At 34.4% G+C, this 52,349-nt stretch carries 52 protein-coding genes and 1 pseudogene; 27 read left to right on the top strand and 26 right to left on the bottom strand.

The genetic code is table 11. The features are described from left to right. The coding region (locus CRT24_RS08995; protein WP_144034517.1) for a DUF4372 domain-containing protein at nt 1-211 on the bottom strand (211 nt) is incomplete at its 3' end. Nucleotides 212-293: 82 nt separating this feature from the next. Further along, nucleotides 294-605 carry a DUF2711 family protein gene (locus tag CRT24_RS08990; protein WP_099370912.1) on the bottom strand — a complete coding sequence of 104 codons (312 nt, stop codon included), beginning with the start codon at nt 603-605 and terminating at the stop codon, nt 294-296. Nucleotides 606-780: 175 nt separating this feature from the next. Between CRT24_RS08990 and CRT24_RS08985 the strand changes: the two genes are divergently transcribed. Both CRT24_RS08985 and CRT24_RS08980 read left to right on the top strand, forming a co-directional pair. Beyond that, nucleotides 781-1,548 carry a methyltransferase domain-containing protein gene (locus tag CRT24_RS08985; RefSeq protein ID WP_099370911.1) on the top strand — a complete coding sequence of 256 codons (768 nt, stop codon included), beginning with the start codon at nt 781-783 and terminating at the stop codon, nt 1,546-1,548. Between the two features lie 113 nt (nt 1,549-1,661). Then, nucleotides 1,662-2,342: a hypothetical protein gene (locus CRT24_RS08980; protein ID WP_099370910.1), complete on the top strand. Its 681-nt coding sequence runs from the start codon at nt 1,662-1,664 to the stop codon at nt 2,340-2,342. A gap of 563 nt (nt 2,343-2,905) precedes the next feature. Here the strand turns inward: CRT24_RS08980 and CRT24_RS08970 are convergent. The 6 genes from CRT24_RS08970 to CRT24_RS08945 are packed head-to-tail and all read right to left on the bottom strand — an operon-like array spanning nt 2,906 to nt 9,221. Next, nucleotides 2,906-4,138, bottom strand: coding sequence for a sulfate adenylyltransferase subunit 1 (locus CRT24_RS08970; protein WP_099370908.1), 1,233 nt, complete (start codon nt 4,136-4,138; stop codon nt 2,906-2,908). 20 nt (nt 4,139-4,158) lie between these two features. After that, nucleotides 4,159-5,049 (bottom strand): sulfate adenylyltransferase subunit CysD, encoded by an 891-nt coding sequence (gene cysD, locus CRT24_RS08965; RefSeq protein WP_099370907.1) that lies wholly within the window; start codon nt 5,047-5,049, stop codon nt 4,159-4,161. Between the two features lie 11 nt (nt 5,050-5,060). Beyond that, nucleotides 5,061-5,765, bottom strand: coding sequence for a phosphoadenylyl-sulfate reductase (locus CRT24_RS08960; protein ID WP_180269099.1), 705 nt, complete (start codon nt 5,763-5,765; stop codon nt 5,061-5,063). Beyond that, nucleotides 5,743-6,336: a bifunctional precorrin-2 dehydrogenase/sirohydrochlorin ferrochelatase gene (locus CRT24_RS08955; RefSeq protein WP_099370906.1), complete on the bottom strand. Its 594-nt coding sequence runs from the start codon at nt 6,334-6,336 to the stop codon at nt 5,743-5,745. The genes CRT24_RS08960 and CRT24_RS08955 overlap by 23 nt, the downstream gene beginning before the upstream one ends. Continuing rightward, complete coding sequence (cobA, locus tag CRT24_RS08950; RefSeq protein WP_099370905.1) at nt 6,336-7,103, bottom strand: uroporphyrinogen-III C-methyltransferase; 768 nt, start codon at nt 7,101-7,103, stop codon at nt 6,336-6,338. Before cobA ends, CRT24_RS08955 begins: the two co-directional genes overlap by 1 nt. 12 nt (nt 7,104-7,115) lie before the next feature. After that, nucleotides 7,116-9,221, bottom strand: coding sequence for a HEPN domain-containing protein (locus tag CRT24_RS08945; protein WP_099370904.1), 2,106 nt, complete (start codon nt 9,219-9,221; stop codon nt 7,116-7,118). A 146-nt stretch (nt 9,222-9,367) separates the two neighbouring features. Here CRT24_RS08945 and CRT24_RS08940 point away from each other — a divergent pair, with 146 nt between their 5' ends. From CRT24_RS08940 to CRT24_RS08925, 4 genes are read left to right on the top strand one after another with little or no spacing between them, the layout of a single operon-like run. Continuing rightward, entirely contained in the window at nt 9,368-10,366 is a 999-nt protein-coding gene (locus CRT24_RS08940; protein WP_099370903.1) for a PstS family phosphate ABC transporter substrate-binding protein, read from the top strand. Then, entirely contained in the window at nt 10,356-11,246 is an 891-nt protein-coding gene (pstC, locus tag CRT24_RS08935; RefSeq protein ID WP_099370902.1) for a phosphate ABC transporter permease subunit PstC, read from the top strand. Before CRT24_RS08940 ends, pstC begins: the two co-directional genes overlap by 11 nt. Beyond that, nucleotides 11,243-12,097, top strand: a complete 855-nt coding sequence (locus CRT24_RS08930; RefSeq protein WP_099370901.1) for a PstA family ABC transporter permease — start codon at nt 11,243-11,245, stop codon at nt 12,095-12,097. Before pstC ends, CRT24_RS08930 begins: the two co-directional genes overlap by 4 nt. Continuing rightward, entirely contained in the window at nt 12,052-12,861 is an 810-nt protein-coding gene (locus CRT24_RS08925; protein WP_099370900.1) for a phosphate ABC transporter ATP-binding protein, read from the top strand. Before CRT24_RS08930 ends, CRT24_RS08925 begins: the two co-directional genes overlap by 46 nt. A gap of 62 nt (nt 12,862-12,923) precedes the next feature. Here the strand turns inward: CRT24_RS08925 and CRT24_RS08920 are convergent, their stop codons facing one another. Both CRT24_RS08920 and CRT24_RS08915 read right to left on the bottom strand, forming a co-directional pair. Next, on the bottom strand, nt 12,924-14,420 hold the full coding sequence (locus CRT24_RS08920; protein WP_099370899.1) for a dicarboxylate/amino acid:cation symporter: 1,497 nt from the start codon (nt 14,418-14,420) through the stop codon (nt 12,924-12,926). Nucleotides 14,421-14,671: 251 nt separating this feature from the next. Continuing rightward, a complete protein-coding gene (locus CRT24_RS08915; RefSeq protein WP_099370898.1) occupies nt 14,672-15,022 on the bottom strand; it encodes a 4Fe-4S dicluster domain-containing protein in 351 nt (116 codons plus the stop codon). A gap of 109 nt (nt 15,023-15,131) precedes the next feature. Here CRT24_RS08915 and CRT24_RS08910 point away from each other — a divergent pair, with 109 nt between their 5' ends. The 5 genes from CRT24_RS08910 to dnaJ all read left to right on the top strand — a co-directional run bounded on the left by CRT24_RS08910 (nt 15,132) and on the right by dnaJ (nt 18,966). Next, complete coding sequence (locus tag CRT24_RS08910) at nt 15,132-16,199, top strand: acyl-CoA reductase (RefSeq protein WP_257214005.1); 1,068 nt, start codon at nt 15,132-15,134, stop codon at nt 16,197-16,199. Nucleotides 16,200-16,259: 60 nt separating this feature from the next. After that, nucleotides 16,260-16,463 (top strand): fructose-6-phosphate aldolase, encoded by a 204-nt coding sequence (locus CRT24_RS08905; protein ID WP_099370897.1) that lies wholly within the window; start codon nt 16,260-16,262, stop codon nt 16,461-16,463. A gap of 5 nt (nt 16,464-16,468) precedes the next feature. After that, nucleotides 16,469-17,152 carry a cell division ATP-binding protein FtsE gene (locus CRT24_RS08900; RefSeq protein WP_099370896.1) on the top strand — a complete coding sequence of 228 codons (684 nt, stop codon included), beginning with the start codon at nt 16,469-16,471 and terminating at the stop codon, nt 17,150-17,152. Between the two features lie 134 nt (nt 17,153-17,286). Then, the gene (locus tag CRT24_RS08895; RefSeq protein WP_099370895.1) at nt 17,287-17,808 is read left to right on the top strand and encodes a nucleotide exchange factor GrpE; all 522 of its coding nucleotides are present in this window, start codon (nt 17,287-17,289) and stop codon (nt 17,806-17,808) included. A 9-nt stretch (nt 17,809-17,817) separates the two neighbouring features. Then, the gene (gene dnaJ / locus CRT24_RS08890) at nt 17,818-18,966 is read left to right on the top strand and encodes a molecular chaperone DnaJ (RefSeq protein ID WP_099370894.1); all 1,149 of its coding nucleotides are present in this window, start codon (nt 17,818-17,820) and stop codon (nt 18,964-18,966) included. Nucleotides 18,967-19,266: 300 nt separating this feature from the next. On the opposite strand, the gene kdsA is transcribed toward dnaJ, so the two are convergent. Both kdsA and recQ read right to left on the bottom strand, forming a co-directional pair. Further along, the gene (gene kdsA / locus CRT24_RS08885) at nt 19,267-20,082 is read right to left on the bottom strand and encodes a 3-deoxy-8-phosphooctulonate synthase (RefSeq protein ID WP_099370893.1); all 816 of its coding nucleotides are present in this window, start codon (nt 20,080-20,082) and stop codon (nt 19,267-19,269) included. Nucleotides 20,083-20,087: 5 nt separating this feature from the next. Then, a complete protein-coding gene (recQ, locus tag CRT24_RS08880) occupies nt 20,088-22,277 on the bottom strand; it encodes a DNA helicase RecQ (RefSeq protein WP_099370892.1) in 2,190 nt (729 codons plus the stop codon). Nucleotides 22,278-22,386: 109 nt separating this feature from the next. On the opposite strand from recQ, the gene CRT24_RS08875 reads away from it, so the two are divergent. The 4 genes from CRT24_RS08875 to CRT24_RS08860 all read left to right on the top strand — a co-directional run bounded on the left by CRT24_RS08875 (nt 22,387) and on the right by CRT24_RS08860 (nt 25,563). After that, nucleotides 22,387-23,352 carry an SIS domain-containing protein gene (locus CRT24_RS08875; protein ID WP_099370891.1) on the top strand — a complete coding sequence of 322 codons (966 nt, stop codon included), beginning with the start codon at nt 22,387-22,389 and terminating at the stop codon, nt 23,350-23,352. 112 nt (nt 23,353-23,464) lie between these two features. Further along, nucleotides 23,465-23,839, top strand: a complete 375-nt coding sequence (locus CRT24_RS08870) for a DUF1573 domain-containing protein (RefSeq protein ID WP_099370890.1) — start codon at nt 23,465-23,467, stop codon at nt 23,837-23,839. A 134-nt stretch (nt 23,840-23,973) separates the two neighbouring features. Then, entirely contained in the window at nt 23,974-25,173 is a 1,200-nt protein-coding gene (locus CRT24_RS08865) for a pyridoxal phosphate-dependent aminotransferase (RefSeq protein WP_099370889.1), read from the top strand. A gap of 96 nt (nt 25,174-25,269) precedes the next feature. Continuing rightward, complete coding sequence (locus CRT24_RS08860; RefSeq protein ID WP_099370888.1) at nt 25,270-25,563, top strand: hypothetical protein; 294 nt, start codon at nt 25,270-25,272, stop codon at nt 25,561-25,563. Between the two features lie 40 nt (nt 25,564-25,603). On the opposite strand, the gene cmk is transcribed toward CRT24_RS08860, so the two are convergent. The 5 genes from cmk to yihA all read right to left on the bottom strand — a co-directional run bounded on the left by cmk (nt 25,604) and on the right by yihA (nt 30,639). Next, a complete protein-coding gene (cmk, locus tag CRT24_RS08855) occupies nt 25,604-26,281 on the bottom strand; it encodes a (d)CMP kinase (protein ID WP_099370887.1) in 678 nt (225 codons plus the stop codon). Nucleotides 26,282-26,285: 4 nt separating this feature from the next. Beyond that, complete coding sequence (locus tag CRT24_RS08850) at nt 26,286-26,699, bottom strand: hypothetical protein (RefSeq protein ID WP_099370886.1); 414 nt, start codon at nt 26,697-26,699, stop codon at nt 26,286-26,288. A 5-nt stretch (nt 26,700-26,704) separates the two neighbouring features. After that, on the bottom strand, nt 26,705-29,077 hold the full coding sequence (gene topA / locus CRT24_RS08845; RefSeq protein WP_099370885.1) for a type I DNA topoisomerase: 2,373 nt from the start codon (nt 29,075-29,077) through the stop codon (nt 26,705-26,707). A gap of 95 nt (nt 29,078-29,172) precedes the next feature. Continuing rightward, nucleotides 29,173-30,024, bottom strand: a complete 852-nt coding sequence (locus CRT24_RS08840; RefSeq protein ID WP_099370884.1) for a UbiA-like polyprenyltransferase — start codon at nt 30,022-30,024, stop codon at nt 29,173-29,175. A 3-nt stretch (nt 30,025-30,027) separates the two neighbouring features. Next, the gene (gene yihA / locus CRT24_RS08835) at nt 30,028-30,639 is read right to left on the bottom strand and encodes a ribosome biogenesis GTP-binding protein YihA/YsxC (RefSeq protein WP_099370883.1); all 612 of its coding nucleotides are present in this window, start codon (nt 30,637-30,639) and stop codon (nt 30,028-30,030) included. 104 nt (nt 30,640-30,743) lie between these two features. On the opposite strand from yihA, the gene CRT24_RS08830 reads away from it, so the two are divergent. From CRT24_RS08830 to CRT24_RS08815, 4 genes are all read left to right on the top strand, one after another. Next, entirely contained in the window at nt 30,744-31,655 is a 912-nt protein-coding gene (locus CRT24_RS08830; protein WP_099370882.1) for an ABC transporter ATP-binding protein, read from the top strand. 12 nt (nt 31,656-31,667) lie between these two features. Beyond that, entirely contained in the window at nt 31,668-32,978 is a 1,311-nt protein-coding gene (locus CRT24_RS08825; protein ID WP_099370881.1) for an ABC transporter permease, read from the top strand. 116 nt (nt 32,979-33,094) lie between these two features. Continuing rightward, the gene (gene nhaA, locus CRT24_RS08820; protein WP_099370880.1) at nt 33,095-34,279 is read left to right on the top strand and encodes a Na+/H+ antiporter NhaA; all 1,185 of its coding nucleotides are present in this window, start codon (nt 33,095-33,097) and stop codon (nt 34,277-34,279) included. A gap of 545 nt (nt 34,280-34,824) precedes the next feature. Further along, on the top strand, nt 34,825-35,415 hold the full coding sequence (locus CRT24_RS08815; RefSeq protein WP_099370879.1) for a riboflavin synthase: 591 nt from the start codon (nt 34,825-34,827) through the stop codon (nt 35,413-35,415). Nucleotides 35,416-35,432: 17 nt separating this feature from the next. Here the strand turns inward: CRT24_RS08815 and CRT24_RS08810 are convergent, their stop codons facing one another. Next, nucleotides 35,433-36,374: a hydrogen peroxide-inducible genes activator gene (locus CRT24_RS08810; protein ID WP_099370878.1), complete on the bottom strand. Its 942-nt coding sequence runs from the start codon at nt 36,372-36,374 to the stop codon at nt 35,433-35,435. 124 nt (nt 36,375-36,498) lie between these two features. Beyond that, complete coding sequence (locus tag CRT24_RS08805; protein WP_099370877.1) at nt 36,499-36,804, bottom strand: hypothetical protein; 306 nt, start codon at nt 36,802-36,804, stop codon at nt 36,499-36,501. Nucleotides 36,805-36,885: 81 nt separating this feature from the next. On the opposite strand from CRT24_RS08805, the gene mazG reads away from it, so the two are divergent. The 4 genes and pseudogenes from mazG to CRT24_RS08785 all read left to right on the top strand — a co-directional run bounded on the left by mazG (nt 36,886) and on the right by CRT24_RS08785 (nt 40,403). Then, on the top strand, nt 36,886-37,689 hold the full coding sequence (gene mazG, locus CRT24_RS08800) for a nucleoside triphosphate pyrophosphohydrolase (RefSeq protein WP_099370876.1): 804 nt from the start codon (nt 36,886-36,888) through the stop codon (nt 37,687-37,689). Nucleotides 37,690-37,741: 52 nt separating this feature from the next. Beyond that, entirely contained in the window at nt 37,742-38,911 is a 1,170-nt protein-coding gene (locus CRT24_RS08795; protein WP_099370875.1) for a serine hydrolase, read from the top strand. Between the two features lie 60 nt (nt 38,912-38,971). Next, nucleotides 38,972-39,496, top strand: a pseudogene (locus CRT24_RS08790) (HAD family hydrolase); the annotation flags it as partial. Between the two features lie 133 nt (nt 39,497-39,629). Continuing rightward, nucleotides 39,630-40,403, top strand: coding sequence for a sulfite exporter TauE/SafE family protein (locus CRT24_RS08785; protein ID WP_099370873.1), 774 nt, complete (start codon nt 39,630-39,632; stop codon nt 40,401-40,403). Nucleotides 40,404-40,473: 70 nt separating this feature from the next. On the opposite strand, the gene CRT24_RS08780 is transcribed toward CRT24_RS08785, so the two are convergent. After that, nucleotides 40,474-41,367, bottom strand: a complete 894-nt coding sequence (locus tag CRT24_RS08780; RefSeq protein WP_099370872.1) for an OmpA family protein — start codon at nt 41,365-41,367, stop codon at nt 40,474-40,476. Between the two features lie 470 nt (nt 41,368-41,837). Between CRT24_RS08780 and CRT24_RS08775 the strand changes: the two genes are divergently transcribed. Next, nucleotides 41,838-43,148 (top strand): DEAD/DEAH box helicase, encoded by a 1,311-nt coding sequence (locus CRT24_RS08775; protein ID WP_099370871.1) that lies wholly within the window; start codon nt 41,838-41,840, stop codon nt 43,146-43,148. Here the strand turns inward: CRT24_RS08775 and coaD are convergent. The 3 genes from coaD to CRT24_RS08760 are packed head-to-tail and all read right to left on the bottom strand — an operon-like array spanning nt 43,140 to nt 44,925. After that, nucleotides 43,140-43,613, bottom strand: coding sequence for a pantetheine-phosphate adenylyltransferase (gene coaD, locus CRT24_RS08770; protein WP_099370870.1), 474 nt, complete (start codon nt 43,611-43,613; stop codon nt 43,140-43,142). The genes CRT24_RS08775 and coaD overlap by 9 nt on opposite strands. A 2-nt stretch (nt 43,614-43,615) precedes the next feature. Then, the gene (locus tag CRT24_RS08765; protein ID WP_099370869.1) at nt 43,616-44,149 is read right to left on the bottom strand and encodes an RsmD family RNA methyltransferase; all 534 of its coding nucleotides are present in this window, start codon (nt 44,147-44,149) and stop codon (nt 43,616-43,618) included. Continuing rightward, entirely contained in the window at nt 44,140-44,925 is a 786-nt protein-coding gene (locus tag CRT24_RS08760) for a DUF3822 family protein (RefSeq protein WP_099370868.1), read from the bottom strand. Before CRT24_RS08760 ends, CRT24_RS08765 begins: the two co-directional genes overlap by 10 nt. 71 nt (nt 44,926-44,996) lie before the next feature. On the opposite strand from CRT24_RS08760, the gene CRT24_RS08755 reads away from it, so the two are divergent. The 3 genes from CRT24_RS08755 to CRT24_RS08745 all read left to right on the top strand — a co-directional run bounded on the left by CRT24_RS08755 (nt 44,997) and on the right by CRT24_RS08745 (nt 49,530). Continuing rightward, a complete protein-coding gene (locus CRT24_RS08755) occupies nt 44,997-46,421 on the top strand; it encodes an ATP-dependent RecD-like DNA helicase (protein WP_099370913.1) in 1,425 nt (474 codons plus the stop codon). Nucleotides 46,422-46,504: 83 nt separating this feature from the next. Further along, nucleotides 46,505-48,988 (top strand): DPP IV N-terminal domain-containing protein, encoded by a 2,484-nt coding sequence (locus CRT24_RS08750; RefSeq protein ID WP_099370867.1) that lies wholly within the window; start codon nt 46,505-46,507, stop codon nt 48,986-48,988. Next, complete coding sequence (locus tag CRT24_RS08745; protein WP_099370866.1) at nt 48,988-49,530, top strand: hypothetical protein; 543 nt, start codon at nt 48,988-48,990, stop codon at nt 49,528-49,530. The genes CRT24_RS08750 and CRT24_RS08745 overlap by 1 nt, the downstream gene beginning before the upstream one ends. 26 nt (nt 49,531-49,556) lie before the next feature. Here the strand turns inward: CRT24_RS08745 and CRT24_RS20635 are convergent, their stop codons facing one another. From CRT24_RS20635 to CRT24_RS08735, 3 genes are all read right to left on the bottom strand, one after another. Then, nucleotides 49,557-49,682, bottom strand: a complete 126-nt coding sequence (locus tag CRT24_RS20635) for a transposase (protein WP_180269098.1) — start codon at nt 49,680-49,682, stop codon at nt 49,557-49,559. A 489-nt stretch (nt 49,683-50,171) separates the two neighbouring features. Next, nucleotides 50,172-51,194: a Holliday junction branch migration DNA helicase RuvB gene (ruvB, locus tag CRT24_RS08740; protein ID WP_099370865.1), complete on the bottom strand. Its 1,023-nt coding sequence runs from the start codon at nt 51,192-51,194 to the stop codon at nt 50,172-50,174. Nucleotides 51,195-51,222: 28 nt separating this feature from the next. Further along, nucleotides 51,223-51,957 carry a polyprenol monophosphomannose synthase gene (locus CRT24_RS08735; RefSeq protein ID WP_099370864.1) on the bottom strand — a complete coding sequence of 245 codons (735 nt, stop codon included), beginning with the start codon at nt 51,955-51,957 and terminating at the stop codon, nt 51,223-51,225. Between the last annotated feature and the right edge of the window lie 392 nt (nt 51,958-52,349).

The raw sequence follows: 52,349 nt of genomic DNA, 5'->3' as shown, positions 1-52,349 counted from the left end.
GGTTCATGTTGCCAGTAGTGCTGCGGAGTCCATTAGAAATGTCACGAACCGAATCTGCCGAAGAGAGATGGCAGAATAGCATGCTCACAAAATGCGTCCAACTGTTGATGCCCTTGTGATGTTTGTCAGATTGATGTTCGTGAACCAATTTTTTGAAAATGTTCCGATCTACGAGTCCCAAAATCTGAGAGAATACGTTTATATTTACCATGGCGATGGATCAATTTTGGCGAATTAAATATAGCATTCCCTGCTGTATAAATCCACCGCCATTTTTTCCCTCGTTTAGGACGCTACTGTCCCAAAATAGAGGTTCTTAGCGCTATGTCAATCTCATTGATATTTTTTAAACTGGAAATTTCAACAATATTCTTCCACGTAACAGGATTTGGATTTTTCAGTAAATGCTGTTTCCATGTTTCATTTAAGTCTTCTTCCCAAAAATTTTCGAGCGTGTAATTTGAAGAATCTAAAATTTGTGCAAATGGATTTAATGAAACAAATACTGTATCAAATATTCCTTCATAATATTTTAGGATTGGAATATCCGCTGGTGGGCCTATAGTATGTCGGTCCATTGAAGGTAATTTCCTGTTTTCTTTCATACATCTTTAAAATATTGTAAACAGCTGAAATCTATTTTTTTGACTAATCTAATATAATCAATAATAGATTAACAGGAACGAATCAAAAAGAAATATTAGTTAATAACTATTGAAATTTTTTGGTTTGTTTATATATTGAATTTCAAATAAAATTCGTTTATTAAGTAAAAAAATTATGCCTTGGAATCCAGAAATATACAATCGTTATAAAGATATTCGTTTTAAGCCTTTTTATGACCTTCTATCCTTAATTGAGGAGGTTCCAGATATGAAGGGGATAGATTTGGGATGTGGAACCGGTGAACAAACGGCTACCATAACCCATCGATTTAAGAGTGCTAGTATTTTAGGAATTGATTCTTCTGATGAAATGTTGGAAAAATCAAAGGAATATGAAAACAACAGGTTAAAATTCCAGCTTCAAAGCATAGAAGATGCTGTTCATTCGGATACTAAATGGGATTTGGTTTTCAGTAATGCGGCATTGCAATGGTTGGACAATCATCAGGAATTATTTCCTAAGGTGATTAATCTGTTAAATCCCGATGGTCAACTGGCTATTCAAATGCCTGTACAAACTGACAATGTGTTAAATCAACTGCTTCTTGAATTGGTACAGGAAGAACGATACGCAAAGTTATTTAATAATTTTGTTCGTGAATCTCCTGTTTTGTCTATGGATGAATATGCACAAATACTATTTGAAAATGATATTGAAGAAATAGACATCATGCAAAAAGTATATCCAATAATTGGGGAGAACGCCGACCAATTATTGGAGTTTATTTCGGGATCAGCACTTATTCCTTATCTAGAATTATTGGAAGGGGAGGAGAAGACAAATTTTGTGACAGCCTATAAAGAAAAGATTGAAAATCACTTCCATAAATATCCGGCAATTTATGCTTTCAAAAGACTATTAATATATGGAAGAAAGGGTTGAGGCAAATAAATTGAAATAGGGTATTATATCAACAATTATGTCGTTGTTAATAATAAAATTTCAAAAAATGAAATAATCATATTATCTTGAGTTGAATTTATAATTCAAGCCCTATGAAAAATTTATTGTCAATAATTACATTTTGTTTTTTGACAAGTATTGTTTTTGGTCAGGAACATTTAAACAAGACTACAAGAATCTATGGCGTTGTTATTGATTCTGAAAGTTATTTGCCAATCAAAGATGTCAAAATATCTTACAATAATAAAGTGCTAACCTCCACAAACAAGGATGGTTTTTTCGAGAGTGATATCAATTTTAATTCATCTTCGAAAGATGGTTTAAAAGTGATGTTTAGTAAGCCTGGATTCAACAATATCAATTCAATGGAAAAATGGGAGCCATCCTTGTACAAAAATGGTGTTAATTATTTGGTTGGATTGAAATCAGGCAATAACAAAGGGTTTACAGATGTTTCTCCAGGTGATTTATCTTATGATCAAACCCTTGATAAACTTGAAGATATAAAAAAGAAAAAGCATTTTAAAGATAGATTGGCTCAAATTCGTCTGAATAATGAAAATTCATTTTTTGAAATTGATGAGCATTATTATATTTTGAGCAACACGAGTTGGCTTGAAGTCGGTAGTCCTGAGGATTCTATTCGCATAAATGATAAGAAAACAATTGTAGCGAGTGAGCTAAATTCTGTAATTAATCGCAGCCAAATTGTAGCGATGACTCCAGATGAATTCGAAGTTGGTGTTTACCGCCTTACTACGAAAAAACAGTAATCAGCAAGTATTAATTTTCATTCATACCTATAGCTTTCAATAAAATGAAAGCTTTTTGATTTTTGCGGATTTATATTCATAAAAATTAATAAATTTACCCCTAAATTATTATTAGTCAATAAATCGGAATTAGCTGCAGCAAATAATGAATGGAAATAAACTCAATGATTTATCAATTGACAAGCTCTATAAAGCAAAAAAGAAAAATAAGAGACTTCTGAATTTGCATTTATTTTTATTCGGTTTTTTTTCGATGATAAGTCTATATGTATATTTAGTAGATGAATTCAAAATCTATTTATTATTTCCTTTGATATTCCTGATTATAACATTGACATATTGGAAGAATATTAATAGTATCAATACAGAAATTAGGTTTAGACGTAACAAGGAGTAAATTTACTCATATTTAATAGTATCTAAGCATGAATTAGAAACAAGCTATTTGTCAAATAATTTATATTATGTTAAATAGATGTTTTTAAATACTCACCTCTTTATACAGAAAAAGCTTCATTATATTATAGTGAAGCTTTTTCATTTTTTGTTTACTTGTTTGTTTATTATAAAATAGCTGCTGCTACAGTTATGTTTGTCCTAGGATCTATAATAATAGCTCTAGAGTTTTCTAAGAATTCATTTTGTTTATCAAAGATGATTTCATCTGCAGATTTAATAACCACACGGCCAATATCATTTAGTCCGATTGATTGATTGTATAATTGTTCTTGATTATGAATATCATATTTGAATAATATTTCTGGGATTTTAATTTTGCTGACTTTAGAGTGCGTTTGTAATAGATATATTTGGCTCGTGTCCAATTCCTTATTTTCAAACCATGATATGTTGGCTTCAAAAGATTTTTCAGTTCTTGCTGGATGGTTAGCGCTTATAATATAATCACCTCTTGAAATATCTATTTCATCCTGTAAATGTACAATAACGGAAGATCCGTTTTGAGCTTCTTGCAATTGTTCTCCGTTTAATTCGATGGACTTTATCCTTGTTCTAGAGCCATTAGGAAGTACCAACACCTCTTCTCCTACTGTTAGCCCCTCTCCTAACACTCGACCGGCATACCCTCTATAATCGTGTAAATCAGCACTTTGAGGTCTAACCACCCATTGAACTGGAAATCTCCAACCTTGATTTTTAGCCTCTACAAATTCAATTTCTTCCAAATAATTCAATAATGATGCTCCATGGTACCAAGGCATTCTTTGGGATTTATTGACAATATTATCGCCTTTTAGGGCTGAAACTGGAATAAAATCAACATCTTCTAATCCTAAACGGTTTGCCAGCGCTAAATAATCGGTTTTAATGTTTTCAAATACTGCCAATTCATAATCGACCATATCCATTTTATTCACACAAACCAATACTTTTTTCAGGCCCAATAATTTGGCTATAAATGAGTGTCTTTTAGTTTGTTCTATAACACCTTTTCTAGCATCAATTAAGATAATAATTAAGTCAGAATTTGATGCACCTGTCACCATATTTCTGGTATACTGAATATGACCTGGGGCATCTGCTATTATAAAGTTTCTTTTGTCGGTCTGGAAATATTTATAGGCTACATCGATTGTAATTCCTTGTTCCCTTTCCGCTTTTAGACCGTCCGTTAGAATTGCCAGATCAATAGTTCCATCATCATTTTTTCGATTTGCTTTTTGGATAGCTTCTAATTGATCATCTAAGATTGAATTGGTATCGTATAAGAGCCTACCAATCAAAGTACTTTTTCCATCATCTACCGATCCTGCAGTTAAGAATTTCAATATATTCATTTTCTTAATTTTAATAGTCTTTAAAAATACCCTTGTTTTTTACGATCCTCCATGGCAGCTTCTGATACTTTATCATCAAGTCTTGCACCTCTTTCACTGACTGTTGAAGCTTTTATTTCATCGATGATATTATCCAGCTCCACAGCTATTGAATCGACAGCAGCAGTACAGGTCATATCCCCTACAGTCCTAAATCTCACTGATTTATGTTCTACTATATCAGCATCGTCGATTTGCAGAACTGGATCAGCTGCCATCCACTGACCATTTCTAAAGACTACATCTCTTTTATGAGAGAAATAGATAGAAGGCAGGGCAATTTTCTCTCTTTTTATATAATTCCAAACGTCTAGCTCAGTCCAGTTAGAAATTGGGAAAACACGCACATTTTCACCTTTTTGGATCTTCCCATTAAAAATATTCCATAACTCAGGTCTTTGTCTTTTTGGGTCCCATTGTCCAAAGTCATCTCTTACAGAGAAAATTCTTTCTTTTGCACGAGCCTTTTCTTCATCTCTCCGAGCTCCACCAATACAGGCATCGAAACCATTTTTTTCGATCGTTTCTAAAAGAGTTACTGTTTGCAATGCATTTCTGCTTGCATTCTTTCCTTTTTGCTCAACAACTTTTCCGGAGTCGATACTGTCTTGAACATATCCAACAATTAGTTTTTCACCAATTTCATTGATGAGCCAATCTCGGAATTGAATTGTTTCTGGAAAATTATGACCAGTATCAATATGTACAAGAGGAAAAGGAAATTTTCCTGGTCTAAAAGCTTTTTTTGCTAAATGCACCAATGTGATTGAATCTTTTCCACCTGAAAACAGAAGTGCTGGATTTTCGAATTGTCCGGCCACTTCTCTCAATATATATATAGCTTCCGCTTCTAAATGATCTAAGTAATCCATTTTTTAAAATATTATTTATGTGTCACATGTAACCCACACTCCTTTTTAGATTGGTCTTCCCACCACCATCTACCAGCGCGAAAATCCTCACCATCTTGCACTGCTCTTGTACAAGGTTGGCAACCAATGCTTATAAAACCCTTATCATGTAATGGATTATAAGGTACATAATTGGTCTTTAGGTAACTTTCTACCTCTTTCAAAGTCCAATTATAGAGTGGATGGATTTTAATAATTTGATTAACCTCATCCCATTCCACGTTCTCCATTTGGTCCCTATTCTGCGATTGTTCAGCACGTATGCCCGTAATCCAAACTTTGAAGCCTGCGATTGCCCGTTTCAAAGGTTCTATTTTTCTAATTTGACAGCATTCTTTTCTGTCTTCAACAGAATTATAAAAACTGGAAGGTCCTTTTTCTTCCAATAATCTTTCTACAGATTGAGAATTTGGATAGTAAGCTTTGATTTTTAACTTATATAAGTCTAAAGTTCTGTTCCACACGTAATATGTTTCTGGAAATAATCTGCCAGTATCCAAAGTAAAGATGGATACTTTAGATTTTTGTTCCGCTATCATATGAGTGATAACCTGATCTTCAATTCCAAATGAAGTTGAAAAAACAGCGTCTTGTCCAAAATGCTCATCAATATATTGTATTATTGATCGAGCATCCGCTCCTTTTAATTCTGATTTAATTTGCTCGATCATATTCATTTTTGATTACTAATTGTTCCGTATGCGCATTTAACACCTCTATTTTTTGTTTTAGATCCCCTTGAATTTGATTTCTCAGATCCGACATCAGGTTCAAAGTTTCTTCTATCTCTTCGGGCAATAATTCATTTAAGAATTCTTTAAGTCTTTTAGCGATTGTGGGAGATTTACCATTGGTAGAAATCCCTATTTTCAAATTACCTTTTCGAACAACAGATCCGAGATAAAAATCACATAATGATGGCTTGTCAGCAACATTCAAAAGGATATGATGTTTTGTACATAATTCTCTAACTTGATTATTCAATTTCGGATTATTTGTTGCTAGTATAACTAGTTGTTTTTCAAACAAATCAACTGGACTAAATGAACGATTAGATAATTCAATTAACGGTTTATCAGCAATGAATTCATAAAATTCCGTTGAAACTTTTTCGGCTACGACTTTAACTCTTGCATCGGGAGAATTGGATATTATAGCTTGAATTTTTTCCAATCCAACGGGTCCTGCTCCGACAAGCAAAGTTTGGACTTGATCAAGTTTAATATATATTGGAAAAAGAGTATTCATTAAAATTCTAATACTTGTATTTCTTCTTTAATCTGTTCAAACTCGAGATGTTTTGCAACTACCTCTCCCAATACTATGATTGCCGGCACCCCAATTGCTGAGGCTTGAGCTTTTTCCAGGATATTTTCTACTCTGCCCAGAACAATTTTCTCATTTGGAAGAGAACCGTTTTGTATTAATGCAATTGGGAGTTCTCCTTTCCCATTATCAGTATACAAATCAATGATTTCCTTTAACTTAGCATATCCCATCAAAACAACCACTGTAGCATTAGTGTTTACAGCTTTGTATAAATCTTCTGATAAAAATCCTGCTTTCGTTGCGCCAGTTATTACCCAAAAAGATTCAGAAATTCCTCTATAAGTCAATGGAATTTGTTGCAGTCCGGTTAGGCTTATTGATGAAGAAAGTCCGGGCACAACGGCTGTAGGAATATTGAATTGTCTAACGTAATCAATTTCTTCACCACCTCGGCCAAATACAAATGGATCACCGCCTTTAAGCCTTACGACATGTCCATGTGTCAATGCATAATCAACTAGTAATTGGTTGATCTGTTCCTGTGAAGTAGATAATTGTTCAGCTCTTTTGCCTACATATATTTTCGTACAATTCTCATCTGCTAATTCTAGCAATTCTTCATTTACTAGTGCATCATATAATATTACGTCAGCATTTTGAATGGCTTTTATCCCTTTTAATGTAATAAGTTCAGGATCCCCTGGACCTGCACCTACTAAAGTTACAAATGGTTTAATTTCCTTCATTTCTCTCCTCTCTTATTGGTTAACTAATCGCCATTCTTCCCTGCGCGCTTTTGCTTCAAGACAAAAAGCTCTTGCTTGTAAAATGTAGGTTTTTGCAAATTCTTCAGATGGCTCAAATTTATTTATTTGAAACACACGGTCTGTAAAAGAAGATGAAAATTGAAAATAATCTTCATTTACATAATGTACATCAAACTCTTGTATTACAGCAGATTGTGTGGAAGCATTTATCCCTTTGTCTAACAACAATGCTTTTGCTGTCCAAACAAATGCACTATAAGCATGATAAATAGCATCTGCATATTGATTTTTCTCTAATGCTACCTCAGCGAGATCAATTTTTTCTTCAGCTTCCAACAACAAGGTTGCCACTAAATCAATTACTACACCCGCACATTCACCCACACCGATTGCAGTTTCAAAAGTTTCTTCATGTCCCCAATCGATGTGTTCATCTGCAGTCAGATTAGTCAGGTCTGCCAAAGGTTTTAAAAGTTTATAAAAATAGTCCTTTCCTTGTTGTTCGTAATATGCTAGGAACTTCTGATCTACTAGTTTATTTTGCTTAAAATCAGTAAGTATAAAGTCAACTACTTGAAGAACTCTTTTAGTAGGGACTTTGATTACACGTTCTGCCACTTTTCCTTTACCATCACCTAATGTTCCTCCACCGATCATCACTTGAGCGGCAGGAACTACATTTCCATTTACTTTTACAGAACTACCATGAAAACCGATATGAGCCAAACCGTGTTGACCACATGAATTCATACAGCCTGAAATTTTAATTTTCAGTTCTTTTTCTGTGATAAAATCTTGGTGAAATTCATGGATATAATTTTCTAGGACACGGGCCATTTCAGTTGAATTGGAAATTCCTAGATTACAAGTGTCAGTTCCTGGGCAAGTTGTTATGTCGGCTGTACTATTATAACCTGGTTTCGCAAAGCCTAAGCTTAATAATAAATTATAGATAGCAGGTAATGATTCCTTTCTAGCATACTTAAACAGAAGATTTTGATCTTGAGTTATACGAATGTCATCAGCAATATGCTTTCTTAGGCCATCAACCAATTTACGAGCCTTTTGAGTTGAGATGTCTCCAGTTTGGATATTAGCATATACTCCAAAATATCCTTTTTGTTTTTGTTCGAACGTATTTGTAGCCTTCCAAAGTTCAAATCCAAGCAAATCCTCTGGAACTTCCTCTTGAATTAGATCTTTTGGTGCAACAGGTTGCTGTATTGATTCTCTATCAACAATTACTTTTTTGTTTTTAATGGCTATTTTTTCTTCTTCAATTAGGTTTAAGACCGTGTCTAAGCCTAATTTTTGAACTAAATATTTAAACCTAGCTTTATTTCTGTTATTTCTTTCTCCGTTTCTGTCGAATACACGCAAGGTTGCTTCTATATAAGGAATAAAATCATCCTCATGCAAGAAATCATAAACTTCGTGGGCCAATATTGGTTGAGCTCCTAGCCCACCACCAAGCATCACTTTAAACCCTCTGATTTCTTCTCCATTAACAACCTTTATCTTGGGGATGAAACCAAAGTCATGGATATAAGAGAATGCGGTATCCTTGTCACTGGATGAAAATGACATTTTGAATTTCCTGCCCATTTCGGCACATACGGGGTTTCTCAAGAAATATTCGAATGTTTTTTGTGCATATGGTGAAACATCGAATGGTTCATCAGGGTCAATTCCTGATGTTGGAGAAGCAGTAACATTTCGAACAGTATTCCCACAGGCTTCCCTTAATGTTATATCATCTTCAGCAAGTTTTGCCCATAATTCTGGAGTTTTGTCCAGACTAACATAATGAATTTGTATGTCTTGTCTTGTAGTTAAATGCAGATTTTTGCTAGCATATTCATCCGAGATATCGGCGATTTTTAGAATTTGTTTAAACGTAATTCTTCCAAAAGGCAATTTAATTCTCACCATTTGTACACCGGCCTGTCTCTGGCCATAAACTCCTCTCGCTAAACGCAAGGATCTGAATTTTTCTTCGGGTAATTCCCCTTGTTGAAAAGCTCTTATTTTCTTTTCTAGTTCGATTATTTCCTGTTCCACCACAGGATTTTCTAATTCTGTCCTAAAGCTCTGCATTCTCTCTTCTATTATTAAAAAGGCAAATAAACACCCCTTTGTTTAGGTTATCGTTAATGTTTCTTTGACAAATGTATAAAATAATTATAAAATAACTATACAAAGTCTACCAAATTACTATATATTTGTGTAATTAATCAAAAATAATGTTCAAAAAGGGTCTATATATTTATATTAAAACATTGTCATTCAGTATTTTATTGATTTTTGTAACATTTTCTTGTTCTCCAAAAATTGATCAGGGGTATGATAAGGAGAAAGGATTTATAGGCACTATTTCGATTTCAGGTGCTTTTGCACTTTACCCTATTGCAGTATTATGGAGCGAAGATTTCAAAAAAATACATCCGAATGTCCGCTTCAATATTTCTGCTGGAGGAGCAGGAAAAGGAATATCAGATGTATTATCGAATATGGTTGATATAGGTTTAGTTTCTAGGGATCTTCATCCTATTGAGCTTGAACGGGGAGCTTTTCCAATCATAGTTGCCAATGATGCTGTGATTGGCACCTTAAACAGTGCGCATCCAAACATCGATGAATTATTGAAGCGGGGCTTGAGCCAAAAAGAGTTGAAAGGTATATTTATAACGGGGAGTATCAAAAAATGGAGCGATATAGAACCGGGTTTTGTAAATAAGAATATAGAGGTTTACGTTCGATCTGATGCTGCTGGAGCTGCTGAAACATGGGCAAAATATTTAGGAGGTACACAGGAAGAACTGAAGGGCGTTGGCATTTTTGGGGATCCAGGACTCGCCCAAGCAATAAAAGATAACCCTTTAGCCATAGGATTCAACAATATCAATTATGTATTTGATTTGAAAACAAAGAAGACTACAGATAACATTGTTGCTTTACCTCTTGATGTCAATTCGGATCATAAAATTGATGAAAATGAGAGTTTTTACACAGAATTGGACAGTCTTACGAATGCTGTTGCCTTAGGTAAATATCCTTCACCGCCATCCAGAGAGTTGATGTTTGTCTTAAACAAAAATCAACAGTCCAAATTAATGGCGGAATTCGTTCGTTTTGTCATGTCGCCAAAACAGCAGGGTTATCTATTGGAGAATGGATTTGTTCCATTAGAAAAGGAATTAATAAATAAAGAAATCAATAAACTATCGGCGAGTGAATTATAGATTAATAAAAGACAAAATAATTAGAAATCTATCGGGGCTTTTATTGGGAATTAGTCTTGTTGTGATTTTGGCCATTGTCATAGGTTTGAGTATAAAATCTGAGCCATTAATCACTACAGAATCCATTTGGACCATCCTTGGGAGCAGTATTTGGTCACCAATGAAAGGCAATTTTGGTTTCTTACCTTTTATTATGGGTACGGTATGGGTCACATTGATATCTTTAATTATAGCCGTTCCCTTATGCTTGGCAGCATCTGTTTATTTAGTGGAATACGCTGGAAATAGATTGAGAAACTTTGTACTCCCATTGGTTAATATCCTTGCTGCCATTCCGCCTGTTTTATATGGGGTTTGGGGGGTATTATTTGTGGTTCCATTGATTGGAAATTATGTAGCTCCCATTTTTGGGATTAGCACGACAGGATATTCGGTTTTTTCTGGCGGAATTGTACTTGCTGTGATGATTTTTCCGATAATGGTGAGTATCATGGTGGAAGTATTACAGACCATTCCTAAGGAACTGCGATCTGTTTCTCTGTCATTAGGAGCTACTAAATTAGAGACAATTCAAAAAGTAATATTAAAGAAAGCTCGTCCAGGCATTATGGCAGCGATTGTATTGGCAGTTTCAAGAGCCTTTGGAGAAACTATAGCGGTTTTAATGGTTTGTGGGAATATCCCAAAGATACCCCAGTCGTTATTTGATGCAGGTTATCCTCTCCCAGCATTAATTGCCAATAATTTTGGAGAAATGATGTCTATCCCATTATATGATTCTGCATTGATGTTTGCGGCATTGTTGCTATTTGTGATCATTCTAGGCTTTAATTTAATTTCACGAGGCATTTTAAAGAAAATGGAGACCAAAAACATATGAGTAATATCCAAAGAAGGCTGAGAAAGGAGAAAATTGCCAAGGTCTTAATGCAAGCATCTGGAATAATTATTACAGGTTCTTTATTTTTTATTATAGGTACGATTCTTTATAAGGGTCTTCCCTATTTGAGTTTGGATATGATTACCAAAACACCCCAGGGTGGTTTTTATATTGGAAAGGAAGGCGGCATATTGAATGCTATTCTTGGTTCTCTATACTTGGCTGGGCTATCTACATTATTAGCAACGTTGATAGGAATTCCTATTTGTATTTATTTGAATGTTTATGCAAAGAAAGGGTCTAAAATCTCTAACTTTTCGAAGCTGATATTTGATGTATTGTTTGGTATTCCGTCTATTGTTTATGGCGCCATAGCCTTTAGTATTATGGTATGGCTTGGTGTCAGGGCATCTTTGATTGGCGGAGTTATTACTATTACTTTATTAACTATTCCAATTGTTGTTCGAACCATTGATGAACTGATTCAGACGATTCCAGGGGATTTGAACCATATTACAACTTCACTTGGCGCTACTCGCTGGGAATCTGCCAAAGTAATGCTAACCTACATCAAACCGGGGTTGTTTACTGCAATTCTGTTGGCTTTTGGAAGAGCTATCGGAGATGTTGCAGGTGTATTATTGACGACAGGTTTTAGTGATAACATTCCATTATATCTAGACGAGCCTACTGCGACTTTGCCTTTAGCTATATTTTTTCAATTAAGCAGTCCAATACCTGAGGTACAAGGCCGCGCCTATGCTTCAGCACTTATTTTAACAATCATCATTTTAGTTATCGTTATATGTACGCAATACCTAGCATCGAAACAGAAAAAGCATCGGGTATAATCCATCAGGTTAACCCACATATACAGATCAAGGATTTAAATGTTTATGTAGAAGATCAGCATATTCTAAAAAACATCAATCTTGAGATTCCCAATAATTGTATTACATCCATTATTGGACCATCTGGTTGTGGCAAAACAACTTTGCTGAAGACCTTAAACCGGCTATTGGATGATTCTACTGACGTTCAAGTCACAGGGTCAGTTTTAGTGAATGGTGAGGATATTTATGGTCCGAATGCTGAGGTAACCCATATACGCAAAAAAATGGGATTGCTCTCCCAAAAACCTTTTCCACTGCCTATGTCAATTTTTGACAACATTGCATATGGACCGAGGATACACGGGAACAGAGATAAGAAATCATTAAAAAATATTGTGGAGCAGCAGCTCAAAAATGTTGGTTTGTGGGAGGAAGTTAAAGATAGACTTGATAGTTCGGCGTCTAAACTTTCAATAGGTCAGCAGCAAAGGCTTTGTTTGGCTCGAGGTTTAGCTGTAGAACCGGAAATTATTCTTGGGGATGAATCTACCTCTGCACTAGATCCAATTTCTACACAAGTAATCGAGAATCTTCTAATTGATTTAAAACAAGATTATACAATCGTATTGGTAACTCATATCTTGCGTCAGGCTCGACGGGTATCGGATTATATCTTATTTCTTTACAATGGTGAAGTTGTAGAATTTGGAAAATCAGAACAAATATTGTTGAGTCCACAACATGATATTACTCGACAATATGTCAAAGGCTTTATTTCATAATCATTAATAGAAAAAGGAGCTGTTTTTATTTTTCAGCTCCTTTCCTATTATATTTTGATTATCTAACTTCTAGTTTCGCCTTCAGGCCCTTCTTCGATCACTTCAGCAATCTCTTCTAAACCATCTTCATCAGAATCTTTCCTGAACGGAGCTGCTTCATCAAATTCACCTTCCCATTTTGCAACCACGACAGTTGCCAAACAGTTACCAATCACATTCACTGATGTTCTTGCCATATCCATCAGCTCATCAATACCAAGAATAGCAGCGATAACAAAAACTGGGAGTCCAAACTGGTCAGCGGTTGCAATTAAAATAATCAATGAGGCTCTAGGTACAGCAGCTACCCCTTTTGAAGTAATCATAAGGGTGAATGCAATCATTAATTGTTGACCGAATGACAGATCAATTCCGGCTGCTTGCGCAACAAATATTGAGGCTAACGAAAGATATAAAGATGTTCCATCGAGATTAAAGCTGTATCCGGTAGGAATAACAAAAGATACGATTTTCCGCGGCACACCGAATTTTTCCATTGCGCTCATTGCTTTAGGCAATGCTGCATCAGAGCTTGTTGTTGCAAATGCTATAGATACCGGTTCTTTAATTGCATTTATAAATTGTTTTACAGGAACTTTTAAATACAGTGCCACCGGCAATAATACACCAGCCAAGAAGAATATCAATGCTAGATATAATGTTGCCAATAACATAAATAGATTTTTCAGGATATCAACGCCGAGGTGTCCGACGGTATATGCCATTGCTGCGCCGACACCAATTGGAGCAAATAACATCACCAGATTGGTGAACTTAAACATCGCTTCAGAGAGGGATTCTGTAAAATCCACAAAGGGTTTTCGTTTTTTCTCGTCCACCATTGCTAGTCCAATACCGAAGATAACAGCAAATACGACAATTTGAAGTACCTTGTTTTCATAGACTGATTTTACAATGTTTTCAGGGAAAGTATCTCTAAAGAATGCTGTGAAATTATATAACCAATGTGCACTTTCATCGATGTGTTCAAGGGCCAATTTATCAGTTTCAGAAACGGCTGAAGTTTTGGGTAATTCTTCATGCGGCATATGTTCAATATCAATACCTACTCCTGCTTGAGTTAGGTTAATCGCACCTAGTCCTATGAAAATGGCACAAGTTGTAGCACAAAAGAAATAGAGCATTGATTTCCAGGCCATTCGACCTACTTGTTTTAGGTCTGAATGTCCAGCAATACCGAAAACTAATGTTGAGAATAGGATTGGTCCAACGATTGTTTTGACTAATTTGATGAAACCTTGGCTTAAAGGTTGGAGCGCTTTGGCTACATCAGGAAAATCTAGACCAACAAAAATACCTAAAACCATACAGGTCAAGATCCAGGTTGTTAAGCCTTTACGAACGATTGCATTTAGAATTAAGACTGCAGCTGTTATCCAGCGAACAATCATCATTACAGATGGAGGAATTGCAACTAAGTCAAATTCATAAAGTAGAGTTAATATTGAGGCTATTGCTATTGTAATTAGCAAAATATATCCCGTGTTTTTCTTCGACATGCAGATTATTTAGGGTTATTTATTTCTTTTTTCACTTTTTATGACGAACAAAAATAAAAAAATAGAGCTGCAAACCAAATAAATTACTCTAATGTATCTTTTGTTTGACTCATTATGAAAAGAATTTTATTTCTTAAAATGTTGGGATTAAGAAAATTAATTCAAAAAAATGTTTTTTGAGTAAATTTCATGAAACAGCATAAAAAAAGCCACCTGAAAGATCAGGTGGCTATAAAAATATTTTTTATTATTTATTCAGCGTGTAACCAAGCTTTTTTAGCTAATAATTCGTCTTCAGATTCACGCACATCTTCATCTTCTACACAGCAGTCTACCGGGCAAACAGCTGCACATTGAGGTTCATCGTGAAAACCCACACATTCTGTACATTTATCAGAAACAATATAATATACTTCATTGGAGATCGCTTGTTGCGATTCATTTGCATCAAGAGTCACTCCTTCGCCAAAATCTATAACACCATCCAATGCGGTACCGTCAGAAAATTTCCAACTTACCCCTGCATCATAGATTGCATTATTTGGGCATTCTGGTTCACATGCCCCACAATTTATACACTCGTCAGTAATTTTAATTGCCATTTATGTCCTTACAATAAAATAATAAACTAATTTTGCACTTTCAAAGTTAGTACTAATGCTATACACTGTAAAATAAAAGTATACAAAATTAGTAGTTATTTACTTTGATATGGCAAATATACAGCAAAAAAACTACAGAATAATTCTAAATAGCAAGATTTTGACAAGAGAAACTAGAATATCAGCATTTGTAAAATTAGGAGAATACCTAAAATCTAAAGAACTCAGAGAGTCTCCATTTTTAGAAAACATAGTACATAGAAATGCCTGGTTTACAAGAGATAATGTATTGCAACAGATCAATGCCATTTCTTCAAATTTGACTGGCGATAAACTTGAGAATTGGTTAAGAGAGGTCCCTAATCATAATATTGATAAATCTGTAGGTCTAGTATTAGCAGGAAACCTGCCTTTGGTTGGGTTTCATGATATTATGACGGTTTTGTTAGCAGGTTTTAAGGCTCAAATCAAAGTTTCGTCGGATGATGCTGGTCTCACGAAGTTTATTTTAGACCATTTATTTGAAATTGAACCACTATTTAAAGAAAGGGTTCAATTTGTAGAGAAATTGGAGCATTATGATTTAGTCATAGCTACTGGCAGTAATAACTCTGCCAGATATTTTGAATATTATTTCGGGAAGAAACCAAATATAATCAGGAAAAACCGAAACTCAATCTCTGTTCTTTCTGGACATGAGACTGCTGAAGAATTAAAGGATTTGGGGCATGATATTTTTGACTATTTTGGTTTAGGATGTCGTTCCGTATCCAAAATATTTATTCCATTGGATTACAATATTCCAAACTTGTTGGATAATTTCGAATCTTTTCAAGGCATAAAAGACCATACAAAATATAACAATAACTATGATTTCAATAAATCTATTTATTTAATTAATAGGAATAAGCATTTTGACAATGGTTTTTTACTTTTAAAAGAAGATGAGAGCTTGGCCTCTCCCCTTGCTGTTGTACACTTTGAATATTATGATTCGATAGAAAAAGTAGAAGAATATATTAATTCTCATCGAGATGAGATTCAATGTGTGACTACGGAAATGGATTTAAACAAGGTTGATGTTCCTGTTTTTCCATTGGGATCGAGCCAACATCCTTCTTTAGATGATTATGCGGATAATATCAACACTTTATCATTTTTATTGAATAACCAATAATTAGCTTTTATTGCCGTTATATGAGTATGAATTCGTAAAAAATTATAATTTTGTTTGACTATGTATGTAATAAAAGTTAAAGGTGTTGCAAAAATCCCGGATTATGTTCAGTTGCGGGACGATTCATTTACACTTTTGGCATATTTCCGCGTGGATAGGCCAGACAAATCATTAGATAAAATCGGCTTGGGTGACAGAGCAGACTATATTATGGATATAGTTAAGGAGTTACCTTTCGGCCAAATTAAGAAAATCGACTTATAAATACCATGAGAGAAACGAATACAGTTATCAAACTTAAACATGTAGATATCTATCAACAAAAACATCTTGTACTTTCTGACGTGAACCTTGATATCGCACAAGGAGAGTTCCTATACTTAATAGGGCAATCGGGTTCAGGTAAGAGTAGTTTATTAAAAATCATTTATGGTGATTTATATATTGCTACAGGAGAAGGCATGATAGCTGGTTTTGATTTAAAGAAACTTCACGAGAATGATGTTCCATATCTAAGGCGCAAGCTTGGTATTGTCTTTCAAGATTTTCATTTATTGAATGACCGTACTGTTGAGAAGAACTTAGAATTTGCTTTAAAAGCTACTGGCTGGAGGGAAAAAGCTCAGATTGAGAATAGGATTATTGATGTTTTGGAAAAAGTAGGTCTTCGTTCAAAATTGAAGAAAATGCCTCATGAATTATCCGGTGGTGAGCAACAACGTGTTGTTATTGCTAGGGCCTTATTGAACAATCCTGAAATCATATTGGCGGATGAGCCGACAGGGAATTTGGATCCTGCTACTTCCGAGGAGATTGTTTTATTATTACGTGATATTGCTGCTTCAGGCACTGCTGTTTTGATGGCTACTCACGATTACCAAATTATTAGAAATATGCCTGCACGCATCCTCAAAACCGCTGATGGTGCGTTGCATGACAATGTCAGCATCTAATTCTGACAATAGCACATTCTATCCGACAATATTGCTAGTGTTTTACGCAAACACTGACAGCCTGTCGGATTTTTTTTGTTGGCAAAAAAATTGATGTTATCGAAGTTAAGGTTACACAAACAATATTATAGGAGATGATAAACGAGAACGAGAATATTCAAGACCCAGAAATGAACAATTCGGAGGAGAATGTAGAACAAGGCACTTCAGCGACAGATGAACTAACAAATAAACTAAATGAATCAAACGACAAATATGCTCGTTTGGTTGCTGAGTTTGACAACTATAAGAAAAGAACAGCAAAAGAAAAGATTGATTTAATGCAATCTGCTGGAAAAGATGTAATCCTAAAATTATTACCTGTTGTGGACGATTTCGACCGTTCCTTGAGTTTCATGAAAGATGTTCCAGAGGATGATCCTATGAAGCAAGGAATAGACTTGGTTTACCACAAATTGAAAAAAACAATGGAACAACTTGGAGTTAGGGAGATTGATGTTGTTGGACAACCATTCGATCCTGAATTCGAAGAAGCCATTACCTTAATACCTGCACCTACCCCAGATTTAAAAGACAAGGTTATTGATGTTATAGAAAAAGGATATACTTTAAATGACAGCGTAATCAGATTTGCAAAAGTAGTAGTAGGTCAATAAATATAAAAGATGTCAAAAAGAGATTATTATGATGTTCTTGGTGTTAGCAGAACTGCTGAAGTTACTGAGATCAAAACATCTTATCGTAAATTAGCTATAAAATATCACCCGGATAAGAATCCAGGCGACAAAGAGGCTGAGGACAAATTTAAAGAAGCTGCTGAAGCCTATGAGGTATTAAGCAATCCTGAGAAAAGAAGGCGTTATGATCAGTTTGGCCATGCGGGTAATTCTGCATCTGGCTACGGTGGTGGCGGCATGAACATGGATGATATCTTCAGTCAGTTTGGCGATATATTCGGTGGCGGCAATCCTTTTGAAAGTTTCTTTGGTGGTGCTGGTGGTTCACGCGGTGGCCGTAGAGTACAAAGGGGCACAAACCTTAGGATTAAGGTTAAGTTGACATTGGAGGAGATTGCTAAAGGAGTTGAGAAAAAAGTTAAAGTCAACAAACAGGTAAAATGTAATACTTGTGATGGTACAGGAGCAAAAGACAAAAACTCTTATCATACCTGTAATACTTGTGGCGGATCAGGATCTGTAAGGCGTGTGACCAATACCATATTAGGTCAAATGCAAACAACTAGTACTTGTCCAACATGTAATGGTGAAGGAGTTGAAATTACTGCGAAATGTACTTCATGTAAAGGTGAAGGATTAGTACGCGGAGAAGAAACAATTTCGATCAATATTCCGGCAGGTGTAAGTGAAGGCATGCAGCTTTCTATGAGTGGCAAAGGAAATGCTGCGCCTAGAGGCGGTATTCCTGGAGATTTAATCATCCTTGTTGAAGAAGTACCTCATGAAACTTTGAAACGCGATGGAATCAATGTTATTTATGATTTATATATAAATTTTGCTGACGCGGCATTGGGTACAAGTGTTGAAATTCCTACTATAGATGGCAAAGCAAAAATAAAAATCGAACCAGGTACTCAAGGTGGAAAAATTCTTCGCCTAAAAGGTAAAGGTCTTCCGGAGGTTAATTCATATCATAAGGGCGATCAATTAGTCTATGTGAATGTTTGGACACCAAAGACAGTTTCGAAAGAAGAAAAAGAACTGCTTGAAAAATTGAAAAATTCGGCAAACTTTAAACCCCAACCAGGGAAAAGTGAAAAATCATTCTTTGAAAGAATCAAAGAGTATTTTGAGTAGTGCTTAACTTAGACAGTAGACAATAGACATAAGACATTAGACTCTAGATAGTCTGAAACACTTTTTATGTTTAAGTATGAAATATATTTTGGAAGGAATCAGTAATCTGATTCCTTCCATTTTTTTTTATGAACAAAAAGGCATGGAATAATTCCATGCCTCTATTTTTTTGAGCTGAAGGAAGAAGCATTCAACTGATTACTTCTTCTTTATATTTACTACTAAGAAATAAAAATATATCAAACTATATACTGTCTTATGTCTTATGTCTAATGTCTATTGTCTAAAGATTAAAGACTACTATAAAACAGCTTGTCTAATTTTCATTAATTTTTCCAAGAGTCCATCCAAAAGATCAAGATGCAGCATATTTGCTCCATCGGATTTTGCATTTGCAGGATCGGGGTGAGTTTCAATAAATAGTCCGTCAGCACCTACAGCGATTGCAGCTTTAGCGATTGTTTCGATCAATTCTGGCTTCCCTCCTGTTACACCAGAGCTTTGGTTTGGCTGTTGTAAAGAGTGAGTACAGTCCATCACTGTTGGCACATTGAAGGATTTCATTACTGGAAAGCCTCTATAGTCTACAATTAGATCTTGGTATCCGAATGTATTTCCTCTATCAGTAAGTATTACTTTTTCATTACCAGCATCTTGAACTTTTTCGACTGCAAATTTCATTGATTCAGCAGAAAGGAACTGTCCTTTTTTAATATTCACGACTTTGCCAGTCTCCGCAGCAGCATTCAATAAATCAGTCTGTCTACATAGGAATGCTGGGATTTGCAGCACATCGACGTATGCAGCTGCCATTGCAGCTTCCTGACTTTCATGAATATCAGTTACTGTGGGAACTCCAAAGGTTTTTCCAATCTTTTCCAAAATCTTTAGTGCTTTTTCATCACCAATACCAGTAAAAGAATTTCCCTTAGATCGATTTGCTTTGCGGTAAGATCCTTTGAAAATATAAGGGATACTATATTTGTCAGTGATCGTGACAATTTTTTCAGCAATTCGCATTGCTATTTCCTCACCTTCTATAGCACATGGACCAGCCATTAAAAAGAATGAAGATGAGCTGCCATTTTTAATATTTGGCAAATATTTATTAATCATATTATTTAATTACCTAATTCCGACATAAATTTTATACGCATCAATTGGATATCTTCAAAGGAATAATCTTCCTCGCCTAATTCATCCAGAGCAGACTCTATTGAATCATTTTCAGCTGTTTTGAAATAATCATAAACTTCATCTTGACGATCTTGGTCTATCATTTCATCAACAAAATAGCCGATATTGAGTTTAGTTCCTGAATTTACGATTGATTCAACTTCTCTCAATAAATCCTCATAACTAATCCCTTTGGACGATGCAATGTCCTCAAGGCTTATCTTACGATCAATGTTTTGGATTATTGATACCTTAAGTGCTGATTTATTGGCTGTACTTTTAATTACTAAGTCCTGTGGTCTATCGATATCATTGTCTTCCACATACTTTTTGATCAACTCTACAAAAGGCGCCCCAAACTTCATTGCTTTTCCAGACCCTACACCTTGAATCTGTTTCAATTCATCAATTGTTACAGGATAATGGGTACACATTTCATCCAGAGAAGGATCTTGGAATATTACAAACGGAGGTAGTGATTTTTGTTTTGCGATCTTTTTTCTTAGATCCTTGAGCATCTTTAATAGCTCAGCATCCAGAGCTCCAGATTGACCTGAAGCTTCATCAGTAGATACAGTTTTGGTTACTTCCATTGGTTTATTTAAGATAAACTTTAATGGATAAGGGTTCACGATATACTTTTTGCCCCCTTCTGTTAATTGAAGTAAACCGTAGTGGTCTATATCTTTTTTGATAAAATCTGCTAGTTCAGCTTGACGGATTAAAGAATTCCAAAAATTTACGCCCTGTTCTTTACCTGAGCCAAACAGAGGATGAGTATCATGTTTATATTTTGATATGGGTTGATTGTTTTGCCCAATCAGAACATTAATTATATACTGGTCATCAAATTTATCACCTTGTTCTTTTATGAAATTGAGAACAGTCAATAACGGTTCTTCAGCATCAAAATATGTTTTTTGAGCCCTACAATTATCACACATTGAATTACAGCCTGTTTCATCAAACTTCTCTCCGAAATAATGAAGGATTTGTTTTCTACGACAAACCGCTGATTCAGAATAATCAATTACTTCTTTGAGGATTTGAGTACCGATTTCTTTTTCAGAAACTGGCTTATCTTTCATGAACTTGGTTAATTTTTCAACATCTTTTTCAGAATAAAAAGCCAAGCAGTAACCCTCTCCACCATCACGTCCAGCACGTCCAGTTTCCTGGTAGTACCCTTCCATAGATTTAGGAATATCGTGATGTATAACATATCTGACATCGGGTTTGTCTATCCCCATTCCAAATGCAATGGTTGCAACGATTACCTCAATATCTTCCATCAAGAATTTATCTTGCGTTTCGGCACGAGTTTTAGCATCCAACCCAGCATGATAGGGTAAGGCTTTTATTCCGTTGATATTTAATACTTCGGCTATTTCTTCCACCTTTTTACGGCTTAGACAATATACAATTCCTGCTTTTCCCGTATTGATTTTTATAAAGCGTACAATTTGCTTTATAACATCTTCTTTCGGTCGAACTTCGTAATATAAATTAGTTCTATTGAAAGATGACTTAAACAATGTGGCATCATTCATTTGCAGATTCTTACGAATGTCTGATTGGACCTTTGGTGTTGCAGTTGCTGTTAAGGCTATAATTGGGATATCTTCCCCAATTTCATTGATAACTTGTCTGATTTTTCGGTATTCGGGTCTGAAATCATGTCCCCATTCTGAAATACAATGAGCCTCATCCACAGCAACAAATGAAACTGTAATACTTCTGAGGAAGTTTACATTTTCTTCTTTTGCGAGTGATTCAGGAGCGACGTAGAGGAGTTTTGTTTTTCCATCTTGAACATCTTGTTTAACTCTTTGAATATTATTTTTTGTGAGGGAAGAATTTAAGAAATGTGCGATGCTGTCTCTACCACCAAAAGCACGAACTTGGTCGACCTGATTTTTCATTAAAGCTATTAATGGGGAAATTACAATTGCTGTTCCCTCGCTCATCAGTGCTGGCAACTGGTAACATATAGATTTTCCTCCACCTGTTGGCATAATGACAAAAGTGTCTTTCTTATTCAGGACATTTGTAATAATAGCCTCTTGATCGCCTTTAAAAGTATCGAACCCAAAAAAATCTTGAAGATTATCGAAAAGTGATTTTTCTATTTCCATTGACTATGCAAAATAAATAGATGTAATAACGGTATGAATAATACGTGTTAAATAATGTATTTTTGTAGCGAACACATCATATTTATATATAAAATTAAGGAAATATTACGTGAAAAACAATATAGATATCAAATCGTTGGCGCAGAGTACTTTTGAGCTTGAAGCTGCTAACGTATTAGCTCTTTCTGACAAAATTGACGAGGACTATGTGAAGGTTATTGAAGAGATTTTAACATTAAAAGGAAGGGTGATATTAACAGGTATTGGGAAGAGCGCTATCATTGCCCAAAAGATTGTCGCCACATTAAATTCTACTGGTACCCCGGCTATTTTTATGCATGCTGCTGATGCTATCCATGGTGATTTAGGAATTATTCAAAAGGACGATTTAATAATAGGTATTTCAAAAAGTGGAAACACACCAGAAATTAAAGTTTTAGTTCCGTTTTTAAAACAAACAGGGAATACTTTAGTTGCCATGGTTGGAAACCGAAGTTCATATTTAGCAGAACAAGCCGATTATATTTTAGACACTAGTATTACAAGAGAAGCTTGTCCAAATAACCTTGCTCCTACGACAAGCACTACCGTTCAATTAGCAATGGGAGATGCGATTGCGGTATGTTTACAAACCAAAAGGCAATTCACAGATCAAGATTTTGCGAAATATCATCCTGGTGGAGCTTTAGGGAAACAGCTTTATCTGAAAGTTGGGGATTTATCTGACAATCATGGTTTACCAGCAGTTAGTTCTTCCTCAGACGTTCGTACAGTACTTATTAGTATTACCAAATTCAGGCTTGGTGCAACCGTAGTAACAGAAAAAGAACAAATTTTGGGTATAATAACTGATGGAGACATCCGCAGGATGTTAGAAAAGCACACTGATGTTTCAAACCTAATTGCAACTGATATCATGTCAATAAATCCAAAAACTATCGAACGGGATGAATTGGCAGCAAATGCTCTTCATCACATGCGTCAAAATAGTATATCTCAATTGGTGGTGACAGATGATGGGAAATATGCAGGAATAATTCATCTTCAAGATATTCTAAAAGAAGGAATCATTTAAAAAGCAATTTGTAAAATTATTGTGGAATTATTCTAAAACTTTAATAAAGAATCGTATTCTTATAAAAATGGTCTTAGATTTGATTGTGTAAAGCAACGAAAAAATTGAAACAATGAAAAAAATTACGAGTATATGTGCAGTAGTGATTGCATTTATTAGTCTAACTGCAATGGGAATGTTGGCAGCAGAGTTTAAATTTGATAAAGAAACGCACGATTTCGGAAAGATTGCATTGAATAAACCGGTTTCACATGAATATAAATTCAGCAATTCAGGAGATGAACCTATTATAATTTCAGATGTGCAACCGACTTGTGGATGTTCTGTAGCCGAGTTTACCAAGACTCCTGTTAAACCAGGTGAGGCAGGAACTATTAAAGTAACCTTTAATGCTGCTGCAAAAGGACCTTTCACGAAATCATTTATCGTGAAATCAAACACAAAGACTCCTGTTAAAACACTTACCATTAAAGGTATAGTTGAATAAATCAGAATTCAAGAATTCACATTTTTGAGAACAGATATTTGAGAGCCGATCATTCGAGATCGGCTTTCTATTTTTTATGACAAGCAGTGTTTTATTTGTATTTTTGAAAAGTTAAAAAACATAATTTATTAATAATGCCAACTATATCTCAAAAGGGCAATAATATGCCTGCCTCACCTATTAGAAAGCTAACTCCTTATGCTGATCAAGCTAACAAAGAAGGAAAGAAAATCTATCATTTAAACATAGGTCAACCTGATATTGAAACACCAGAAATCATGTTGAATGCTTTGAAGAACATTGATTTCAAAGTTTGGGCATATACACCTTCTGAAGGAACACTATCATACAGAACAAAACTAGCGGAATACTATAATAAACTTCACTATAACATCACCCCTAATGATATATTAGTAACAAATGGTGGATCAGAAGCAATAACAATTGCTATGCAAGCCTGCTTGAATCCAGGTGAAGAGGTTATTATCCCAGAACCATTCTATGCGAACTATAATGGTTTTGCATGTTCTGCGGATATTATTGTAAAACCTATTATGTCAACAATTGACAATGGATTTGCATTACCATCGATTTCTGATTTTGAAAAAGTGATAACAGAAAAAACGAAAGCTATTGCTATTTGTAATCCTAACAACCCAACAGGATATTTATATTCTAAGGAAGAACTAGAAGCACTAAAGGAATTGTGTTTAAAACATGATTTATATCTATTTTCTGATGAGGCTTATAGGGAATTCTGTTATGATGGTCGTGAATTTATTTCTCCGATGCAATTAGAAGGTTTAGAACAAAACGTTGTCGTATTTGATACTGTTTCAAAACGTTATTCTGCATGTGGAGCTCGTATTGGATGTATTATAACAAAAAATAAAGAACTCTACCAAACCTCATTAAAATTTGCTCAGGCAAGACTTAGTCCGTCTTTAGAAGGACAGATTGCTGGAGAAGCTGCTGTAGATACTCCGGATAGTTATTTTGAAGCAGTTTCAAAAGAATATACTGCAAGAAGAGATACTTTAGTAAAGGGATTAAATAATATTGATGGTGTTTTTTGTCCAAATCCAGGAGGAGCATTTTATGTAATTGCAAAATTGCCTATAGACAATGCTGATAAATTCTGTCAATGGATGTTAGAAAAGTTCTCGTATAATAATGAGACAGTCATGATGGCACCAGCTACAGGCTTCTACTCTACTCCAGGGGCAGGTTCCAATGAGGTAAGATTAGCGTATGTATTAAACCAAGATGATCTTAAAAAAGCTTTAATCTGTCTTGATAAGGCATTACAAGAATATCCAGGAAGGACAATTTAGTAATTATATACCGCTGGATTTCAATGTCTTAAAAATAATTCACAACAATTCCATCTGTTTAACGTTTATATATTATAAACTAAATGAAGAATATTTATGGATAAATTAAAGAAATTCGAATTAATGGAGAAAATATCCAGAGAATTAGAGGACATTAGAAATAGCCAGCAGGCTGTTTTAGAAAAAATAGCAAAAGTTGAAGTAGATAATATTGAATTAGGTGACAAAACAATTGAATCCAAAATTCCTGAAATCTATTCACGTACTGCTGATAACTCTGAAGCTATTCTGGAGATCCTAAATTCCTTCCAAGAAAAGACAGATGAATTTGGAAGTAAAAATAATATCGATCAATTGAAACAACAACAAGAGATTGATAATATGAAATAATAAAAGGCCTCAATTTGAGGCCTTTTTTCTTTATCTAATTTTAGTTAAGATCTATTTTTTCCTTCACTAAGTTTATTACAAATTGTAATTGCTCTTCTTGATTCAATTCGGAATTATCCAATACAATTGCATCTTCAGCTTGTCTTAGTGGACTTTCTTCTCTCGTACTATCTATATGGTCTCTGTGGGATAAGTTTTCTTTTACTTCCTCCATTGTCAACACTTCACCTTTTGCACCAAGCTCAGCGAATCTGCGTTCTGCACGAACTTGAGGACTAGCCGTCATAAAAATTTTGAGGTCAGCATTTGGAAAGACTGTAGTTCCAATATCTCTCCCATCCATCACAATATTTCTTTTTTTGCCAAGGTTTTGTTGTTGGTGAACCATTGCTTTACGAACTGGTTTTAGAGCACTTACTTCACTTACATATTCAGAAACCTCCATAGTTCTGATAGCATCCGATACGTCCTCGCCGTTTAGGAGAATTTGTACTTTTTCAGGGTTAGGAACAAAATCAATATGTATATTATCTAAAGCATCCAAAACCTCTTGCTCATTTTCAATATTAACCTTGTTCTGTTGAATATAAAGAGTAACTGCTCTATACATTGCACCACTATCAATAAACACAAAATTCAATTCTTTAGCTAGAGCCTTAGCAACCGTACTTTTACCACAAGAAGAGAATCCGTCAATCGCGATAACAAAATTTTTCATAGCCTTAATTGGTGCCCCCAATCATTACACCTGGTTTATTTACTAATGGAATTTTTATTAGATTTTCATCAACGATACTTTCAGGTAAAAAAACATATTTTTTATCATATATAGTACCCTCAACATAATAACTTAACCAATATTCATTGGTTAACCCAAAAACCTGAGGATCAATTGCCTCGATTTTTTGAGAACTATTAGCCTCCATATCACCAATGAAATGTCTTAATGTAGTGGTTTTCACCTCTCTCCCATCTTTCAATCCATATCCTTTAGAAGAAACCAGAACATTCTGAATAGCAGATTTTTTTTCATTAATCAGATATACATTCCAAACTTTAGAGGTCGGTGATTCTGTTTCCAATACAACAGCAATAGATATATCTTCAACAATATTTAAAGGGAGGTCCTTTTTCATATTAACTATTTCTTCTTCGCTTTTGTTGTTTTAGTTGTTTTTGTTGCTTTAGTAGTCTTTGCTTTTTTTGAACCTGCGGCTTTTGGATCTTCTTCGGCCCATTTCAACACATCAGCATAGGTAATTTTCTCTACTTCTGTACCTTTTGGAATTTTCAAGTTTTGTTTACCAAAACGCACGAATGGTCCCCATCTACCGTTTTCAATTTTAGCATCAGGATTTTCTTCAAAAACTTTTATTACCTTATCCTTATCTTTTTGGCGTTTTTCTTTGATGATCTCAATTGCTTGTTCTTCTTCGACGTCTAAAGGATCTAATCCTTTTGGTAAGGAATAAAAGCTACTGTTATGTCTAATATATGGTCCAAAACGACCAATAGCAACGGTCATTTCTTTATCCTCAAATTCACCAACTTTTTTAGGTAGCTTAAATAATTCCAGTGCTTCTTCTAAAGTAATTGTTTCGATCATCTGCCCTTTCCTCAAAGAGGCAAATGCTGGTTTTTCTTCATCATCTGCAGAACCGATTTGGACTAATGGGCCGAATCTTCCTACTCTAACAGAAATAGGTTTTCCACTTACAGGGTCAATTCCCAGTTCCCTTTCATGCGTTGCACGATCAGCATTATCTAAGGTATTTTGGACTTCTGAATGGAATGGTCCGTAGAAATTAGACAACATATGAGTCCACTCTTTAAAACCTTGAGCAATCTCATCAAATTCTTTTTCAACTTTCGCAGTAAAATGGTAATCAACAATTCCTTTAAAATGCTGAACTAAGAAATCATTAACCAGAACACCAATATCAGTTGGAAACATTTTATTACGTTCAGCTCCGGTAATTTCAGTTTTTGTGACTTCTGAGATTTTACCATCTGTTAATGTTAAGACCTTGAATGATCTTTCCTTTCCGTCTCTATCTTCTTTTACAACATAGCCACGATTTTGGATCGTAGAAATAGTTGGAGCATACGTTGATGGTCTACCAATTCCTAATTCCTCAAGTTTTTTAACCAAGGAAGCTTCCGTAAACCTTGCTGGAGGTCTTGAGAATCTTTCCGTCGCATTCATGGTCTCAAGATTAAGATTTTGGCCATTACTCAGAGGAGGAAGGATTGAATTATCAGAATTGTCAAGATCTATATCATCATTATCATCATCAGAAGATTCAAAATAAACTTTTAAAAACCCATCAAATTTCATGATTTCGCCTGAAGCAACCAAGTCTTCTGATCTGGTAGAAATATTGATTTTAGCAGTAGTTTTTTCAAATTCTGCTTCAGTCATTTGAGATGCAATTGAACGCTTCCAAATTAATTCATACAATCTTTTCTCGGAGTTATCACCTTCAATTGTATGATCATTGAAGTATGTTGGACGGATTGCTTCGTGAGCTTCCTGTGCACCGGCACTTTTGGTACGAAATTGTCTTAATTTATGGTATTTATCGCCATACGCGTTTATGATTTCAGATTTTGCTCCCTGTAATGCGGTATCGGAAAGGTTTACTGAATCTGTACGCATATAAGTAATACGCCCAGCTTCATAAAGTCGTTGAGCTACTTGCATTGTTCGAGCCACAGAAAATCCAAGTTTTCTACTTGCCTCCTGTTGTAATGTAGATGTTGTAAAAGGAGCCGAAGGAGAACGTTTTGACGGTTTAGTTTCTAAACTCTTAATATTAAATACAGCATTAGCACAATCATTTAAAAACTGACTAGCTTCCTCAACAGTCGGAAACCTGTTTGGAAGTTCTGCTTTAAATCTATCTTTTTGGTTTCCAGTATTGAAAATAGCAACAACTTTAAATGCTGCCTCAGCATTAAACTTATTAATGTCCCTTTCGCGCTCAACAATTAATCTAACCGCTACAGACTGAACACGGCCAGCAGATAAAGAAGGTTTGACTTTTTTCCAGAGTACCGGAGAAAGTTCAAAGCCGACCAATCTATCTAATACTCTACGAGCTTGTTGAGCATTAACAAGGTTAAAATCTATTTTACGTGGTGATTCAATTGCTTTTAAAATGGCGGGTTTAGTGATCTCATGAAAAACAATACGTTTGGTTTTATCGTCTTTCAGCCCTAAAGTTTCATATAAGTGCCAAGAAATTGCTTCTCCTTCTCGGTCTTCATCGGATGCTAACCAAACTGTCTCTGCAGATTTAGCTAGCTTCTTCAACTCACTTACTAAAGCTTTTTTATCTGAAGGAACTTCATACTTCTGTTTGAAGTTATCGTCAGTGTCAATCGCATCATCGGTTTTCACCAAATCGCGGATGTGACCATAACTAGATTTTACCAAAAAATCTTTTCCTAAATATCCTTCTATTGTTTTGGCCTTTGCTGGAGACTCAACTATCAATAAATTTTTTGCCATTTATACTGTATGATTTCATGCAAAGAAAACGATTTCAAAATGGAATGCAAATTCTTTTTTATTACGATTATTAAAAATGTGACTTGGGTATACGCTCATTTTATCCAAATATCCAGTAAATAAAACACTGCAAAAACTACAGAAGCAATACCATTTGTAGTCATAAATGCGCGGTCTACCCTACTTAAATCATTTAAACTCACTATTCGATGTTGGTATATTAATAATGCTGCATAGAATGCAACGCCTATATAGTATAATATTCCAACAGGCATATATAATACTGGCAGTAAAATAAAGATAAATGACAGTACATGAAGTATTTCAGAAATCCTTAATGCTGCCTTTCCTCCAAAATTTGCAGGTATCGAGTTTAAGCCATTTGCCTTATCAAATTCTTCATCTTGCAAAGCATATATGATGTCAAATCCACTCACCCATGTAAGGACAGCTAAACCATAAAAGATTGGGACTATATTAAAATGTCCGGTCACCGCTAAGTAAGCTCCTACGGGTGCCAATCCCAATCCAACCCCCAATACAATATGACATAAAGGAGATATTCTTTTCATGTAAGAATAGAATAAAATAACAAATAAAGCGATTGGAGAAAGGAGGAAGCACAAAAAGTTTATGAAGTAACAAGCTACTATAAATACTATACAATTGATAATGGTAAATACTAGAGCTTGATTTGCGGAGATTTTACCAGCAGGAATATCCCTTACCGCAGTTCGAGGATTTAATGCGTCAATATCTCTATCTAAATATCGATTGAAAGCCATAGCAGCATTTCTTGCAGTCACCATACATACCAACATCAATAAAAACAACTTCCATTCAAATTGATAATCGGTAGTATTGATCGCTAAAAAGAAACCTATGATGGCAAATGGAAGAGCAAATATACTATGTGCAAAAAGCACTAAGGACATGTATTTTTTCATATATTAACCCAAAGGAGAAACGAAGTTTTTATTGATATCATCAATTGTTTCCAATACCTGTTCACAACCTAGTTTAGTTTCTGAGGATGTAAGAATATGTGGTGGAACCTCTTCAAACCAAGTTTTCAATGCTTTGCGAAATTTAGCTATGTTCTGATCAGACTTTACCATGGAGTGTTTATCAGCCTTGGTAAATAACAATAAAAATGGAATTCCTTGCTCTCCTAACCAGTAACAGAAGTCTAAATCAATCTTTTGTGGCTCGTGACGACTATCGATCAGTACAAATACACATTGTAGATTCTCTCTTCTAGTCAAATACTCACGAATAAACTTTTCCCAAGATGCACGGTTCTTTTTTGAAGTTTGGGCAAATCCATAACCTGGTAAATCCACCAAATACCATTCATCATTAATTATGAAATGGTTGATTAATTGAGTTTTACCTGGTTTTTGAGAGGTTTTGGCTAAACCTTTTCTACGTGTGATCGCATTTATCAGTGAAGATTTTCCAACATTCGAACGTCCAATAAATGCGTATTCAGCTTTATTAGCTTCCGGAAGCTTAGTTACATCAGTATTACTAGTTAAAAATTCTGCTCTATTGATATTCATTCAGCAAAGGTACAATTAAATACAATTTTATTTCTCTTTTGAAACGCTATAGAACTATTAGTGTTTCAATAAAAATTCATAATTTCAGCAGCAAATATGTTTGTATGCTGGAAATAAAAAATATTGTTAAGCAATATGCCAACCATAAGGCTTTAGACGATGTGTCTATTCATGTACCTTCAGGAAAGATTTTTGGTCTCCTAGGGCCCAATGGCGCAGGAAAGACTTCATTAATCCGAATAATCAATCAAATCACTGCACCAGATTCAGGCGAAATAATTTTCGATGGCAAACCTTTGAATTCTTCCCATATCAGTAGAATCGGATATTTACCGGAAGAGCGAGGACTATATAAAAAAATGCAGATTGGGGACCAAATGATTTACCTTGCCCAATTAAAAGGTCTGAGTAAAAAAGACGCCAAAGAAAGAATAAAATATTGGTTTGAAAAACTTAAGATTGAAAGTTGGTGGGATAAAAAAGTAGAAGATCTAAGCAAAGGGATGCAACAAAAAGTACAATTTGTAGCCACTGTCCTCCACGAACCAGATTTAATAATTTTAGATGAACCCTTCTCAGGATTTGACCCCGTAAATGCACAAGTTATTCAAGATGAAATTCTAGAATTAAATAAAAAAGGTGCTACCATTATTTATTCCACCCATAGGATGGAATCTGTGGAAGCATTATGTGACAATATCGCATTGTTAAACAAATCAAAAGTGATTTTGGAAGGTTCTGTAAAAGACATTAAAAATCAGTATAGAAATCAAACCTACAGGATAGAATATCATCTGAAACCTGAAACAGAGCGTATTCAAATTGATCATTCCCTTTGGCAGAACCTTGACCAGTCGGAATCAAATAACAATATATTAACTATCCAGATTCCTCAAGAGAAATCACTAAATGATGTTTTAGTAAACTTGATTCCTCAAATTGAGATTCAGCAAATATTTGAAATAATACCTTCGATGCATGATATTTTCATCGATAATGTTACTAATAATAAATAACCCTAAAAGTATATGAACAAAATATTATTAATTATCCAAAGAGAATACTTGAGCAGGGTTAAGAAAAAAACATTTCTGCTAACCACTTTTTTAGTTCCTCTATTTTTTATTGGGATGTACGTTGGTGTATTTTTCCTAACAAAACAGAGTTTTGAGGATTCTAAAGCATTAATCTATGTTGTAGATAACACTAAAGAAGTAGGCAATCAACTAAAGAATACTGATCAAATAACCTTTACAGAATCTACAGAAGAACTAAATAATCAAATTCAGAAAATCAAGGATTTGGATGGAAATACTAATATCCTCTTTATCCCTGAGGATTTCTATCAAACTCATAACATTGAATTTTTATCTTCTGGCAAGCCAAACATTGCAACCAAGGGACAAGTAGAATCACAATTAGAAAACATTTTATTGGAATACCAATATAAAGAATTGAATATTGATGCTTCTAAGATTAAAAGCATAGACACCAAAGTCAGTACTGCAGCCAAGGAAATTACTGCATCCGGAGAAGCAAAAGATAGTGATACAAGGATTGCGATGGGTATTGCGATGGCATTATCTGTCTTAATTTACTTATCTCTATTCTTGTATGGGGCACAGGTGATGCGAGGGATTATTGAAGAAAAATCAAATCGAATTATTGAAGTAATCATATCATCAGTAAAACCATTTCAATTGATGATGGGTAAGATTATTGGTATTGGTTTAGTGGGTATTACACAGTTTATTTTATGGATTATCTTGAGTTTTGGTTTGATTGCCATTGCATCAAATACATTAATTGACAAAAACGAATTCCAGAAGGAAATGATGCAAAACTCTCCTGAGGGGACTGAAATTGGTAGCGAATCAATAATGTCAGAAATCAATACAGCAATGGAGGCAGTAAATATTCCAGAATTACTGATCAGCTTCTTTTTATTTTTCATTGGGGGTTATATGCTATACAGTGCATTATTTGCTGCTGTAGGCTCTGCAGTAGATAATGAAACAGAAGCAAACCAATTTACTATGCCGATTACTACGCCTTTGCTATTAGCTTATATCCTTTCATTTGGTGTTTTGGTAAACAATCCACATGGACCTATAGCAGTTTGGTTAAGTTTTATTCCTCTCACGTCTCCAATTGCGATGTTGGTTAGAATTCCATTTGGTGTTCCAACTTGGCAAATTGCCCTTTCATTTATTTTATTAGTAGGAGGATTTGTATTTACAACATGGTTTGCTGCAAGGATATATAGGATCGGAATTCTTATGTATGGTAAAAAAGCAAGCTTTAAAGAACTTATAAAATGGTTCAGGTATAAAAGCTAAATTTATAGGAACAAAATAGGGACGCCTTTCTCATTTTAATTTTGAGAAGGGCTTCTTTTTATATTTTTTATAACTTTACCGCTGTTTTATTAAACATCTTCAATCTTAATTCTGTTATGGCGAATAATATAAATCTGTCTGTATTTAAGAAATTCTTTTCCTCAAATACATCGGGCGGAGTATTACTTTTTTTATGTGTTATTATATCACTTATCATTGCTAACACTTCATTTTCTACAAATTTCAATGAGTTTTTACAAGTCAAATTAGGTTTTGAGAATGAGACTGTTCAATTAAAGTACAGCATTAAAGGATGGATTGATGATGGTTTAATGGCGATTTTCTTTTTGTTGGTAGGATTAGAAATAAAAAGGGAGTTGGTTGAAGGGGAATTATCATCTCCTAAGAATGCTATCTTGCCCATTTTAGCAGCTGTGGGCGGAGCTATTGTCCCTGCAATAATCTATATCCTATTTAATCACGATCAACCATCACATCATGGATGGGGTATCCCAATGGCTACAGATATTGCATTTGCATTGGCCATAATCTCAATGTTAGATAAAAGAGTACCTCCTAGTCTAAAAATATTTTTAGCGGCATTGGCGATTGTAGATGATCTCTTGGCAATCTTAGTTATTGCTATTTTTTATTCAACAGAATTGCATTATACTTATTTACTATATGCTGCCGCTATATTAGCAGTTCTGGTTGCATTCAATAGATTTGGAGTAAAAAGTGTATGGGCGTATGTTATACCAGGATTATTCATTTGGTATTTTATCCATCATTCCGGAATTCATGCAACTATTGCTGGAGTATTGGTAGCAATGACTTTACCTACTACTCCGGATGAAAAGGAGTCAACTTTAGAAAAATTAGAACATGCACTAGCGAATCCTGTGAATTTTATTATTATTCCCCTATTTGCATTAGTAAATACAAATATTACCATTCACAGTGAAATGGTACAGGGACTAACCACTCCTTTAGGTTTGGGGATTATTTTAGGTTTATTTTTTGGCAAAACAATCGGCATTTATGTTACTACCTGGATCTGCGTAAAAACTAAACTTGCAAATTTACCCGATATGGCTGGTTGGAAGCATATGATTGGGGTTGGAATGCTTGGAGGAATTGGATTTACCATGTCAATTTTTATTTCCATGCTCTCCTTTAAAGATCCATTGTTTATTGAGGAAGCAAAATTTGCTGTTTTAATAGGTTCCTTGATTTCAGGGGCATGTGGTTATATATACCTATCGATAATTGGCAAAAAGCAAAAATTTGATGGTCATTAAGAATATATAAGTTACAACGCTTTATTTAAATATACATTAAAATTATGCGCGCATATATAAAATAATATGCGCGCATTCTATTTTAAAGAAATATTCAAAGCAATTACTTTATCGTTATAGGAAATTTTAGACTACAGTATAATTTGGATTTTTGAGTGAAAATTGACGTAAAAAAATAAAGCTTGAGTCAATCGGGCGATCGCTCAAGCTTTAAAAAATAACCTCTTTATGAGGTAATCAACCTAAACCTAAGACAAAGATAGAGATTTTGTTATGTAAAATCCAAATATATTTCAGGAATAAAGCTGAGATATTATCTATAAAATATTTAACTTGTTGGAAATCAGGGAAATAATTTTAAAAAATAAAGGTTTTCAAACGGGGAGAATGAAAACCTTTAATAACCAATTATAAACCTAAATTATGATGACACAAAGATAGTGTACATTTTACACATATCCAAATTTTTTTTAAAATATTTTATGGCATTCTTCTTATGTGCATGAAATTTGATTATCTTATATTTGAAAAAATCATTCAGCATTATGTTTACAGGCATTATAGAAACTTTAGGAACTGTTAAGAAAATTGAGCACGAGCAAAGCAATATTCATTATTTTATTGAATCAAGCATATCCCCTACTTTGAAAATTGATCAAAGCGTGTCTCATAATGGTGTCTGTCTTACCGTAGTTGGAATAGATGGTGAAGTACATCAAGTAACAGCTATTCATGAAACCTTAGAAAAAAGCAATCTTGGCAAATTGAAAGAGGGAGATATTGTAAATCTAGAACGTTGTGTAAAGACAGATGGCCGCCTTGATGGACATATTGTTCAAGGGCATGTGGATCAAACTGCAATTTGCACCGCTGTAGAACCGCAAGACGGAAGTGTCGTATATTCTTTTGAATATGATCCTACATTGAAAAACCTAACAGTAGAAAAAGGATCAATAACTGTGAATGGAATAAGTTTGACAGTTGTTAATTCGGGGAAAAACAATTTCTCAGTAGCAATAATTCCTTATACTTTAGAAAACACGAATTTGAAAACACTAGAGATAGGAAGTACTGTTAACCTTGAATTTGATATTATAGGCAAGTATGTAAATAAGCTTCTTTCCTTAAGAGATTAATTTAATATTGGGCTTTTTTAAATAGAAAAGCCCATTACTTCCTTCTTCTTTTTAGATTTAAATTTTTCAGGAACAATATTTAAAATTTCATTTTTCAACATGTTGATAGCATGTTTTTTCACGTAATTCTGAGGGGTAACTAAACTGATTTCACGCACTGGTTCTGGGTTTTTAAAGTAACGAACATGCCCTAATTGATCTTCATCATAATTGGAAATACTCATTTCTGGAAGAATAGTTAAACCACCATTCAAATCAACCATTCGTTTTAAAGTTTCAACACTACCAGTATTATAATCAAATGTTCCTTCTTTAGATTGATTGTGTTTATAATTACAAATATTCAGGACTTGTCCTCGCATACAGTGACCTTCATTTAACAGCCATAACTTTTCATGAGAAATATCATCTGTACTTATCATTTTCTTTTCATATACAGGACTTTTTTGGGAAACATACGCTACAAAGGTCTCGTAAAACAGAGGCATTTCGTGAATTCCTGCATCATGTAGTGGAGTTGATAAAATCCCGCAATCAAGAGTTCCTAATTTTAATTCTTGAATAATCTGTTCTGTTGTATATTCCCAAATCTGCAATTTCAGTTTGTTATATTTCTTCATAAAACTGGAAATGACATGGGGTAATAAGTATGGAGCAACGGTCGGAATTACTCCTATCCTTAATTCTCCGGTTAATTCTCCGCGTTCAGCTTGTAGAATTTCAGAGATTTTTTTGCTCTCGGTCAAAATAGTTCTAGCTTGATCAATGATTTTTTCACCAATCTCGGTTGGAACAACAGGCTGTCTGCTTCTATCAAAAATCTTCACTCCTAGTGATTCCTCCAACTTTTGTATTTGCATACTCAAAGTTGGCTGAGTCACAAAACATTTTTCTGCTGCGGCCACAAAACTCCGATAGGTATCTACGGCAATAATATACTCTAATTGAACAAGTGTCATGCTATAAATTTTAACTATACTAAGTTACTGAAGATATAGCGTTTTAGCCAATTTCAATGGAAATAGGACATAAAACAAACAAAGCCCGGAAAATTCCGGGCTTCGTGTTAATCAACAGATCATTTTAATGATTCTGCTTATATTTCATTTCTAAATCTAAAATTATATCTCTTTTTTTTCCTTCAATCAATGATAGATTTCCTGCGACAAAAACTCCCTTTTCACCAGTTTTTGTATTTCTTATTCCATAAACTGAAGATTCATCTGCGGGATCTGTTTCTCCTTCGTACCTGTAAAGCTCATCAATTTGATAATCCGAAGCATTCTCCACCAATCCATCAAACTCAACATTGTAGTCTACTGAATAACCTTGATTTGCGAGGTTATCCAAAGCCTCTGTTGTTGTGGCATATTTAAATGTTCTACTCATAACTATTATTACGTTCGTTTATGTAAAAACACATAACTTTGACTATTGTTTCAATACCAAAAATTTTTAATACTATTTTTTATGTCACATACACCCCCACCTGCAAAACAAACTCCTAATGAAGCTTTTGACAGATTATTAACTGTATTGAATACCTTAAGAATAGAATGTCCATGGGATAGAAAACAAACCATGGAGTCACTCCGTCATTTGACCATTGAGGAACTATACGAATTGACAGATGCTATTTTGGAAAAAGATTATCAAGAAATAAAAAAAGAACTTGGTGATATAATAATGCATCTGGTATTTTATGCAAAAATTGCAGAGGAAGAAAATCAGTTCAATATTACTGACGTATTGAATGCCGTTTGTGATAAATTAATTAGTAGACATCCACATATTTATGGAGATACGCAGGTTAAGGATGACGAAGAAGTTAAACAGAATTGGGAATCCATTAAATTGCAAGAAGGAAATAAATCTGTTCTTCAAGGTGTGCCACAGAGCCTTCCAGCTCTTGTCAAGGCCTATCGTATCCAAGACAAAGTACGTGGAGTAGGATTTGATTGGGAAGATAAGGCTGAAGTTTGGAACAAAGTTGAAGAAGAACTTGCAGAATTTAAATCAGAATTTGACCTAAAGAATAATAATGTAAACCAAGAAAAAGCGGAAGGCGAGTTTGGCGACCTTCTATTTTCTCTTATCAATTATGCAAGGCATTTAGGCATTAATCCTGAAAATGCTCTTGAAAAGACTAACAAAAAATTCATCAAAAGATTCACCTACTTGGAAGATAAAGCGGCTGAAAATGGGTTGGTATTGAAAGACATGAGTTTGGAGGAGATGGATGTCTATTGGAATGAAGCTAAAAGTCTGAAATAATTGCTCTTCTGTACTTTTATTGATAACTTTAATACGGTACAAACCATATCGTATGCAACACATTTTGAAGCTTTTAAAATGGCTAGGTATTATCCTTGCCTCCCTAATCATAGTCGTAATAATCTATCTTTATGCAACAGGAAAAGATTTTTTAATCAAAGGTGTTTATGTTACATATTTACATGGTCATAAAACAGCATATTTAGATGATTACAAACATTTTGACAATCACATTGTAGAGATTGGAACTCCACAGCCCTGGAACAAATCAAAAGAATACAATAGTGTTGAAGCCACAGATTCATTAAGAACAATCCATCAAAACACCAAGTCAATTGCCTATATGATTATCCATCAGGACAGCATTTGGTTTGAGGAATATTATGATGGATATTCTGACTCTTCAAGATCCAATTCATTTTCGATGGCTAAAAGCATGGTTTCTGCTTTGTTAGGAAAAGCTTTAGAGACTGGACAAGTAAAGAGTATAAATCAAAAGGTTATAGATATTGTGCCTGAGCTAACAGGTCCTTATGCTGACTCCTTAAAGCTCGTGGATTTAGTTTCAATGAGTTCAGGAATGAAATGGGATGAAAGCTATTATGATCCATTTTCTATCACCACTAGACTTTATTTTGATAATGATATCGTAGGGACCTTAGAACAAATGCCCATTGATAGCCCCCCGGGAGAAAGTTTTAATTATAAAAGCGGAGACACTCAAGTCTTGGGAATTGCATTGCAGAGAGCGACAAATAAAACCTTGTCTGAATTACTATCGGAATATTTTTGGAAACCAATGGGTGCAGAACATCCTGCATTCTGGCAAGTTGATAGCAAGAAATATGGTATCGAAAAAGCATATTGTTGCGTTGCATCAAATGCCCGAGATTTCGCAAGGTTTGGGAAACTGTATTTACAACATGGAAAATGGAATGGAGCATCCTTGTTAGATTCATCTTATGTACAGAAATCAGTTGTCAATACTTTTCCTGATTCCCCACAATACGGATATGGCTGGTGGATAGGGAAATATCATGAAAAGGATTATTTCTATATGGACGGGCACTTAGGTCAATATGTTATTGTTATTCCAGAAGACGATTTAATAATTGTAAGATTGGGTCATGGTATTGATGGTAAACCAAGAACAGAACCCTCTTCAGCTTTTAATAATTTTATTGACCAAGCCTATGTAATGTTGGGAGACAGGATTAAATAAAAAATGGCTAATCATGGGTTTTAAAACCCTAGTATAGATAATATTTGTAACTTTGTCTCAATGAAAGAATTAGCCGTAATTTTTGATATGGACGGTGTTATTGCTCATACAAATCCATATCACGCCAAAGCCTTCGAAGCATTTTTTGATAGATATGAAATTCCTTATACAGATGTAGAATTTGAAAAGCATATGTACGGGAAACATAATAGTTATATCATGACACATTTTTTCAACAGACCTATAGTTGGCGAAGAGCTAATTACTCTTGAAAATGAGAAAGAGGGACTATTTCGAGAAATATATCAATCCGAAGCTAAGCCTATACCCTATTTACCTGAATTTTTAAATAATTTAAAAGAAAACCGGGTCAAACTTGGGGTAGCTACCTCTGCACCAAGAGCAAATATGGATTTGATCTTAGATTCCCTTGAAATTCGAGATTTCTTCCAATCAACACTTGGTTCTGAAAATGTTGAGCTTCATAAACCACATCCGGAAGTATACCTTAAATCTGCGTCTAACCTGGGGATCGATCCTCAATATTGTTTCGTTTTTGAAGATTCTTTTTCTGGAGTTACGGCAGGTAAAAATGCTGAAATGAATGTTATTGGCGTTTTGAGTTCTCATAAAAAGGAAGATCTTCCAAAATGCCTAGCCTATATAGATAATTATCAGGACATGAATACTTCCATATTGAAAGAATTATTCAGGAAGAATGTGGAATAGCGCATTAGATCTAATTCCATCACCTGCAGCTTGGGCACTGTATTTTTTTTGTGCTATGCTCATCGGCGTTTCAAAAACTGGTATCCAGAACGTAGGAACATTTACTATTCCTTTGTTTGCTTTATTATTTGGCGCTAAGTTCTCCACAGGAATTGTACTTATCCTCTTATGCATGGCGGATTTAATGGCGGTAATATATTATCGGAAAGAATTTATTTGGTCAGAAGTCAAAACAATGCTCCCCTATGCGATAATTGGACTTATAATTGGCCTATTAGTTGGAGATTATATAGATGACAAGGCTTTTAAATTTATTATGGGAGCTTGTATTTTCATCAGTGTTGTACTCATGATTTGGGGGACAAATAAAGCCAAGAATAACAAACAAGGAAATGATTTCACTAACAAATGGTGGTATTCACCTTCATTTGGATTGTTGGTAGGGTTTTCCACTATGATAGGAAATGCAGCAGGTCCAGCGTTGACCATTTTCCTCCTTACCAGGAAACTTAAAAAAGTGACTTTAGTAGCTACAGGAGCATGGTTTATCATGATCCTAAATTTCTCAAAGATACCTTTGCAATTATTAGTTTGGAAAAATCTTACCTGGGAAGGTATTATTCTTAATCTATTAGCCCTTCCATTTATCATATTAGGGGCTTATATCGGAATCAAGATCGTCAAGGTAATACCTGAAAAGGAATTTAAGATAGTAATCTTAGCTTTAGTAATTATTTCATCTTTGATGTTGATGTTTGGATAAGAATAATAACCTGAAGACTCTTATAACAAATAAAAAAAGCCTGAAACAAATTGTTTCAGGCTTTTATTTTTTAAAATGCCGTTGTGTCGGCTGGAGCTTCAGTATTTTCCGTTTCTGGTGCTTTATCTATTAACTCCATAAATTGATCTAATTTTGGTGTTATGATAATTTGAGTCCTACGGTTTTTAGATTTACCATCCGCTGTATTATTACTTGCGACTGGGTTATATTCTCCTCTACCACCTGCGGTTAAGCGTTTTGGATCAACTCCATAAGTATTTTGCAATGCCTGTACGACAGAAGATGCTCTCAACGTACTCAAATCCCAGTTGTTTCGGATATTAGCTTTGGAGATTGGGTCAGTATCTGTATTACCTTCGATTAACACATCATAATCCTTGTAATCTTGGATAATCTTAGCAATTTTGGATAACGTTTCTCCTGCACGGTCTGAAATTTCATAACTTCCGGATTTGTAAAGCATATTATCAGACAATGATATGTAAACTACGCCCTTCAATACTTGGACATCTACATCTTGCATCTCTTCCCTGCTTAATGAACGTGTCAAATTGTTAGTCAACACCATATTAAGTGAGTCACTTTTTTGTTTTGTATTCACTAGGTGTTGAATATATTTATTTGATGCATTAATTTCATCAACCAGTTTAGAAATATTCACATTACCTTGAGTGTTTTGGCTGATACTATTATCCAATGTACCTTGCAGTTTTGCCAATGCTTCTCTTAATCCAGCATTATTTTTACGCTCCTGTTCCAGTTGTTCTTCTAAACTTTTAACACGAGTTCTGCTTTCAGCAAGATCTAATTGACTCTGATTATATTTATCGCCGAGTTCTTTGTACTGGGCTTCTAAAGCCATATGAGTTTTCTTATTTACACCACATGAGGAAATAAACAGAACTGTCATCAGTAATAATGGTACGCTAATTCTTTTAATCATAACGCTTGATTTTATTTGTATTCATTTAATGTTACGTTATTGTTAAGCAAAAGGAATGCCTTTTATATCATGCTAAAATTTATTTTAAATTTATTTAACCAAAAAGTCCATTGATAATCATTCAAGTGAGGTTTTAATGGTATTCCTATTTTTTTAAATTTAATATGATTGGAGAAATTTTATACTAAGAAAGAAATAATTAGTTGCCTCAACTCAATAAAATATATGATAATCGATGTAGTGATATTACGTTATCATACCTCATTGAAAAATCCATTAACTAGTTACTGTAACAGGAAATAAAAAAGGCTTGAGATCGGGGAGATTTCAAGCCTTAACTAACCAATTATTAACCTAAATTATGAATACTAGTTAACTTTCAAACTCCGTGCCAAAAAATATAATTAATAAATTTTTCATCATTTATTATTCTAAACCATAAATACCAATCATTAATTTTAATTTTGTCTATGCAACATTTAAATACATATTTAAAAAACTTGAATATCCAAGAACTTAATCCCATGCAAGAAGAAGTTCTTGAGAAATTCAACCCTGAAAAAGATTTTGTTCTCTTATCCCCTACCGGATCTGGAAAAACATTAGCGTTCAGCTTATTACTATTCAACCTTCTTGGAGACAATCTTTCTAAAGGAACCAACGGATTAATTGTTGTCCCTACCAGAGAACTGGCATTGCAGATCGAATCAGTGATTAAGCAGATGAACAGTTCGTTAAATGTTGCTTTACTTTATGGAGGTAATAACAATCAAATTGAAAAAGATAAGTTAAAACAACATCCACCCTTAATTATTGGAACGCCAGGAAGGATAATCTATCATATTGAGAGAAATCCTGCGCTTCTTGAAAACTGCCATACTTTAGTCTTAGATGAATTTGACAAATCCTTAGAATTGGGATTCCAAGACCAATTGAGTTATATAGTTAAATCGGCTAGAGATGTTAGACATAAAATCTTAACATCGGCTACAGATATGGAAGAAATTCCTTCATTTCTGCAGTTGAATGATCCAATCAAACTTGATTACTTCGATTCCAATGGTCTAAGGCCTGATTTGTCATATTATAAAGTTATAAGCAGTTCTAAGCTTAAATTAGAATCATTGTTTAAATTACTTTGTAAAATCGGCAATGAGAGAGTCTTGGTATTTTGCAATCATAGAGAAGCTGTAGATAATATCTCTGATATTCTTGAAGGGAAAGGAATTGAGAGTATTCCTTATCATGGGGGTTTAGAGCAGTTTATGCGCGAGTTGACGATTATAAAAATTAAAAATGGCAGTCAAAACATTTTAATAACAACGGATTTAGCAGCTAGAGGATTAGATATTCCAGAAATGAACCATGTTGTTCATTATCAATTTCCATATAAAGAAGAAGATTTTATTCATAGAAACGGTCGAGCTGGCAGAAATGGGCAAAAAGGGTATGTATATGGCATTTTAACTGAAGAGGATCGTGCTGCAAAGTATCTTGAAGAGGCTGAAACATTAGAACTTGACGGATTTTACCCAATCCCTGAAGAACCTGAATTTAAAACTTTAAGAATTAATGCTGGAAAAAAACAAAAGGTAAATAAAATTGATATTGTTGGTTATATTTTAAATCTTCCAGAAATTTCAAAGGAAGATCTAGGACTGATAGTTGTCAAACCACATGATTCCTATGTAGCTATTCGAGCTGAAGTAGCAAATAAAGTGGTAAAGAATGGCAGTAATGGAAAAATTAAAGGTCAAAAAGTAAGAATAAGTTTAATTTGATTTCTTTATGTGCTTTAAGATAATTGGAGAAACCAAATGACTGATATCACCACCATTTTTCCAAATATCTCTTACGATAGTTGAAGAAATATGAGCCTCTCCACTCCTGCTTAGCAAGAAATAAGTTTCGATTTGAGGGGCTAATATTAAGTTATTTTGAGCAATTATATTTTCATAATCTAGGTCTGTACCATTACGTAAACCTCGTATAATATAATTTGCACCTATAGATTGACAATAATCTACAGTCAATCCATTATAGAAACTTACTTCTACCTGATCATTATCACTATAAAGTTCAGAAATGGATATTTTCCTACTATCTACATCCATCATCCCAACCTTTGAACTGTTTATTCCAATTGCAATATAAATCTTATCAAAAAGTGGTAAAGCTCTATTTATCAAATCTTGGTGTGCTATTGTAAAGGGGTCAAATGAACCTGGAAAAACTGCTATTTTCATAATTAGATAGAATAAAAACTAAATGATGAATTACCGTATTGTCTCATTTCTACAAAATTAGGGTGGTCTATCATTTTTCTGTTGCTTGGATGTTCAATAATCAATATGCCACCTTCCTTTAATAAATCATTCTCTAGGACCAACTTTGGAAGCATAGGCAATTGTCCTAAATCATAAGGAGGATCAGCAAAAATCAAATCATATTTCTCCTTATCAGATTTTAAATACTTGAAAACATCAGCTTTTCTAGATTTTATCTGATTTAAATTTAGTTTTTTTGATGTTTCGTTAATATACAAAATACATTTACCATGTTGATCAATTGAATTGACCTTTTCTGCACCTCTAGATGCTAATTCAAAAGATATATTCCCTGTACCTGCAAATAAGTCTAAGCATACCATCCCGTCAAAATCAAACCTATTATTTAATATATTAAATAAAGCTTCCTTCGCAATGTCTGTAGTAGGTCTTACAGGAAGATTTTGTGGAGGATTTAACCTCAGTCCGGCCGCTTTACCTCCAATTATTCGCATATTGGTAAATCTAATAGATAATGAGCCAGGTAAGTTTTTGATTCATCATCCAATGATTGAGCTGGACGTGATGCAGTGATTTCTATGACTTCTTTTGATAAATTCTTAAGTTTTTCAACTAAAGAATCATCAACTAAAGTACCCGAAAATAAAATCTTATTTACCTTTCCCTGGATTCCAAAAGTTTCAAATACATTCAGTATGAAATAACTTAAATCATCATCACTCACTATTTCAAATGTATTGTAAAACTTAAATTGACCATTTATAAATAAATAGATATCAGCTGAATTATCATCAAAAACAACTCCCAAAACTTCACCTTTTAAAGGTATATAAGGTCTAGCTTGAACCAAGTTTAATTTAAATTCAGGAACAAATTTGGCATCGGGGAATAACGTGTTCCACCTATGGTATAATAAGACATCAAATTGAAATAAAGCTTCTATATTCAAGAAATCAATCGTTGTCCTGCTCATTGCCTGAGAAGGATTTTCCATAAATTCTTGATATTTTTCCAAATCTATTTCTTGAAATAAATCGTTGGGGATAAAGGTTAAATTATGAGTAGGAATACTTACATATACATTTTGAAATGGTAAGCTCAATAATTTTAGTGCTTCTTCCGATGGATTGTGACTCTCAAAATTCATATAAACCAAAAGTTGGTTCTCTTGGTCTAAAACATAAAGCTTATCATATTGATAATTAGCTTTAACTATCAATGTATAGTGCGAGATATAATGTAAATGAAATTGTTTTGCAGTATAATTCATTCCTTGCAGATGGTATTAAACAAAAATAGTTTTTAAAATTGGATTGACCAACCTTTTGAATAACTTTGAATGTGCACATAAAAAATACGCTTTTACAACAATTCTCACATCAACCTACTATTCAACAAGAAAAAGTATTTGAAATCCTAGCAGACTTCATCCATACTTTCTCTGAAGACTCATGCTTCATTCTTAAAGGGTACGCAGGTACGGGTAAAACTAGTATGATAAGTGCGCTTGTGAAATCCCTTCCAAGATTCAACAAACGATCTGTGCTTCTTGCACCAACAGGTCGAGCATCAAAGGTCATGGCTTCCTATTCTGGAAGAAATGCATTGACGATCCACAAAAAAATATATAGAAAAAAAAATGCTGCTTCATTAGATATGCAATTCAGTCTGGCTGAAAATCTTCATGAGAACACCTTATTTATTGTAGATGAAGCTTCTATGATTAGCAATGAAGGTTATTCCATGTTTTCAGATGGTTTGCTCCATGATCTGATAAAATACGTTCAATCTGGTGAAAATTGCACGTTGATGCTGGTGGGTGATATTGCTCAATTACCACCTGTTGGCTTAGAAACAAGCCCAGCTCTTGATTCTGAATACATGAATGCAGAATTTGGATTAGAGATATTTTCCTATGAGATGACTGATGTTGTGAGACAAGACAAGAATTCAGGGATTTTGTTTAATGCAACCAAGATTAGAAATGACATCCGATTGGATGAGGAATTCGCTGAATACAATTACCCTCAATTTATTACTAAGCCTTTTAAAGATATTTATAGAATGAATGGTGAACGCCTGATTGAAGGATTGCATTATGCATATGACAAATTTGGCATTGAAAATTCTATGGTTATATGCCGATCAAATAGATCAGCGAATCTATATAATCAAAATATCCGAAACCAAATTCTGTTTCGGGATGAAGAAATCACCGGTGGTGATATCATAATGGTTGTTAAAAACAATTATTATTGGCTCCAAGACAACGATGAAAAAAACACTGGATTTATAGCCAATGGAGATATGGCTGTTATCAAAAAAGTCAGCAATATTCATGAGATGCACGGTTTTCGATTTGCAGATCTTTATTTGGAATTTATGGATAACAATGAAGGCGACGCAATTCGGTGTAGAGTTCTTCTTGATAGTCTATACGTTGATTCACCAAACCTCCCATATGAAAAACAACAAGAATTGTATAATAGTATTGCACAAGATTATAGCGACATCTCCATTAAAAAAGATCGAATGGAAGCTATGAAAAAGGACCCCTATTACAATGCATTACAAATAAAATTCGCTTACGCTATTACTTGTCATAAGGCACAGGGTGGCCAATGGCCACTAGTATTTGTTGATCAAGGCTATATGACTGATGAGATGTTGAATACGGAATTCATGAGATGGCTGTACACAGCTATTACTAGGGCATCCAAAGAATTATTCTTGGTGAATTTTAACGAAAAATTTTACGAAGCCTAATCCTATCAAAAAAAATACAATTTCTCTTCGTAAAAAGAGTTTTAAAAAGATATTTTCGCAGAATTATCGACTAACAATTTATAATGAAGCACTTATTATCCCTACTCTTATTATTCTCATTTACTGTTGTAACTTCACAAGAAAAATCAAATTTAGCGAAGCCTAATTACCACCTAGCCTCAAAATTCTCGCCTACCAAATTGAGTAAGCTTATTTTCTCCACTGAAGTGAATCCGAATTGGATAAACTTTGGAGATAAATTCTGGTACGAATATAATACCCCGCAAGGTAAGAAATGGTATTTAGTAGATCCTAAGAATAAAAAGAAATCAGAATTATTTGACCATGCTGAAATGGCAAGAAAGATTTCATCGATTGTTAGAAATCCCTTTGATGCTCAACACTTAGAGATTAGGAATTTAAGGTTTCTGGAAAATGAAAATTTAGTAAGATTTGAAGTTCAGAGTACTAAGGACACTGTAAAATCGCAGGAAGAGATAAAGAAACTTACCAACAAAAAAGATACGATCAAAAAAAAGCTTTATTATTTTGAATATAATATAAGCAACAATAACTTAACAGAATTATCTGAGGAAAGTAAAGATAAGACTAGACTTTTTTGGGCTAACTTTAACCCTGATACTACCAGAGTTTACTATGCAAAAAATTATAATCTATATTGGATGGATTATGAAAATTTCTTAAAAGCTCAAAAAGATGAAAAGGATTCCACTATAGTAGAACACCAAATCACTACTGATGGAGTACAATATTATGCCTGGGGAGGTGATGAGTATAGCGTTACAACTGGTGATAAAAAATCTGAAGAGGAAGAGAAGAAAAAAAGAAAGCCTGTTTGGATTAATTGGTCGCCTAACGGAAAATACTTTACATTAACCCGTAAAGATAACAGAGAATATAGTGCACTATGGGTCATTAACAATGTTGCTGCAAAACGTCCTACATTGGAGACTTATAAATACTTGATGCCTGGTGAAACAGATTCAACTGAGGCTGAATTGTATATTTTTGATAGTAGTTCATTAAAACCAAAACAGGTTAATATTGCTGCATTCAAAAATCAAACAATAAGCAATTGGAATAAAGATAGAACCAAGGACTCATATAAAGGAAAGCACTATATCAATTATTGGCTAGGTAATGATGAGGAATTCTATATTGCAAGATCTAGCAGAGACTTGAAAAGAATAGATATTGTTGCGGTAAATGTAAATGGACAAACCAGAACTATCCTTGAGGAAAGATCAAATGTTTACTTGGATATTAAAAAACCATATTTCATTAATAATGGAAACCAATTTATACACTGGTCACAAAGAGATGGATGGGGTCATTTTTATTTATACAACAAAAATGGTGGACTTGTAAACCAAATTACTAAAGGCGAGTTTCATTGCGATGATTTAACAAGGTTTAATGAAAATACAGGAACTCTATTTTTTAGAGCAAATGGGAAGGAAAAGAATATTGATCCTTATTATTCTTACTACTATTCTGTTTCCAAAAACGGTGGTCCAATAAAGCTTTTAACTCCTGGTGATTTTGACCACCAAGTTTTGGCGAGTGAAAGCTCAAATTATTTTATAGATAATTTTTCGAGGGTTAACACTGCCCCTGTTAGCAATCTTTATAGTTCAAGTGGTCAATTGATAATGAAGTTGGAAGAAACTGATCTTTCTAATTTATTTGCTGCGGGCTATAAATTTCCAGAACCATTTAAAGTCAAAGCTGGTGATGGCATAACCGATCTTTATGGGGTAATGTATAAGCCATTTGATTTTGACAGTACAAAAACCTACCCTATTATTGAGTACGTTTATCCAGGTCCTCAAACAGAAGCAGTTAATAAAAGCTTTGGTAGATCAATGGATAGAATAGATCGTCTAGCACAAATGGGATTTATTGTGGTCTCAGTTGGAAATAGAGGTGGTCATCCTTCTCGTTCAAAATGGTATCATACTTACGGTTATGGTAACTTAAGGGACTATGGATTGGAAGACAAAAAAGTGGTTGCAGAACAATTAGCTGATAAATATTCATTTATTGATATCAATAAGGTAGGTATAACAGGACACTCTGGAGGGGGATTTATGTCTACTGCTGCGATGTTGGTATATCCAGATTTTTTCAAAGTAGCGGTTTCGGGCGCTGGAAATCACGAAAATAATATTTATAATCGTTGGTGGAGTGAAAGACATCATGGTGTAAAGGAAGAAATATCTTCTAAAGGTGATACAACCTTTACCTATAATATTCAAAGAAATACCGAACTTGCGAAAAACTTGAAAGGTAAATTGTTGATTGTTACTGGTGATATCGATAATAATGTACATCCAGCAAACTCGATTCGCATGGTAGATGCATTAATTAGAGCAAACAAAAGATTTGACTTTTTATTATTACCAGGACAGAGACATGGTTTCGGTGATATGACGGAATATTTCTTTTGGAGAATGGCAGATTATTTTAGTCAACATCTATTAGGTTCTTCTGAAATGAATGAAACGGATATCATGGAAATGAACCGAGAAAAGCCCATGAAATAATGACAGCAAATAACATAGAAAATTTAAAAGAAGCCCTAATTAGTTTTGGGGCTTCTGATTTAAATGAGAATATCTTGAATGATATTAGCCTAACAGAATTGATGGAAATGAGCGTCGATGAATCAAAACCGAGGTTATGTTTCAGAAGTGCTTGGGCATTAGAGCACATATTGCTAAAAAACACAAATTTGTTTAGATCTTCCTATAATGCTCTCATTTCAAATTATGTCATATTAAATAATTGGAGCAGTTTAAGGAGTTATACTAAATTGATTATGTGGTTAGTATCAAATAAAAATTTAGATATCCAATTAACTGAGGTGGAAAGAGAAAATATATTGGAGAAAACTTTTCAAATAATTGAAAATTCAGGTTGTCCTGTAGCTGTTAAGGTGAATGGATTTGATATTTTATATGATCTTTGCCCTTATTTTGAAGGCCTCTCCCAAGAATTAAAAGTATTAATAGAGCTAAATCTAGAAAAAGAAAACACCCCTGCTTTAAAAAGCAGAGGTGTAAGAATCTTATCTAAGTTAACGTGAGTTCGGTTTAAGCACTCTGTCCCCGTTCAGCAGTATTCCTGAAAACCCCTGTATTGGTGTATCCTTCTGTTGTAGCACACCCTGATATGGGTTGAGTCTATAAAATTGATCCCTTCACTATTGCCAATCCAGCAAATCTTTACAAAAAGCATAAAGGGAGAGCACATCTTGGTTGAAGCTCTACGAAACGATTGTAGCGGTCAATCCAGGGAAGAGGTCCCTGAGATGGGCCAAACAGGAGGCTACACTGACTCTCCGTCCTCTCTCGTTCAGAGATTGTTCGCACCTTGTTCGGACCTCGTTCGGGTGTGATCCGAACAAGGTCCGAACAAGGTGCGGCTGAGGTCCGAACGAAAGAGGACGGAGAGTGCAACTTGTCCCCTATACGTCCTAAGTAAAAGGACAAAAAGAAAAAAGAAATTAAATGAAAATCAAGATTTGAATCCTTGTGTATTAGTTAATGAGAGTTCGGTTTAAGCGGCGAGGAACAATTGGTTTTCATGCTGTTCAACCTATGGAACACTGTCCCCGTCCAGCAGTATTCACTTTTGCCAAGACAACCACATCTTTACAAAAAGCATAAGGGGGAGAGCACATTTTAACTCTTTTTCTCATCCCGAACTCACGTTAAGTTAGGATGATTAAAATAACGTATTACCTTTATTAAAAATGTTTTTTCCTAAATGCTTAAACGCTAATTCAGTACATTCACGACCTCTTGAGGTACGCATAAGATAACCTTCCTGAATCAAAAATGGTTCATAAACCTCTTCAATAGTTCCTTCATCTTCACCCACCGCAGTTGCAATAGTTTTCAATCCTACAGGACCTCCTTTGAATTTATCAATAATGGTACTGAGAATCCTATTATCCATTTCATCCAAACCATGCTCATCGACATTTAGAGCATTCAAAGCAAATTGAGCTATTCCTTTTTCAATGGAACCATTTCCTTTAATTTGGGCAAAATCGCGGGTTCTCCGCAAAAGTGCATTTGCAATTCTAGGTGTACCTCTACTTCTTCTTGCAATTTCAAATGCTCCTTCTTCATTTATGGGTACATTCAATATAATTGCCGAGCGCATTACAATATCAGTTAACAGTTTAGAATCATAATATTGCAACCTAGAATTGATACCAAAACGAGCTCTTAATGGAGCAGTCAATAATCCAGAACGTGTCGTAGCACCTACTAAAGTAAATGGGTTAAGAGAAATTTGGACAGATCGCGCATTCGGACCTGTCTCCAACATGATATCTATTTTGAAGTCTTCCATTGCTGAATACAAATACTCTTCAACCAAAGGGCTTAAACGATGTATTTCATCAATGAATAATATGTCTCCTTCTTCAAGATTTGTCAATAGACCTGCAAGATCACCAGGTTTATCTAAAACGGGGCCTGAAGTAATTTTAATACCTACCCCCATTTCATTAGCAATAATATGAGACAATGTAGTTTTTCCAAGTCCCGGAGGGCCGTGCAATAATACATGGTCTAATGCCTCGCCTCGTAATTTGGCCGCTTTAACAAATATGGAAAGGTTTTCTAAAATCTTGGCCTGACCTGTAAAATCATCGAAGCTTTGAGGACGAAGAACCCGCTCCAAATCTTTATCAGTCGGCGTTAATCTATCAGGATTGGGATCAAGGTTTTCATTCATATCGCTGTACACTAATCTTTTACAATAATTATCTCTCGTATTTTTTAAATAAACTTCCCATTTTCATCTGGATAACTCCGAAAAAAGCTTCTTTAAAAATTTTGGTACTCATTTTTGAAGTGCCTAATGTCCTATCTGTAAATATAATAGGAATTTCCACTACATTGAAACCATATTGAATTGCCGTAAATTTCATTTCAATTTGAAAAGCATAGCCTACAAATTTAATTTTATCAAGAGGAATAGTTTCTAAAACCTCTCTTCTAAAACAAACAAAACCTGCAGTAGCATCTTGAATTTTAATTCTTGTAATTAAACGAACATATGCTGAAGCAAAATATGACATCAATACTCTGTTCATAGGCCAATTAACAACATTTACACCTTTAATGTATCTAGATCCAATTGCCATGTCTGCTCCTCCATTCTTACAAGTGTCACGCAAACGGATTAGGTCGTCAGGATTATGGCTGAAATCTGCATCCATTTCAAATATAAAAGAATATTCACGTTGTAAGGCCCATTTGAATCCATGAATATAAGCTGTTCCTAACCCTAACTTACCTTTTCTTTCCTCAATGAACAATCGATCCTTGAATTCTGAAGCTTGTAATTCCTTTACAATATTGGCTGTTCCATCAGGGGAGCCATCGTCTACAATTAAAATTTGGAATTCCACTTCTAAAGAAAAAACCTTGCGTATTATTCGCTCTATGTTTTCCTTTTCATTATATGTTGGAATAATAACTATGCTATCTGCCACGTCAATTTTTTGATTTGGTAAAGTTAATCATTTACTATAATTAATTTACAGTTACGGGTACAATGGTTCAAGAAAAAGCCGATTGAAATTATCGAGGGCACTGAAAAAGTCTCAACTTTTTAATGAGATTTAAAGAAATGACTGAGTACAGGATTTATCTTACTCGGTCATTTTTGTTCTAAGGATTTCTGAAAATTTGTTTTTTAATGGTTTTATTGAAGGTTTAATCGACCATGAGTGGCTATTTAGGCTTTCAGAATCTCAAATCCATTGATTTTGAGGTAATATTCCTCCTTTTTAGATCAATTTCAGGATTCTTTTCAAGTTTACCGTGAAGATGGCCATTGCACCCTGCATTTCCATATTTTGGATGCCATAGGAATCTGCTCTTC

It is taken from the genome of Sphingobacterium sp. 1.A.5 (assembly GCF_002734235.1).
Taxonomy (GTDB): domain Bacteria; phylum Bacteroidota; class Bacteroidia; order Sphingobacteriales; family Sphingobacteriaceae; genus Sphingobacterium; species Sphingobacterium daejeonense.
Note: the sequence above shows the minus strand (reverse complement) of the source record. Positions and strands in the feature narration are given on the sequence as shown.

Excerpts from the sequence above, each read along its gene's own strand:
- CRT24_RS08990 (WP_099370912.1), bottom strand. The coding sequence starts at position 605 with ATGAAAGAAAACAGGAAATTACCTTCAATGGACCGACATACTATAGGC.
- CRT24_RS08985 (WP_099370911.1), top strand. The coding sequence starts at position 781 with ATGCCTTGGAATCCAGAAATATACAATCGTTATAAAGATATTCGTTTT.
- CRT24_RS08980 (WP_099370910.1), top strand. The coding sequence starts at position 1,662 with ATGAAAAATTTATTGTCAATAATTACATTTTGTTTTTTGACAAGTATT.
- CRT24_RS08970 (WP_099370908.1), bottom strand. The coding sequence starts at position 4,138 with ATGAATATATTGAAATTCTTAACTGCAGGATCGGTAGATGATGGAAAA.
- cysD (WP_099370907.1), bottom strand. The coding sequence starts at position 5,049 with ATGGATTACTTAGATCATTTAGAAGCGGAAGCTATATATATATTGAGA.
- CRT24_RS08960 (WP_180269099.1), bottom strand. The coding sequence starts at position 5,765 with ATGAATATGATCGAGCAAATTAAATCAGAATTAAAAGGAGCGGATGCT.
- CRT24_RS08955 (WP_099370906.1), bottom strand. The coding sequence starts at position 6,336 with ATGAATACTCTTTTTCCAATATATATTAAACTTGATCAAGTCCAAACT.
- cobA (WP_099370905.1), bottom strand. The coding sequence starts at position 7,103 with ATGAAGGAAATTAAACCATTTGTAACTTTAGTAGGTGCAGGTCCAGGG.
- CRT24_RS08945 (WP_099370904.1), bottom strand. The coding sequence starts at position 9,221 with ATGCAGAGCTTTAGGACAGAATTAGAAAATCCTGTGGTGGAACAGGAA.
- CRT24_RS08940 (WP_099370903.1), top strand. The coding sequence starts at position 9,368 with ATGTTCAAAAAGGGTCTATATATTTATATTAAAACATTGTCATTCAGT.
- CRT24_RS08930 (WP_099370901.1), top strand. The coding sequence starts at position 11,243 with ATGAGTAATATCCAAAGAAGGCTGAGAAAGGAGAAAATTGCCAAGGTC.
- CRT24_RS08925 (WP_099370900.1), top strand. The coding sequence starts at position 12,052 with ATGTACGCAATACCTAGCATCGAAACAGAAAAAGCATCGGGTATAATC.
- CRT24_RS08920 (WP_099370899.1), bottom strand. The coding sequence starts at position 14,420 with ATGTCGAAGAAAAACACGGGATATATTTTGCTAATTACAATAGCAATA.
- CRT24_RS08915 (WP_099370898.1), bottom strand. The coding sequence starts at position 15,022 with ATGGCAATTAAAATTACTGACGAGTGTATAAATTGTGGGGCATGTGAA.
- CRT24_RS08910 (WP_257214005.1), top strand. The coding sequence starts at position 15,132 with ATGGCAAATATACAGCAAAAAAACTACAGAATAATTCTAAATAGCAAG.
- CRT24_RS08905 (WP_099370897.1), top strand. The coding sequence starts at position 16,260 with ATGTATGTAATAAAAGTTAAAGGTGTTGCAAAAATCCCGGATTATGTT.
- CRT24_RS08900 (WP_099370896.1), top strand. The coding sequence starts at position 16,469 with ATGAGAGAAACGAATACAGTTATCAAACTTAAACATGTAGATATCTAT.
- CRT24_RS08895 (WP_099370895.1), top strand. The coding sequence starts at position 17,287 with ATGATAAACGAGAACGAGAATATTCAAGACCCAGAAATGAACAATTCG.
- dnaJ (WP_099370894.1), top strand. The coding sequence starts at position 17,818 with ATGTCAAAAAGAGATTATTATGATGTTCTTGGTGTTAGCAGAACTGCT.
- kdsA (WP_099370893.1), bottom strand. The coding sequence starts at position 20,082 with ATGATTAATAAATATTTGCCAAATATTAAAAATGGCAGCTCATCTTCA.
- recQ (WP_099370892.1), bottom strand. The coding sequence starts at position 22,277 with ATGGAAATAGAAAAATCACTTTTCGATAATCTTCAAGATTTTTTTGGG.
- CRT24_RS08870 (WP_099370890.1), top strand. The coding sequence starts at position 23,465 with ATGAAAAAAATTACGAGTATATGTGCAGTAGTGATTGCATTTATTAGT.
- CRT24_RS08865 (WP_099370889.1), top strand. The coding sequence starts at position 23,974 with ATGCCAACTATATCTCAAAAGGGCAATAATATGCCTGCCTCACCTATT.
- CRT24_RS08860 (WP_099370888.1), top strand. The coding sequence starts at position 25,270 with ATGGATAAATTAAAGAAATTCGAATTAATGGAGAAAATATCCAGAGAA.
- cmk (WP_099370887.1), bottom strand. The coding sequence starts at position 26,281 with ATGAAAAATTTTGTTATCGCGATTGACGGATTCTCTTCTTGTGGTAAA.
- CRT24_RS08850 (WP_099370886.1), bottom strand. The coding sequence starts at position 26,699 with ATGAAAAAGGACCTCCCTTTAAATATTGTTGAAGATATATCTATTGCT.
- topA (WP_099370885.1), bottom strand. The coding sequence starts at position 29,077 with ATGGCAAAAAATTTATTGATAGTTGAGTCTCCAGCAAAGGCCAAAACA.
- CRT24_RS08840 (WP_099370884.1), bottom strand. The coding sequence starts at position 30,024 with ATGAAAAAATACATGTCCTTAGTGCTTTTTGCACATAGTATATTTGCT.
- yihA (WP_099370883.1), bottom strand. The coding sequence starts at position 30,639 with ATGAATATCAATAGAGCAGAATTTTTAACTAGTAATACTGATGTAACT.
- CRT24_RS08830 (WP_099370882.1), top strand. The coding sequence starts at position 30,744 with ATGCTGGAAATAAAAAATATTGTTAAGCAATATGCCAACCATAAGGCT.
- CRT24_RS08825 (WP_099370881.1), top strand. The coding sequence starts at position 31,668 with ATGAACAAAATATTATTAATTATCCAAAGAGAATACTTGAGCAGGGTT.
- nhaA (WP_099370880.1), top strand. The coding sequence starts at position 33,095 with ATGGCGAATAATATAAATCTGTCTGTATTTAAGAAATTCTTTTCCTCA.
- CRT24_RS08815 (WP_099370879.1), top strand. The coding sequence starts at position 34,825 with ATGTTTACAGGCATTATAGAAACTTTAGGAACTGTTAAGAAAATTGAG.
- CRT24_RS08810 (WP_099370878.1), bottom strand. The coding sequence starts at position 36,374 with ATGACACTTGTTCAATTAGAGTATATTATTGCCGTAGATACCTATCGG.
- CRT24_RS08805 (WP_099370877.1), bottom strand. The coding sequence starts at position 36,804 with ATGAGTAGAACATTTAAATATGCCACAACAACAGAGGCTTTGGATAAC.
- mazG (WP_099370876.1), top strand. The coding sequence starts at position 36,886 with ATGTCACATACACCCCCACCTGCAAAACAAACTCCTAATGAAGCTTTT.
- CRT24_RS08795 (WP_099370875.1), top strand. The coding sequence starts at position 37,742 with ATGCAACACATTTTGAAGCTTTTAAAATGGCTAGGTATTATCCTTGCC.
- CRT24_RS08785 (WP_099370873.1), top strand. The coding sequence starts at position 39,630 with ATGTGGAATAGCGCATTAGATCTAATTCCATCACCTGCAGCTTGGGCA.
- CRT24_RS08780 (WP_099370872.1), bottom strand. The coding sequence starts at position 41,367 with ATGATTAAAAGAATTAGCGTACCATTATTACTGATGACAGTTCTGTTT.
- CRT24_RS08775 (WP_099370871.1), top strand. The coding sequence starts at position 41,838 with ATGCAACATTTAAATACATATTTAAAAAACTTGAATATCCAAGAACTT.
- coaD (WP_099370870.1), bottom strand. The coding sequence starts at position 43,613 with ATGAAAATAGCAGTTTTTCCAGGTTCATTTGACCCCTTTACAATAGCA.
- CRT24_RS08765 (WP_099370869.1), bottom strand. The coding sequence starts at position 44,149 with ATGCGAATAATTGGAGGTAAAGCGGCCGGACTGAGGTTAAATCCTCCA.
- CRT24_RS08760 (WP_099370868.1), bottom strand. The coding sequence starts at position 44,925 with ATGAATTATACTGCAAAACAATTTCATTTACATTATATCTCGCACTAT.
- CRT24_RS08750 (WP_099370867.1), top strand. The coding sequence starts at position 46,505 with ATGAAGCACTTATTATCCCTACTCTTATTATTCTCATTTACTGTTGTA.
- CRT24_RS08745 (WP_099370866.1), top strand. The coding sequence starts at position 48,988 with ATGACAGCAAATAACATAGAAAATTTAAAAGAAGCCCTAATTAGTTTT.
- CRT24_RS20635 (WP_180269098.1), bottom strand. The coding sequence starts at position 49,682 with ATGCTTTTTGTAAAGATTTGCTGGATTGGCAATAGTGAAGGGATCAAT.
- ruvB (WP_099370865.1), bottom strand. The coding sequence starts at position 51,194 with ATGAATGAAAACCTTGATCCCAATCCTGATAGATTAACGCCGACTGAT.